A 57671-nucleotide genomic window follows, 5' to 3' on the forward strand; every position below is an offset into this window, starting at 1 on the left:
ATGACGGTAGAAAGTCGTCGCATCCATTGGAGTTAAATCAGGATGATGGGCTTTCATGTGCTCCAGATAAGTTTGATAGTCTGGAACCCCAACCATCAGTCGGAAGCTTTGCTGCAAACGCTGCCACAAGGTTGCAATGCGCGACCAATTCTTTGGAGAAAGTAATAGCTCTTTTTGCGAGAGCACTGTCATTTTGATGATTTTCGCAATAATGACAGTTCCATTTTTTGCAAATTTAAAATTCATCATTACTCTCCTCGTGGGGTGACCACTTTCGGATCAGCATATACAGCTGGTGCTTCATGCGCAGTTGGTGTCGGGCTTGCTAACGCACGGCGCACAATACCAATCGCAGCAATTACCATCACAATCGCAACGATCATGAAGAAACCACAAAGTGCAGCGTTGATTTGATTTGACATCACAATCGTCTGCATTTCTTCAAGTGTTTTTGCTGGTTTAAGAATTTCACCACGTGCAATCGCATCTGAAAATCTATTCGCTTGTGCTAAGAAACCAATCTTTGGATTTTCGTGGAAAATCTTTTGCCAGCCCGCAGTCATACAGGTAATGAACAAGAAAATTGTTGGGAAAATCGTTACCCATACATATTTTTCTTTTTTCATTTTAAACAGAATGACTGTACCCAAAATGAGTGCCATTGAAGCCAACATCTGGTTACCCACACCAAATAAAGGCCAGAGTGAATTGACACCACCTAACGGATCAATCACACCTTGATAGACGAAGAAGCCCCATCCACCTACCGCAACAGCAGTACCTAGCAAATTACCAAAGAATGAGCTTGAAGATTTAACCGCAGGAATAACAATACCCACAGTGTCTTGCACCATGAAACGACAAGCACGAGTACCCGCATCGACAGCAGTTAAAATGAATAATGCTTCGAATAAAATCGCAAAGTGGTACCAGAATGCCATCATTGAACGGCTATTAAAAATTTCAGAAATGATATGTGCCATACCAATCGCAAAGGTAGGCGCACCACCTGTACGTGAAAGAATCGAGCTTTCACCTACTTCTTGAGCCAACACGGTTAGCATTTCAGGCGTAACGACAAATCCTAAATTACGCACAGCTTCTGCCGCAGATTCTACAGTTGTACCGAGTACAGCAGCAGGCGCATTAATTGCAAAGTACACACCCGGGTCTAAGACAGTTGCACAGATCATCGCCATAATACCGACGAAAGATTCCATGAGCATGCCGCCATAACCAATCACACGAATGTCAGCTTCGTTATCAACAAGTTTTGGTGTCGTACCACTTGATACAAGCGCATGGAAACCAGAAATGGCACCACAGGCAATAGTAATAAATAGGAATGGAAATAAGCTACCAGAGAATACTGGACCAGTACCGTCAATAAAATGAGTCACTGCCGGCATTTTCAATTCAGGTAATGCAATCACAATACCAACGGCCAAGCCAAGAATGACACCAATTTTAAGGAATGTTGATAGATAATCACGTGGTGCTAACAATAACCAAACTGGTAAAACTGATGCGATAAATCCATAAATGATTAAGCACCATGTCAGCTGTGTTCCTGTTAAAGTGAAAAATTCACCCCAGTAAGGATCTGCTGCAACCTGTCCACCATAAACAATCGCAAACATCATTAAAACGAAACCGATAATAGAAACTTCGGCAATACGTCCCGGGCGAATAAAACGCATGTAAACGCCCATAAACAATGCAATTGGAATCGTCGCTGCAATACTGAAAACACCCCATGGACTATGGGCAAGTGCTTTCACCACAACTAATGCCAGTACAGCAAGGATAATAATCATTACCCCAAGCGCACCAAGCATGACCACAATACCGGCAAAAGAACCGAGTTCTTGTTTTGCCATTTCACCAAGTGAGCGACCGTCTCGACGTGTTGAAATAAATAAAACTAAAAAGTCTTGTCCCGCCCCCGCCAGAACCACACCGACCAATAACCAGATTGTTCCTGGTAAAAAGCCCATTTGTGCAGCCAAAATTGGTCCGACTAATGGCCCCGCTCCTGCAATTGCAGCAAAGTGGTGACCGAAAAGCACGTATTTATTGGTGGGAACATAATCCAGACCATCGGCCAAGCGATGTGCTGGGGTTAAACGTCTTGGGTTTAATTCAAATACTTTAGTTGCAATAAATAGACTATAAAATCGATATGCGATGCTATATACACATGCTGCAGCAAGTACAAGCCAAACCGCATTGACATGTTCACCACGACTGAGTGCCAGCATCCCAAAAGAAATTGCACCTATTATTGCCACTAGGCTCCAGACCAGCTTGGAGGGAAGCGTAGATTTCGCTTGCATTGTGTCCATTCTTAACCTCTCAATAAATAACTACAGCATTTTTATATTGTTATGTACTGTTTCTCTTAATCCCTGTGACTCTACTCCTCCTTTTTCTTTTTTCCTCTTATACTTTCGCATAAAAAAAGGGATGATTTACATCATCCCTTCGATAATAGTGTATTTTTTAACTATTATGCACGCTCTAAATAATCGCCAGTACGAGTATCTACACGAACGCTTTCTTCTTGCTGAACAAATAACGGAACACGAACAACCGCACCTGTTTCAAGCTTAGCTGGTTTACCGCCACCGCCAGATGTATCACCACGTACGCCCGGATCAGTTTCAACAATTTTCAATACAACGAAGTTCGGTGGGCTTACTGTTAAAGGTACGCCGTTGAACAACATAATTGTACATTTTTCATTTGAATCGTCTTTTAACCATTTAGCAGCATCGCCCATAGCAATTTTGTCTGCCGCGATTTGCTCAAAAGATACAGGATCCATGAAGTTCCACATTTCACCATCGTTGTATAGGTATTCCATTTCAACTTCAACGATGTCAGCTGCTTCTAAAGAGTCACCTGATTTGAAAGTTTTTTCTAATACTTTACCGGTTTTAAGGTTACGTAATTTTACACGGTTGAACGCTTGACCTTTACCTGGTTTTACATATTCGTTTTCCATGATTGAACATGGGTTACCATCAAGCATAACCTTAAGGCCTGCTTTGAAATCATTTGTAGAATAATAGGCCATGAAAGGCACACTCCAAACTTAACAAGTCAACTATGCGATATAATGCGTTGTTGCATTATCTTAATCGTGTCAAATGATAAACTATTTATACCAAGAGCAAAACTGGCAATCTCAACTGAGTGACCTTATTACTGATCCTTCGGAATTGCTAAGCCTACTCGAGTTATCCTCAGAACAGCTATTATCGGGTGCGATTCTGGCTTCTGAAAAGTTTAAATTGCGTGTTCCTCGTGCGTTCGTCGGAAAAATGAACGCTAAAAACCCGCTTGACCCGCTTTTGCTACAAGTATTACCCCATCACCTAGAACTCGAAGAACATCCTGAGTTTGTTACCGACCCATTAGGCGAAGAAGCAGCAAATCAATTACCGGGTGTATTACATAAATATAAATCGCGTTTTTTATTAACCTTGACAGGTGCTTGCGCCGTACATTGCCGTTACTGCTTCCGTCGTCATTTCCCCTATCAAGAAAATTTGCCAAAAAATGAAGATTGGCTAAATATTAAAAACTATATTGAAGCAAACCCGAACATTAACGAGATCATTTTAAGTGGTGGTGACCCGCTTACGCTTTCTAACCGTAAATTAGCACTTTGGTTAGAACGCCTATCATCTCTCAAACAAATCCAGATTCTGAGAATTCACTCACGGGTCCCAATTGTTATTCCTAACCGGATCGACGAACAGCTGATTTCTTTATTAAAAAACAGTAGGCTGCGTATAGTTCTGGTGGTACACTCAAACCATGCTTCTGAACTCGATGACTTTACTTGTTCAAAATTGTTGCAGTTATCCGACCATCACATTACTGTACTAAATCAGGCAGTATTGCTAAAAGGTGTCAATGACTCTGCACAGACGTTAATTGATTTAAGTTATCGTTTATTTGAAGCTCGCGTTATGCCTTATTACTTACATGTTTTAGATAAAGTAAAAGGTGCACAACATTTTGATTTAGAATCATCCAAGATAGATGATATCTATCGTGACGTGTTAGCGAACCTACCGGGGTATTTGGTTCCTAAACTCGTCAGGGAAATTGCGGGCGAAAAGAATAAAACACCGCTTTTTGGGGCTACAACTTTTTGAGTTATATAATAAGTGATGATGAATAATGCGCTGTCGGACATTTTTCACAATCAAACCGAACTCTCTCGTGAACGGTTAAGCTTTTGTGAAGCCAATATTAAAGATCTTAATGAATGGGTCACTACCCTTTCTATTATGCAACTCGGTGATACGTCAAAAGCATTATTCACAGCTATTTTAGAGCTCAATGAATTAAAATGTAGTGAAACCTTACGTTTCGACCTTATACAAACGCTTCATCCGACCATTAACAATGTACTCGCCAGCCTAGAGAAAAACTTCTTTAACCAAGGCGTGATTAGTACAGATCGTAATGAGCACATTATTGAATTAGCGATGTTGCTCCGCTGCTATTTCGCCAGTATTTATTTAAATATTGCGCAAAATAGTCATGAGCAACTCCAGCATCAAAAGTTTTCAATCTTTGCCTATAAGCAAAAAAAGAATCTGCAAACGGCGCGTACTTTATCGACTTTTCATGCCCTGCAACAATTAACCAATCTCCTCTATCAGCAGCATATGCTCTATAGTGAACCCCTTAAAGGGCAATGGTTAATTGCGCATCAACTCTATGAAACCGCGGTTCAACACAAATATCATCTCATCAATATCAATCATATTCAGGGAATACAACACCCTTTAGCGAATATTACACAAGCTTATGCTCAGTTGATTTTGCTGGATATTTTAAATACGAACCAGATTCGTCAGTCAGAAATTCAGGCATTATTTCAATGTAGTTTTGACTGGGCAAGAATGATTCATATTTTGCCAAAAGATACCGCTTTAACGAAATATGTGGTCGATCCAAATAAAGATCATCCACCTGTTTATAATACAAAGCGTAGCTCTAACTTTAACCCAAGCATCTTCATCGGTACGCAAGCTTTACTTGAGCATGTCACTGCAACCATGCATAAAAATGCTCAATATATTTCTAAGAATGAAAAGTTTTATTTAAGCCCAGCTTTAAAATTTCATGTTCAAACGATTTTAGGAACCACGGCTCAACGTCGTCATGAACGTTATGAGTACAATGCAGAGCTCCAAATTTGTTTTGGTTTAAGCACTGCCCATTTCTATCTATCAAAAGCAAAAAACTTTGAAGAAACGCTACAGCTTAACCATAACTATAACTTACAAAGCGAGTCTAAAATTTTATCCAACTTAGAGAAAAAAGAACAACAAACCAGCTCTTATCAACGCTTAAGTCGTGAAAGCAAAACCATTTATCAAACCACCGTTCTCGATATTAGTGTCAATGGATATCGTATTAAATGGTCTGGCGAAGCACCGAAAAACTTAAGAACTGGTGAATACATTTTAGTTAAAGAAACTTTGCATGGACAATGGCGTGGCGGTGTGATTCGCTGGATTAAACAATCGACAGAAAAATCCCTAGAGTTAGGTTTAGAGATTTTGTCGCAAGCCATGTTCCCTTGTTCAGTGCATATTCAAGCTGAGCGTCATACTCGCAATTATCATCCCGCACTACTACTACAAACACAAAATCTAGAAGAAATACAAAATACGCTTATTTTACCGGGCTCTCAAATTTTTAGAGAGCAACAAACAATTCATTTACGATTGGGGACAGAAGAAATCAAAGTGTATCTACTCAAAGCACAGCTCATTACGCAAAGTTTTATTCAATTTCATTTCGAGCTTTTGAATGAGCAGCAACAAGGTCTGCTTGATCAGTTCATGATGAAAAAGGGTAATAACTCTAGCACTCAAGATTTATGGGAAGCACTAAAGTGAGAAACTCTTTATTATCTAAAAAGTTAAAACGTACTGAAACACGTTTACTCATTATTGATGACAACCAGCTACGTTATAACCAGATTTTAAATTTATTATTGGGGAATGATTATCAAGTTCAGGCATTATTACTTGATGATTTAAAAAGTTTTGAAAAACAGTTAAATACGCCGTGGGATGCTATTATTTTTGGTCGTGCTTATGACCTAAAAATTGAACAAACTCTCTCCCTCATTCAAGCATCTGAGCAGCCAAATTTACCTGTTTTATTATTACAGCCCGACGATTATCAGCCTCAGCAATATCAGGCTTATATTCAAAAAGGTATCTATGATGTAGTTCCATTAGAACCATTAGATTATTTTTATATCACTCTTATTCGGACCTTGTCGTATAGCCACTTATTGCAGACTGAACAACGCCTAACAAATGAGCTAGAAACAATTCACTCCCATACACAAACATTGGTCAATAACAGCCATAAAGCTGTTGCCCTTTTTCAAGAAGGGATGCATGTTAAGGCAAACACAGAATACCTCAACCTTTTTGGGTTTAAGCAAGAAGACGAGATTATTGGCCTACCGATTTTAGATGTTTTACAACCTGATGATTTAAATTTTTTTAAACAAAGATTTAAGAAAATTTCATTAGGCCAATTTGATCAGGCCCGCTTTGAAATTCAGAGTCAACATGCAGCAATCGCAGGTAACAATGCTCTAAAACTAGAGTTTATTCCTAGTCAGGAAGAAGATGCTGTACAGCTAACCATTGACTATCAACTGGATTTAGCAACACCTGCAAATACACTTTTTTCAGAAAAGAATTATGGTGTGCAAGCACCTTGGCAACAAATTAATCGACAACTATCGACCTACCCTGATCAAGCCAACGCATTAATTTTATTTAAATTAAATCAGTGCCCAGAGCGAGTATTTCAACAAGATTGGCAAACTCCTGCACAATATTTCAATCAGCTGCACAGTTTCTTAAAAGAACACGCGCAAATGCCGATTTTTAATATTGAACTTGGCGCATATGTTGGCGTTTTACAAGCTGAAAACAGCACAGTCCTTAACTCCCAACTGACTAGTCTGCAAAGTTTGCAAAAAGAGCATTTATTAAAGATCAATGAGCTTAACTACTCGATCCAATTTAAGCTGAGCTATGCCCCAATTACTGAACCTTTAAATGAAGATAGCTTTTCAAGCTTACTTGCTCAAACAAGTCAGCAAGAGTTACCTAAGGCGCAGGCAGAAATTGAGTTGGTACCAACCATCGATATTATCGCTCCCGAACCTGTTAAATCTTCTATATCGCTTGATCTAAGCCTTGAGCAAGTCGATGCTCCTTTGCAATCTTCGTTATTGCAGCAATTAAAGCAGCAGTTAGCTCGAAGTGAAATTCATTTAAAATATCAGCAGATCTACGATAAACACGATCAAGAAACCCATAACTATGAGGTGACTAGCGGTTTTATCAGCGATGAACAATGGTATGACATAAATGACTTGGCTGAATTAAGAGAAGACAGTGAGCTTTCTATTCAATTAGATCGCTGGATTTTGGTTGAGGCATGTAAGCAACTACATAACTTTATTACTCAGTACCCTAAAGCCAAACTGATTATTAACCTGAATATTGATATCTTGCTCAAAGATAAATCCTTCCCCGAGCTAATTTCAAAACTACTCACCATTATTGGTAGTAAGCTTGAAAGCCCCCTAGTTTTACAATTTTCAGAACAAGCAATTCAGCCTCATCTTGCAATTGCCCAGCAACACATAGCTCGCCTGCGTCAACACGGCGCAGAAATTTCGATTCGGGATTTCAGCTCCTCTATGTATAGCGAATCAATATTGCAACAACTTGATGTTCAATATTTAAAACTACAGTCGAAGGAAACAGAGCTATTAAAATCAGATGATGGTCTAGCACGATTACAAGAAAAGGTTTTGAACTATTTGACCGTAAAACCTGTAGGAATTTTACTGAGTGATCTAGATGATATGAACCTATTTGCAAACGCTTGGAATGTGGAAACGCGTTTCTTGCAAGGGCGCTATTTCCAGAAAAAACTTGATCGATTAACAGACGTACAAGACCAATAATGGTCTTGTACTGAAAAACAAAAAACGGGCATAAAGCCCGTTTTTTGTTTCGTGTTGCAGTATTAACGCTTGATAGAGCGAGACATACCAGCAAAACGTTGTTTGAATTTGTCGATACGACCACCAGTGTCTACATTCTTTTGCTTACCAGTGTAGAATGGGTGGCAAGCTGAACATACGTCAAGGTAGATAGTTTCTTTACCTAAAGCAGAACGAGTTTCGATTACGTTACCGCAAGAACAAGTTGCAACTAATTTTTCATATTTTGGGTGAATATCGGCGCGCATCGTCGATTACTCCTAATTGGAAGAAAGGCTTAAGCTGTCATCGCAATTGATCACTCTCAACTAAGTTGAGGACAGGCTCAAAATGAGCAGATCAACACCACAACAGACCATTCTTTTGGCCCACCGAAACCTCTAGGGTTAGAGCTAAGCACAACAAGTGGGCAACATTATACGTCAAATAATTTTCTTTTGCGAATTAATCTTTCGATTTAGCCCAGTAATTTGCAATCACGCCACACACCATTAACTGTATTTGGTGAAAAATCATAATAGGTAACACGATCATGCCTAAAGGTTGGCCAATAAATAAGATTTGCGCCATCGGAACACCACTTGCCAAGGTCTTTTTGGAGCCACAAAAGAAAACTGTAATTTGATCTGCTCGGTTAAAACCTAAAGCACGCGGTAGGTAAAGTGCTAACAGCATAATGATCGTTAAAAGTACTGAACACGCAATTGTTAGAATGAGTAAAGTTTTCCAACTTACTTGATGCCAGAGCCCTGCCACTACTGCTCCACTAAATGCGCCATACACCACCATCAAAATCGAGCCTTGATCAAATGCTTTAACAATACTTGGAACTTTTGCCATATAAGGGAAAATATAAGGACGTAATAATTGACCTAAAATAAATGGCACTAACAGTAATAATGTAATTTGTATAATTGAAGTTGTCGGGTCAAATCCATGTTGGCTTTGGCCTAAAATAAAAAAGCTCACCAAGACTGGTGTAATAAACATACCAATCAAGTTTGAAAAAGATGCACTGCACCCCGCTCCCGCCACGTTCCCTTTTGCAACCGACGTAAATGCAATAGAGGATTGAACTGTAGAGGGTAAAAAGCACATAAATAAAAAACCCCAGTACAGCTGTTGACCTAACAGAGGTAATAAAATTGGCTTAGCCAACAGACCAATTACAGGGAAAATAAAGAAAGTAAATGCAAAGACAAGTAGATGCATTTTCCAATGCAAAATACCTTCAATTACAGCCTCACGTGATAGTTTCGCACCATGCAAAAAGAATAAGATTGCAATCGCGACTGTGGTCAGTGTATTGAAATATTGAGCTGCTTGACCACTGACTGGAAAAAATGTTGCTAGTAGTACCATTCCAACTAACAAAACTGTAAATCGATCAAGAGCCAATAACTTCAGCATAGCCATATCCTATGATTATTCTAGATAAATAAAAAACCCAGTTGATAAATTGACCATTTGGTCAAGCGTTCATCATACTGGGCTAAAAAAATAAAGCTAGGCTTTTAAGAACTAATTCTTAAAGCATCACAGTCAATTTTTAGTTATTTGTCGCATTAGCATCTTGTTGAATCAATTCGACTTTATAGCCGTCTGGATCTTCAACAAATGCGATAACAGTAACACCACCTTTCATTGGCCCCGCTTCACGCACAACTTTGCCACCACGTGCTTTAATTTCTTCACACGCTTTGTAGGCATCATCAACACCAATGGCAATGTGGCCATAGGCATTGCCTAAATCATAACTTGATGTATCCCAGTTATGAGTAAGCTCAAGCACGGTATTGGTTTCTTCATCACCATAGCCAACAAATGCTAGTGTAAAGCGTCCTTCTTCATAATCACGCTTACGAAGTAACTTCATCCCTAATACTTCGGTATAGAACTTTAAAGATTGTTCTAAATTGCCTACTCGCAACATTGTATGAAGCATTCGCATGTTTATTCACCTGCCTTTTCTGATTCATGTGTTTGATGATCTCTTAGCAATTTTCCAACCCAAACCACTAAGATCAAGATTGGAATACCAATAAGAGTTGTCATCAAAAAGAACTTTGGGTATCCAATATTACTGACTATGGTACCTGAATATCCACCCAAAAGTTTTGGAGTTAGTGTCATGAGTGAACTAAAGATTGCATATTGAACAGCTGTAAATGAAACACTCGTTAAACTTGAAAGGAATGCAATAAATGCTGCACCAGCCAAACCAGAAGCCAAGTTATCGACAATAATGGCAAAATAAAGCCATAAAGAACTATATGGTTTAATGACCTTACCGCTGACTTCAACTGATTGACCAGAAAGCGGATCAATATAAGCTACCGGTTCAATATTCACATCAAGTTCACTTGCCACTTTTTGATTTGAGCTAACAGCATATGGATGAGATGCAGAAAGTATTTTTTGTTCGCCATCCATTACAGCTACGTTAAGCTCTTTACTTGTCGATGCCACTAGTTTTTTTGCATCAATGGCTGTACTAAAAACACCTTTTTGATCAGTCATTTTTGCATCAAAATTTTGCCCATCAAGGCTAATAATAATTTTTTGGGTAGGAGTTAATGCTTGTCCAAAGTATTGCCCTCGAACCACAACACTTCCCTCACCATCTTTAAGTGAGACCTGATCATTGCCCATAACGGGTAAAATTTGTAGAGGCGATTTAGCTGACTCAGTTGTCAGTAATGGCTGAGTACGTGTAACAGGCGCTACATTATTTGAAGCATAAGCAGCTTTTACTTCAATTTGTTTTGTTCCACTAAAAGCAGAACTTGGTACTTCTAACTTCCATAACCCGACTTCATCTGGCTTGACTTGATAGCTATGTTCACCAACTTTTACGTCTACCATATCTAATGGCTGACCAGATTTTACTAGTCCAATAAAAATTAAATTGGTAGAGCTAGCCAAAACTGCACCGACAAACATCAGTTTCATAATGTTGATGCGCTGTGCTAAAAGACCACCTAAGAAACCGCCGACTAAACTAAATAGTACCCCATAGATTTTAACTGCTTCTGCAATTTGCTCTTTACTGAAGTTAAGATCTTGGTAGAACACATTAGAAATAACACCAGCAATAATGTCTGAAATACGGAAGAAACCAATAAGTAGCAACAACACTAATGCAAGTTTGACACCATAGCGTTTAAAGAAATCTAGAATTGGTGCAATCCATGTCTCTTTAGCCATTTGCTGGTTAACTACACCAATTTTAACGAGTAGATAACCTACAAAAATCGCAGCAGCAGTTGCAGTTAAAAATCTTAAAGCCTCTAAACCAAATAACGCAGCACTGTCTTTAATATTACCAGCTTGTGAAATGGCCTCGGTAACTTGCCCCGAATAAATATAAGTGACTACGAATGAAATAACGGCAATAAAAAATACGAGAACCAAACGGTAGTAATCACTACTCTTATAATTTTTATAAACTCGATTTACAACAGGCTCACGCACAAGTAGGGTCGTGACAATACCCACTAACATAACGCCTGCCATGGTTAAATAAGTCGTTTTCCAAGCTTCGTAAATGTAATTACCTTTAGCAGTTCCCAAGTGGGCAGCTAGAAATAATGCCCCCGCCCCAGCCACAATCATGCCAATTCGGTAACCCGCATTATAGGTAGAGGCCAATACCGTTTGCATTTCTGTTTCTGCTAATTCAATACGGTAAGCATCAATCACAATATCTTGGGTTGCTGCCGAGAAGCCAAGTAACACAGCACCTACCGCCATTTGAATAAGATAACTTTGCCCTAGAGCAGGATCAGAAAAAGCCATAATACAAATAGCAAGAACGATCAAACACTGTGCAATTAACAACCAAGCTCGTCTTCGGCCTAAGGTTTTAGTTAAGACAGGCACAGGTAACTCATCAATAAGAGGAGCCCAAACGAACTTAAAAGAGTAACCTAGGGCAGCCCAACTAAAAAAAGTGACTGCACTTTTATCAATGCCCGCCTCTCCAAGCCATAAAGAGAGACTAGAGAAAATTAATAAAATCGGAATTCCGGCAGAAAAACCTAGAAACAGCATAATTAATGCACGGCGATCTAAAAATGCTTTAAAAGCCGAGACCCAACCCGAAGCTTGTGTGGTCATTCGTTTTTTATTTTCCATAAATTATAAATGTGCCTATTCAAACCCTTCTTACAATTCCTTTCAAGATTCTTTATGCAATCAATTTTGTTTTGGCGATAAAAACGGCAAGTTTGCTTGATATTTTATGCTAAACCTGTATACCTTTAAGCTTCAACCTTCGTTTTCTTTTGCTGGATATCAACAGTGACACAAAAACTTGATCAAGTGACCATCTCAACTTTATCACTCGCTAAAACAAACACCACAAACGTCACAATAAATGCATTTCCTTCAGCTTTTGAGCAACCTGATATAAAAATGACTTTGGATAAAACAGCCTTAAAACCCGAACAACTAACACATATTCCAGATTTTGAAAAAATTCCAGCTTCTACAAAACGTATAAAACCGCTTAATAACTTTTTAGGGCAAGACCGTGCCAAAGCATCGGTAGAAGCAGGGATTTCTTTACCCTACTCTGGCTATAACATTTTTGCAGTAGGAACAGCAGGCTTGGGTAAACGCACCATGATTAAGCGTTTACTCCAACAACATGCGAAAACAATGCCTACTCCAGATGACTGGGTATATGTCTATAATTTTAAGCAGGCACGCCAACCACTTGCTCTACGCTTCCCCGCTGGACAAGGAACGAAGTTTCAACATGCCCTTCATCAAACTTGGCAAATTATTTTAAAACAGCTTGAACGCCGTTTTAGTGCCGAGACCTATCATAACCGTATTGAGCGTATCCGTGAGGAAACTGGAGATGAACAGCAACAAGCGCTCGTCGAGTTAACCAAAGAAGGTGAAGAGCTCGACTTAAAACTCATCTCCCGCAATGAAAAGCATGGCTTTGTACCTGTACAAGTAAAAGATGATCAGGTGCAAGAACTGACTCAAACAGAAATTGATGCTCTAAATACTAAGCAACGTGCTGAAATTGCAGCGAATGTTCGCTACATGGATAAAAAGCTCGAGCGTCTTGGTTTGCATTTAGGTGATTTAGAGGATGACGCACGTGACAAAGTCTCTGTGTTGAATCGAGACATCGCGACTCAAGTGGTTAAGCCACGCATGGATTTGATTTTAAATAAATATGGTCAAGTCAAAGGCCTTGAAGATTATTTAAAACAATATGCTCAAGATGTAATTGATAATGTTGAACTCATTTTAGAGCAAGAAGAAGATGACTTTGCTCCGGCAATGTTCAATCGTGTGCCTGCACGTTATCAGGCCAATGTAATTGTCTCAAACAAACCAAACAGTGGTGCACCGGTTATTTTTGAAGATTTCCCAACGCACTACAACTTGCTTGGTCATGTTGAACAACTTACTCACAACGGCACAATTACCACAGATTTCACGCTCATTCGTCCAGGTGCTCTACATCAAGCCAATGGTGGCTTTTTAATGCTTGAGGCCGAGCAATTACTCGAACAGCCTTATGCATGGCAAGGTTTAAAGCGTGCCTTGAAATCAGGTCAGCTCAAGCTTTCTTCTCTTGAACATATGCTGACGTTAACAGGCTCTATCTCGATTGAACCTGCTGCCATTCCACTTGATATTAAAGTGGTTCTTATGGCAGAACCTGAAATTTATTATGAAATTTTAGAAGTAGAACCAGAACTTGGTAGCGTATTTAAAATTCGTGCAGATTTTACCGATACTCTGCAGCGTAATGACGAAAATGAACAAGCCTACATGCAGCTAATTGCTGATTATGTACAAGCGGATAAATTACTTCCGTTTGACCGCAGTGCTTTAGCAGCTTTACTTACCGACTCAAGTCGTCAGGCAGAAGACCAAAGCTCACTGTCGTTACATGCTTCAACTTTAGGCGACCTCATTCGCGAAGCACATCATCATGCATTTAAAGCCAATGAAAAGCTTGTAACTGACCAGCACATTAACTTGGCACTACAACACAGACAGTATCGCTTAGGTTATTTAAGAGAGCTTTACTGGCAAGATCTGTCACGTGGAACTCAGTTAATCGAGACTTCCGGTCATCGTTTAGGTCAAATTAATGCCCTCTCTGTCATTCACTATGCAGATGTTGAGTTTGGTTTACCTTCACGTTTGACTGCATCAGTCTATCAAGGTGGCGGTGATATTCTTGATATTGAGCGTAGTGTAGAACTTGGCGGTTCACTACATGCCAAAGGCGTGTTACTCATGTCTAGCTTCTTAAAAGCTCACTTTGGTCGTGAACAGATTTTACATTTCTCTGCTGCGCTTGCATTTGAACAAAGTTATGGGCAAGTAGACGGCGACAGTGCAACAGTTGCCGAGCTTTCTGCATTAATTTCTGCAATTAGCCAAATACCAATTGATCAATCATGGGCAATTACGGGTTCTATGAACCAGTTAGGCCAAGTTCAACCAATTGGTGGTGTAAATGCAAAAATTGAAGGCTTCTATGATGCTTGTAAATTACAAGGTTTAACTGGCAAACAAGGCGTCATTATTCCTCGGCAAAACATGCAGCATTTGATGTTACGCCAAGATGTGATTGATGCGGTACAAAGTGGTCAATTCCATATCCATGCGATTGACACGATTGATCAGGCGCTTGAAATCCTAATGGCCCGCCCTGTCGGTACACTCGATAAAAAAGGTAAATACAGTAAACACTCTATTTATGCTGCTGTAATGGAGCAACTCGAATATTGGCAAGCCATTGAAGATGGCGCAGAAATTGAAGAGGAGCCAAAGAAGAAAAAGAAAAATAAGAAAAAAATTAAGAAGCATGAAGAACTTACTGCGGAAGATCTACCACAAGAAAGTGTAGAAGAAGTCGCAACCTTAAAACAGAAGTAATAAAAAAGGGCCTGTCAAATGCAGGCCCTTTTTACTTTTAGAGTGGCAAAATTAACGAACGATTTGGATCGCTCGTCCTCCTGCTAACTGACTAAAATATTGTTTAAGTGCTTCAACACAGCGCTGAATTTTCATTGGCTGTTGGTCATGCTTGGCAACTTCTGCATACAAAGTAAAAGTTGGTAATTTCCAATCTGGCATGAGTTCAATCAAAGAACCATTTTTTAACTCTTTTTGAGCATCTAAATATAGAATTCTTGCAATACCATGTCCTTGCTGACATAGCGCTTTTGCAATTTGTAAATTATTGCTCTGCAAACGGCTTTGCATTTCAATATTAAGTGTTTCACCTGTTTTTACATGTTGAAAATTGAAATGACGCGCGTCATTCATGACATTAATTGATAATAATTCATGATCTCTTAAATCATTAGGATGCACAATTGGACTAGATTGATTCAGATAACTTGGCGAAGCTACTAAAATCTGATCGACAAAAGCCATCGGAATGACAGAGCTACTTTCTTCTACTGGCGTAGAACTCATGCGCACTGCAATATCAATTCGCTCTTCAATTAAGTCGATATAACGATGCCCAACTTCAAAATGCACTGATAAACCGCGATGAGCTGACATCCAATGAGATAACGCAGGAATAATGTGCTGAACTGCTAAATCAGGAGTAGTTGCGATACGCAAATCCCCAATTAAGTCATCCCTCAACTCATTAATTCTGATTTTCCCCCTTTCAGCAGCGGCCAACATTTCTTGACAGCTTGAAAAAAAAGCCTGTCCGGCTTCTGTCAAACTAAGTTTACGAGTGGAGCGATGTAAGAGAATTACATCCATTTCATGCTCGAGGGAGCGAATCTGCTGGCTCACTGCACTTGTTGTAATTCCTAATTCACGTGCCGCACCACTGAATGAACTTTTTTCAACCACACAAGCAAAAACACCCATCGCACGAAGCTGATCTAACATAGGTTTCCTCAAATCTAATTCTAAATTTATAAAAAAATGCTTATTGTTGTAATGAAAGCAACCAATTATATTATACGAGGAAACCTAAGTTTTATGCATTAGCTATTTTGGTAAAAGATTTATAGGATTAATTGGTTTTCCATCCAAACGGATTTGGAACTCAAGCATGACCTGTGAAGCCCCAGTAGAGCCCATCTCGGCAATTTTTTGTCCAGCAGTTATATTGTCACCGCTTTTTACAAACATCTTGCTATTGTGGGCATAGGCACTGATATAGCCGTCAATATGCTTAATTAAAACCAGATTGCCGTATTCTTTTAAACCATCAGCTGCGTAGACAACTTGACCATCTGCTGCGGCATAAATAGGGTCACCCTGATTTCCACCATAACGGATTCCTTTGACATTATTTGCCAAATTAAACCCTTGAATCACTGGCCCATTATTCGGTTTTATCCAGCGTAAACTAGAATTTGGTGCAACCGAAGTCACTGTCGTATTCGTTGACGGCGCGGTCGTTGTAGGCTGAGTTACTGGTGTAACAGGTTGTGTGGTTGGTAGAGCAATGGTTTGACGTTTGATTTGCTCAGGTTGTGCCATGACTTGCGTAGATACTGTTCTTGGTGAAGAACCTTTCTTCAAACGCAAAGACTGATTAACATAAATACGATATGGCGGAGCAATATCATTCATTTCGGCAATACTGATATAGTCGAGGCCATAACGCATTGCGATACCACTTAAAGTATCACCTGAACGAACTGTGTAATAGTTAGGAGCCATTGCATAGCGAGAACTATTATTAATTTGTGGTTTAGAAGCACACCCTGCCATAGCAACGGTAAAACCTACAGCCACAGACAACAACATAATTTTCATTATTTTGTCTTTTTGGATATGCACTCTGCTTTGTTGCCCAATTAAATGCATTGATCTCCCTCACTAAATGCTACAAATCATTTCGGCTAAGAGTACCAAAAAAGTAAGAGGAAACACGTTCCTCTTTTTCTTTATTCACAAAGTTATAACATTCGAGGCAAATTATTGACTCAAACTGATCTGTAAATCTTCTAAAACAGCGTAATTTGTTGCATCCATTTGAATAGGGGTAACACTTACATAACCGTTTGCAACGGCAAAGAAATCAGATTGAATCTGGCTAGAAACACGTTGCGGATCTGTAACCGCCTCACCTGCTAGTCCAATCCAGTAAACTTGACGTCCGCGTGGATCGACATGACTGGTAATAGGCTTAGATTGAGCACGACGCCCTTGATACGTAATCTGAGCCCCTTTTAACTGCGGCACGTCAGGAATATTGATATTAAAGATATGTCGCGTAGGCAAAGCTGGTAATCCGCTTGCAATAAAATCATGTACCCATTTAGCAGCCTGAGCATAATCTTCTTTATTGTTATAAGCACGCACATCAGGACCCGCTAAAGACACAGCGATTGCAGGTTGTTTCATTAAACGACCTTCAAATGCGGCCCCTACCGTTCCCGAATATAAAACATCATCACCTAAGTTCGCGCCACTATTGATTCCGCTCACGACCAAGTCAAACTCAAAATCAAACAAACCATTCATGGATAAATAAACACAATCTGCTGGTGTACCATTCACTGCCCAGACATCTTCGGCAATTTGAATGGGACGTAATGGTCGATCCAATGTTAATGCACTTGAGAAACCACTTCTTTCACTTTCTGGTGCAACCACAACCACGCGTCCAAGTGGTCTTAATGCTTCAGCTAAAGCCTGTATACCTGGCGCAAAAACACCGTCATCATTCGCAATTAAAATATTCACTAAAATCTTTCTCTACAAATAAACCTAAAGGTTTTCACAATTGAATTATTTGTTGAATTATATATATTTATGCCTCCATAGCATTATAAAATTGTGAAAAAATGAAAACTTTCGCTCCTTTTTTTCAGGTATTGGGGATCAGTATCACATTGTGTACGCAAGCGGTTTTTGCAGATGAGGATATCTCAACACAAGAGGCTGATAGCTTAATTAAAGATGACATTGCCGCAACGCAAGTTTTGCAGGAAATCTGCCCAGCTTTTGTTGGAACAAATAAAAAACTTGAGTCAAACGCTCAAAAAATTATTGCGATGTATTTAAGTGGTTATTCAAATAAATCAATGACCTTAGCGACTCTACAAAACGATGCTGAATTTAAAACTTTATTAAATGAAGCACGTCTTGCGGCAAAACAAATGGACCATCACGAGCAACATGAGCTCTGTGAAGAGATCGTTAATTATAAAGAATAGATCTTACTCTTTTTTGATCTAGAGACTTATTCATTTTGGGTTTTCTGTTTGCCATTAAGCAGAAAACCAACATAACAATACATTTTTTCCATTTTTTTAAATTCTAAATTGGTTAAGCTAACGGCATATTTAGAAATTTTATTTTGGGTTATCGATGTTTATGAAGAAAAGCTTAGTTCAATCGCTCTCTTTGGTTTTACTTATGAGCATGGCAACAGCTGGTTTTGCTGCTGATAAGAAGAAAACAACTGAAAAGAAAACCGAAAATGAAAATGTTGTTGAAGTCACTCCACAACAAGGCACAACTCCTGAAGAATTAGCTGCAATTCAAGTGCTTTCTGAAATTTGTCCAAGTTTGATTGGTAAAAAAGACGCTGATTTTGCTCAAGGCTATGAACGTTTAGTTAAAGACTACCTACCAAATGAAACTGATGCTGTTTCTGCATTAGAAAAACGTAGTAAAGACAAAGCTTTCAAGAAATACTTAAAAGAAGCACGTAGCGATGCGAAAGCTGCTGGTGATGAACAAAACACATTAGTTTGCCAAGACGTGAAAGCATATCAATCGCAAAACTAAATTAGTAAAAAACTCTTGAGTTACAATACTGTTTGAAAAAGCCGACTTCTCCCGTAGAAGTCGGCTTTGCTTTATCCTAAAATGCTAGGCTCTTCTGCTTCATACAAGATATTGGAATTACCTAGAATGACTCGAAAAAGCGCTATTGCTGCACTACTCCTCTTACCAAGTTTTTCTTATGCAGCAACTGTCTTATCAGCTCCGCCAGAATTAAATAATAAGTCTTATGTATTAATGGATTATGAGACAGGCCAAATTCTCGCTTCTAAAAATGAAAACGAAAAGCTTGCACCTGCGTCTATGACAAAAATGATGACCAGTTACATCATTGAACAAAAATTATTAAAAGGTGAACTGACTGAAAATGAGCAGGTTCGTATGAACGAGTCTGCATGGTGTAAAGGAAGTAGCTCTGAATCATGTATGTATGTTCCTTTAAACGGTACAGCGACAGTTCTAGAAATGCTCCGCGGTATTATTATCCAGTCAGGTAATGATGCATCAAAAGCAATGGCTGAACATATTGCAGGAAATGAAGGCACGTTTGCTCATATGATGAATCAGGAAGCAAAACGTATCGGCATGGTGAATACCCAGTTTATTAACTCGACTGGTATGCCAGCTGAAGGTCACTATTCAACTGCAAAAGATATGGCTGTGTTAGCACAACATATTATTAAAGACAGCTCAAAATACTACCCAATTTACTCTGAAAAAGAATTTACTTTTAATGGTATTAAACAAGGTAACCGTAATGCCTTGCTTTACACTGACCCAAGTGTAGATGGTTTAAAAACAGGTCATACAGATGAAGCGGGCTACTGCTTAACTACTTCAAGTAAACGCGGTCCAATGCGTTTAATTTCAGTGATTTTTGGTACTCCAAGCATGTCTGAACGTGCAGACCAAACGCGTACGTTACTGGCATGGGGCTTTGCAAACTTTGAAACTGCAAATGTTCAACCAGCAAATCAGGTTCTTGCAAAAGCAAAAGTTTGGTTTGGTAAAGAAGATGAAGTTCAAGTTGGTTTAGCTGAAAACTTTAGTGTGACTATGCCTAAAGGTAAAGCTGATGGCATTAAAACTCAGTTAGTGGTTCAACCTAACTTAAATGCACCACTTCAAAAAGGTCAAGTTGTGGGTAAACTTGTTGCTAGCCTAGATGGCAAAGTAATTGCTGAAAAACCGTTAGTTGCATTAAAGCCAGTTGAAGAAGCAAGTTTCTTTGCTCGTTTAATCGACCATATCAAACAATTCTTCAGCAACTTATTCTAATTTTTGAATAGTTGAATTAAGCACTCATGCTATTTAGCCTGAGTGCTTTTTTATTTTATAATTCGACTAAATTTTATTTTGATACTTCTTATGGCAAAGAACATTCGTCCTTATCTTGAACACCACCCTCAAGTAGATAAAACATGTTATATCGATGAAATGGCTGTTGTGGTTGGTGACGTTAGCTTAGCTGAAAATGTTTCTGTCTGGCCTTTTGCAGTCATCCGTGGTGACGTAAATAGTATTCAAATTGGCAAAAACAGTAACGTACAAGACCATTGTATGTTGCATGTAAGCCATAAAAATGATGCAAAACCGAATGGCTCACCTCTGATTATCGGTGAAGATGTAACGGTTGGACACCATGTGACTTTGCATGGCTGTACCATTGGCAACCGTGTTTTAGTAGGAATCAACACCGTTATTCTAGATGACGTAATTATTGAAGATGATGTGATGATTGGTGCAGGAAGTTTAGTTCCACCTCGCAAAGTCTTAAAAAGCGGTTATCTCTATGTGGGAAGCCCTGTACAACAAGTGCGCCCACTGACTGAAAAAGAACTGGCGTTTCTCCCTTATTCAGCAAGACATTATGTAAAAGTGCAAAATAATCATAAAGCTGCACAAGCAGATAAAGATTAATTATCCATCTTGTTTATGAGTATTAAAAATTCTGATTTTTAAACGATATGGTTTTTGCCGTATTGCTCATATCGTTTAGCAGATCACCGTAGCCAAAAACCCCTAAATTTCGTATTATACGTCTTTTAAATCATGGTGCTTTTTTATGGCCGCATGGACTCCTCATGTCACTGTTGCTACAGTCGTAGAAAAAGACGGACGCTATCTATTTGTTGAAGAGCATAGCGAAGGTTTTGTACACACAGTATTTAACCAACCTGCTGGTCATGTGGAATGTGGTGAGTCATTAACAGAAGCTGCCATTCGAGAAACACTTGAAGAAACAGGCCATCATGTTGAAATTGATGCCTTGCTTGGTATTTATACTTATACCCCGCCAATGTTTCCCGATCGCACTTATTACCGTTTCTGTTTTCTAGCGCATGTAACTCAGGTTGAAAGTGATCCTCAACTTGACACAGATATTGTGGCTGCTGTGTGGATGACACCCGATGAACTTAAAGAATCTGCCCGTGCTCGCAGTCCTCTTGTGCTAAAAGCAGTTGAAGATGCTATGAAAGGCCACCATTATCCTTTATCGCTTATTTATGAGCACCCCTTCTCTCCCTCATTAACTTCTCATTTGGATGCCTAGTCCTATGCAACAACGTGTCATCGTCGGTATGTCTGGTGGTGTAGACTCTTCTGTTTCTGCAGCACTTTTACTTCAACAGGGTTATCAAGTTGAAGGTCTTTTCATGAAGAACTGGGAGGAAGACGACGGCACGGAATACTGTACGGCAATGGAAGACTTAGCTGATGCCCAAGCAGTAGCTGATAAAATCGGTATTAAGTTGCATACAGCAAACTTTGCGATGGAATATTGGGATCGAGTGTTTGAACTTTTCCTAGCTGAATATGCTGCTGGTCGTACGCCAAATCCAGATATTTTATGTAATAAAGAAATTAAATTCCGCGCATTTTTAGATCATGCCATGACTTTAGGTGCAGACTTTATTGCGACTGGCCATTATGCACGCCGTGGTGAAACTGCATATAACTCTAAAGGCGAAGCATACGCACCATTATTACGTGGTGTAGATAACAATAAAGACCAAACCTATTTCTTGCATGCCGTTCATGGTAGAGAAATTAATAAAACCTTATTCCCAGTAGGTGAAATCGAAAAACCTGAAGTTCGCAGAATTGCTGAAGAACTTGATCTTGCTACAGCCAAGAAAAAGGACTCAACAGGAATCTGTTTTATTGGGGAACGTCGTTTTAATGACTTCCTTAAACAATATTTACCCGCTCAGCCTGGGAAAATTGTACTTGATACAGGTAAAGAAGTTGGTGAACATCACGGTCTGATGTACTATACGCTCGGTCAACGTGGCGGAATTGGTCTAGGTGGTTTGAAAGGTGCAGCAGAAGGTGCATGGTTCGTACTACATAAAGATCTGGCCAATAATCGCCTCGTTGTTGGTCAGGGACATGAACACCCACTCATGCAAAGTACTCAACTGTGGAGTGAGTCAATTGACTGGGTAGCTGGTGAACAGAATATTCCAGTTGAAGGATTACGCTGTACAGCTAAAACGCGTTATCGCCAACCTGATCAGGCATGTACAATTTTTATTGATGAAAACACTGAACAGGGTGTTCGCGTTGAGTTCGATGAACCTCAGCGTGCTGTTACACCGGGTCAAAGCGTTGTATTTTATTCAGATGAAGTTTGCTTAGGCGGGGGTGTCATTCACCATACAAATGCCCCTACACCAAATTTTATTTAAGGGAATGAATGGCATGGTGGAGTTACCATTTCAACAATCACAAGCCTTGAATGTTCGCCAAAACCGTGCCCTTGCCTTGGCTGGGGTATTTCAGGCCACTCAGCTCACCCATATGACAGCCATGACGGGTCAGCAAAGTATTGGTGAAAGTGGTAACTTCTATTTTGAACTATTAATCAAAGCAAGTTTAAATATTCGCCCTACAGCCAACAATGGTGTTCAAACCTTAGATTTTTTTAATCAATTAGCAGATATCTCTTTAGGGCTTAAAACACTCGAAAATTGTATTACTCAACCTTTTTCAAACATGCCTAAGTCTCGCCTTCCCAAAATGGGCACGGCCAAATTGCCAATGTCCTACGCGATGTCGCTCTTACAGCTAGAAAAAAAGGTTTATAGCAATCCTGAATATGTCGCAATCATTGAAAAAGCTCAGCAGAAAATTTTAAAACAGCTGTCTTTTTTTGATAATAACTACTTACACCCGAGCATTTTAGCTAATTTGGCGCAAACTTATGTTGATACGGCTGGCCAGATTAATCCACGCATTTTAGTTCGTGGTAATGCAGAAGCATTTAAAGATACCAACCATACTAACCGCATCCGTGCTTGTCTGTTTACTGGCTTGCAAATGGCCCCTTTATGGCGACAACTCGGCGGGAGTTCATGGGACATGATTTTTAGCAAACGTAAATTGCTACAGGATATTCAAGCACTTGCTCGTTTACAGTACCAAGTCGTTTAAGACTATGAACGAGATTTTTTTTAGTTTTATGTTTATTCCAACATTAAGGAATCGTTATGAACGCTTTAACCGCACTATCACCATTAGATGGACGTTATGCCAGCAAATGTGATGCGCTACGCCCTTTTCTTTCTGAGTTTGGTTTAATCCATGCTCGTGTCACTGTAGAAGTGCGTTGGTTACAAGCACTTTCTAACCGTCCGGAAATTGTTGAAGTTGCACCTTTTTCAAACGAAACAAATGCAGCTTTAGATGCAATTGTTAGCAACTTCTCTGAAGAAGATGCAAATCGTATTAAAGAAATTGAACGTACGACTAACCATGACGTTAAAGCAGTTGAGTATTTCTTAAAAGAGAAAATTGCCGGTATCGCTGAATTACAAAATGCGGGTGAATTCATTCACTTTGCATGTACTTCTGAAGACATCAACAACTTGTCTCACGCGCTTATGCTTAAAAATGGTCGTGAAGTTTTAGTATCAAGCATGAAGCAAATCCTTAATGCGATCTCTGCTTTGGCAACGACTCACGCTGAACAACCAATGTTGTCTCGTACACACGGTCAAACTGCTAGCCCAACAACTTTGGGTAAAGAAATGGCGAACGTGGCATACCGTTTAGCTCGTCAAATCAAACAATTTGAAAACGTTGAGTTACTTGGCAAAATCAATGGTGCTGTAGGTAACTACAATGCTCACCTTTCTGCTTATCCAGATGTTGATTGGGCTGCTCACGCACAAGCTTTTGTTGAATCTTTAGGTTTAACATTCAACCCTTATACAACTCAAATCGAACCACATGACTACATGGCAGAGTTGTTTGATGCGTTACGTCGTTTCAATACGATTTTAATCGACTTTAACCGCGACGTATGGGGTTACATCTCTTTAGGTTATTTCAAACAAAAATTGAAAGAAGGCGAAGTTGGTTCATCAACAATGCCACACAAAGTTAACCCAATTGACTTTGAAAACTCTGAAGGTAACTTAGGTATTGCAAATGCAGTATTGGCTCACTTAGGTGAAAAATTACCAATTTCTCGCTGGCAGCGTGACTTAACTGACTCAACTGTATTACGTAATATGGGTGTTGGTTTTGCACAAAGTTTAATTGCTTTCGATGCGTGCTTAAAAGGTGTTGGTAAACTTGAGTTAAATGCAAACCGTTTAAATGAAGATTTAGACCAAGCTCAAGAAGTTTTAGCTGAACCAATTCAAACTGTAATGCGTCGCTACAACATTGAAAAACCATACGAAAAATTAAAAGCATTAACTCGTGGTCAAGCAATGACGCGTGACATGATGGTTAATTTCGTAAATGGTGATGAGCTTTCTCAAGTACCAAGCGAAGAACGTGCGCGCTTAGCTGAACTTACGCCTGCAACTTACACAGGTAATGCAGCTGAACAAGCGAAACAAATTAACGATCTAATTAGCAAAATTTAATTAAAAAGTTTACAAAAAGCGGAGCTTAGGCTTCGCTTTTTTATTACACTCATATAAATCACAATAAAGACTTCATAAAATGATCGAAAAACAATTCAAACTTAAACACTATATTGCTCTTGGCTTGCTTTTGATTGCGATTGTTATTTCAGCTATTCAGCCTCTTGAATTTGAAGCCTATTTACTTCACCAAGCGGGCACTGTGTTTATGTTGATTTTGCTCTTTGTTATTTTTAAGAAGATTGGACTCGATTTTTTAAGTTTTACTTTCTATCTGCTGTTTTTGCTCATCCATATTGTTGGTGCACATTACCTGTATTCATACGTTCCATACAATGATTGGATACAACAAGCATTCAATTTTAACTTAGATCAATATATGGGTTGGTCCCGTAATATGTATGATCGTTTGGTTCATCTTGCCTATGGTATTTTTCTTTACCCTCTTACTTATCGCGTGTTTCAAGTATGGTTACCATCCGTAAAGCCATTCAGTCTTTTTTTGCTAGTGGTTCAATTTGTAATGGCATCAAGTGTTTTATATGAACTTATTGAATGGGCAATTGCTATTGGATTATCTCCCGAAGAAGCCGAAAATTATAATGGGCAACAAGGCGATATGTGGGATGCCCATAAAGATATGCTGTTAGCGACCATTGGTGCAATTTTCTATGGACTTCTTGCACTGATGCTTCCCTCCAAAACAAATAACTCATAAATAAAAAAGCGCTCAATGAGCGCTTTTTTTAAGATCACTTTAGACAACAGGATAGGTTTGTTCTAAAAAACTTTGTAAAACCGAAGAAGTCGTATCAGGTAAAACATGCTCAAGATTGGGAGTTATATTACTAGCGTTCGTAGCTATATCACTCTGATCATTTACCTGAGTAGGCTTTAATGCCGCTGAAGATAAAAGAGTTTCAATTGGGTCTGGTTCACTAGACGTAGAGCTTTTTAACAAATCATCTATTGGCACAGATTTCTGCTGCTGGCTATCCGTTTCATTTGTTGTGCTTTGTACTAACTTTAATGTATTTAACCCAACACTATCAGCAACAGATACACTTTCTGTATGAGCAGTATCAACAGCTACCTCACTTAAACTGGTAGTCTTTGGAGCGACCACATAAAACGTAAATGGCGAACTCACTTCGCCTGTAAGGCCTGCAGCATCTTTTTGCATTAGGGTAATCGTATGTTTACCAAGAGATAATTCTTTATCCAGTGTAAATGACCAAGTCGTACTCTTACCTAAATCACCTATTTCAATCATTGAAATTGCTACGCCATTATCGTAAATAGTCAAACTTGCATGTGATTCAACTTTAACCGTAAATTTGGGGGTTGTATCATCTGTTTCAGAATTAGGGAGAATTTGTTTTAAAGTAGTCCCATTATCATTTTCTAATTTATTAAAAACTGGTCTATCAGGAGGTGTTGTATCTTTGGTACCTGTTACCTCAAATGCTATAGAGCTATTACCTGTGCCATCTATTGCAATAACATTCGCAGTCTTATTATCAGTTAAAGCAGGAGAAATCGTAATTGTAAATTTTCCATTTGCATCTGCCGTTCCAGTACCAATGACCTTATCTTCTGAGTTTTTGATTTCTATTTTTGCATTAGCTTCAGCTGTACCAGTTACTGTTGTGCCATCAGCATTAATTTGAGCTGTAGGTTTATCCGGTGCAATAGTGTCATAGCCAGCTTTAATTTCTAAAGGTTTAGAGGTATTACCTGCTGCATCTTCAACAATGATTGTCGCCTTTTGTGAATCTTTTAATGCCGGAGAAAGCGTAATTTGGAATTCACCTTGAGCATTTGCGGTACTGATTCCGATTACTTTACCATCAGTATCTTTGACATAAACCTTTGTATTAGCTTCTGCCGTTCCTTCAATTACTGTTCCTTCTTTATTTACTTCCAGTAAAGGAACTTTTGGAGGGATCGTATCTTTGCCAGCAAAAATGAGCGTTGCTTCAGATTCATTTCCAGCTTCATCTATAACAACTACTTTACCACCCGCTTCACTCGTCAAAGGTGGAATAAATTTATAAGAAAACTTCCCTTCTTTACTTGCAGTTACAGTATCTATCAATTTGTCATTAGCATCATAGATTTTGACAGTAGCTCTAGATTCAGTCTTACCATCCAAGATGGAACCATCTTCACTTAACTGGGCTTCTGGTGCATCGGGAGCAATTGTGTCTTTACTGCCAGTCAAAACACCTGGTTTAGAAATATTACCAGCAGCATCCTCAGCCACAACTTTTAGTTTATTTCCATTTGCTAAAGGCGTATCAAGTTTAATAGTAAAATTTCCGCTTGCATCTGCAACACCCGTTGCGACCGTATTATCAGCAGCATCTTTAATATAAATTTTTGCATTCGCTTCGGATTTTCCTGTTACAGTAACAGTATCATCACCCACAGTAGCAGTCGGAGCAGCAGGAGCTACGTTATCTATAGGTGAGTCATCTTTGTCATCGTTATCAAAAACCCAAAGATATAAACCTTCAGCAGCTAAAACCGCTAAACCTGCTTTTAGCACGTTACCCATCGAAAAAGTTGGGGAATCATCAACCGCCATTGTTGAGGCTGGTTGGCTCGTGCTGGTATAGGCTAAATCTGTGACATGGTTTAAACCTGTATAGTCGATCACCTTACCCTGGGCGTCAAATTGTGCTTCAACAAATTTTCCATGTTCAGTCGGAAGAACAAGTGAATGTTCTGTTGTATTCGTTGCTTCATTAAAGAAATTTTCTAAAACAATAGTCTCTCCATTTTTTAAATGGACGACTAGATTTCCACCTTGTTTTTCCACCGATGCTATATCTTTTTGACTTACGCCAATTTGAATAATAGAAGGTTTACTTAACACGACCTTATTGAGCTGACCATCTTGCAGAACGTCCAAACCCTCTTTGGATGCTACAATTATTCTTGTCATTATTTCCTGTCCTAAATTTCAGTTATATTTTTAAATGTCTAACTTTTTAAATATTTCATTTAAAAGCTATTTTATTGCTGTTTAAAATATCAAAACCATGTGTTTATCACAATTCAAAAATTATATTTATCAACATTTATTTTTTACTTTCCATTAAAAATCTAAACCTATTTAATAAGACAAATTTGAATATTAACTTTATAAAAAAACCAGCATTTAAGCTGGTCTTTTTATAACATTTGAATTATATAAACTTATAGTTTTGGATCACGTACCTGTACAAGCGTCGTGTTCGCTTTTGCAAGGCTTTCCATGACTTTGCCGATTACAGTAGGAATCAAACTATCGGCCATTTGCGCTGCTTGTAAACCCAGCTTTTCACCTAAAGTCGCTTTCTTACGTGTATTAATGACATACACATCATGTTGTGGCAATAAAGCTAATAAATACTCATCAGATGTTTGTAATTTATCAACAAGGTTCAGATCTAGCGCATCTTCACCATACCAATGTTCACCTGTCGCCACCTTATCAACATTAAGCTGTGGGCGATATTTTTCTACAAAGTGCTTAAATAACACATGAGTTTGTTGCAACTCTTCTTCGAACTTCGCTTTACCTTCAGGCGTATTTTCACCAAACATGGTGACTGTACGCTTATACTGCCCTGCTGTGTAAAGCTCAAAATCCACATTGTGTTCTTTTAAAAGACGATTAAAGTTTGGAACTTGAGCAACCACGCCAATTGAACCCACAATAGCAAACGGCGCTGCAATAATTTCATTTGCAATACATGCCATCATATAGCCACCACTTGCAGCGACTTTATCCACACAAATCGTTAAATGAAAACCTGCATCGCGTAAACGCACCAACTGAGCTGCTGCTAGACCATAACCATGGACCATACCACCTGGGCTTTCCAGACGAACTACAATACGATCACGTCCTGCTTTAGCAGTTGCTAAAATCAGGGTAATTTCTTCACGCAAGTTTTCAACTGCCGAAGCTTGAATATCACCTTTGAAATCTAAAACAAAAATCTTCTGATTATTTTTACGGCGAATTTTAGCTTCTTTAGCAAGTTGTTGAGCTAGTTGTAAAAGTTCTAAACGGCTTGCCGTAGTTTGCGCAATTTTTTTTCTCTGTTCATTGACACGTGCATTTAAATGGCTGACACGTATTTCCGCAGGGAGTTTAGGCAAATGGAATAACATAAAATTCTAAGCTCATAAGTTTATCTTTATAGCCTTAAGATGTGGTCCTTTTGATTAAAATTCAATAGCGATTTTGCAAAATAGAGTCATTTTCATTTATAAAATAAAAAAAAGAGCACGTGGCTCTTTTTCTTTTATTGTTTACTAATCAACCGAAGCGACCAGTAATATACGCTTCCGTTAACTGATGGTCAGGTTGAGTAAAGACTTTTTCAGTTGAGTTGACTTCAATTAAATCACCTAAATGGAAATAAGCAGTACGATCAGAAACACGTGCCGCTTGTTGCATTGAGTGAGTCACAATCACAATTGTGTATTGATTCGACAATTCAGAAATAAGTTCTTCTACTTTTGCTGTTGCAATTGGATCGAGTGCAGAACACGGCTCATCCATTAAAATCACTTCAGGACTAACAGCAATGGTACGTGCAATACATAAACGTTGTTGCTGACCACCTGATAAACCTGTACCTGGCTGGTTCAAACGGTCTTTAACCTCATCCCACAAACCAGCTTTACGTAAGCTATTTTCAACAATTTCTTCAAGGTCATATTTATCACGCGCTAAACCGTGAAGTTTAGGCCCATAAGCCACGTTGTCAAAAATAGATTTAGGGAATGGGTTTGGCTTTTGGAACACCATACCAACCTGAGCACGCAATAATACAACGTCTAGATTTGGGTCATAAATATTGTGGTTATCGAGGGTAATTTTACCTGTTACGCGGCAACCATCAATCGTATCATTCATACGGTTTAACGTACGAAGAAACGTTGATTTACCACAACCTGAAGGACCAATAAATGCGATCACTTCATTTTGGTAAATATCTAGGTCAATACCTTTGATAGCTTCAAAATCACCATAGTAAACATGGGCATCTTGTGCACTAATTTTGATTTCGTTTGAGTTCTGCTTTTTTGAAGTATGTGGTTCAAAATGCGAAACATACGAAGTGCCATGATTCAGCGATTTATCTGTAAATTGAGATTGTTCAGTATTCACTAACTTATCCTTTTCTAAGGAATTCGTAATATCAATAGTATTCATGATTTATCCTCTATTACCAACGCACTTCGAACTTTTTACGTAACCAAATTGCAAGACTGTTTAAACCAATCATTAATGCAAGTAGTACGATAATCGCAGCAGCAGTACGGCCTTCGAAGAAGTTACGCAACTCATTACCCTGCCATAAATAAACCTGTACAGGTAAAGCAGTTGCTTGATCAAATGGAGTTGCTGGAATACTTGCAACGAATGCACTCATTCCAATTAAAAGTAAAGGTGCGGTTTCACCAAGCGCATGTGCAACACCAATAATTGCACCTGTCATAATGCCTGGTAATGCCAACGGTAAAACGTGATGGAAAATCGTTTGGAACTTAGAAGCCCCCAAACCAAGTGCCGCTTGTCGAATAGAAGGTGGCACTGCTTTTAATGAAGCACGCGTGGTAATAATCACTGTTGGCAGTGTCATTAAGCTTAAAACCAAACCACCCACCAACGGAGCTGATAAAGGCAAATGCATCCAGCCAATGAAAATCGCAGCACCAAGTAGACCAAATACAATTGAAGGAACAGCAGCAAGGTTATTGATGTTAACTTCAATAATATCCGTAAGAACATTTTTTGGAGCAAACTCTTCGAGATAAATTGCGCTGGCAACACCGATTGGAATCGCAATGATGATCACGATGAGCATCATGAATAATGAACCCATGAATGCACCTGCAAGACCACTAATTGCTGGTGAACTACGTGAGTCAGGGTTCTTAAATAAGTTCAAGTTAAAAGTACTTTCAAGAACGCCTTTTGCTTTTAAGTCATCGGCAAGCTTACGCACTTCTGGATCGAGTTGTTGCTGATCATCTGGTAATGAACGATCAATATTACCTTTTAACCAAACATCGACGTTCGCATCACCTAAGAAGGTAATATTTTCTTTTTTACCAATGAGTGATGGATCTGCAAAAACCATATCGCGTAGGCGATAAGCTTCCGAGCTTGCATATAAGCTGCTTAGGTAGTCACGTTGTGATGCAAGTGCAGGATCTTTAGCAATCATTCCATTTACAATGATGCCATCCCAATCGACCATACCCATTTTAGTTTGCCAATCAACATAACGTTCTTGGTAATGTGCAGGTGTTTCACCTTGAGTACGTACGGGTACTGGGCCTGCATCAATCACTTTAGGGTCAAAGTAAATTGGAACACTCATACTGGTTTGCCAAAAAGCAGGTAAACCTTTTGCCAAGATACTACCGAACAAGAGAGCAACGAATGCAAGACCAATAATGACTGCCGAGAAACCCGCAAAACGGAAAGCTTTTTCTTTGCGATGGCGTTTAGCCAAAGATTTTTCAATAACCTGTTTACGTCGTTCACGTGTTTCGGCAGCAGTTTTCGGATCAAATACGTTCTGATCCATAGGAGACGATGTATTTGATGTACTCATTCGTATTGCTCACGGTATTTACGCACAATGTACAGTGCTACAATATTTAATCCCAAGGTAATAACAAATAGTGTTAAACCTAGCGCGAATGCAACCAATGCTTGTGGACTTGAGAAGTCTGTATCTCCAGTCAACTGTTTTACAATAGTTACTGTCACTGTCGAAACAGCTTCAAATGGATTTGCGTGTAAAAGTGGACTATTCCCTGCTGCTAAAACCACAATCATAGTTTCCCCAACAGCGCGAGAGACTGCCAATAGGAAAGCACCTGTAATACCAGGTAAAGCTGCCGGTAATACAACTTGACGGATTGTTTCAGACTTAGTCGCACCAAGTCCTAAAGAACCGTCACGTAGTGCACGCGGGACTTGAGTAATAATGTCATCTGACAAAGATGAAACAAACGGGATAATCATAATTCCCATTACAAAACCAGCAGTTAAAGCACTCGTCGCATTGATCTCTAAACCAACATATGCACCCGCTGCTTTAAAGAATGGTCCAATAATCATCATGGCAAATACACCATAAACAATTGTTGGAATACCAGCTAAGACTTCAATTGTTGGTTTTGCCCATGAGCGGAACCATGGTGAAGCATATTCAGCTAAATAAATTGCGATCATTAATCCAACTGGTACAGCAACGAGTAGAGCGATACCACTGACCATGAGCGTACCCCATAGCAATGGTAATAAACCATAACTGCCTTCAGCATTACCAGAAGTACTAAAGCCCGGATTCCATTCTGTACCAAAGAAAAAGTCCATTGGACTGACAAAACGGAAGAAGTGCATTGCTTCGCCAAACATCGACATTACGATACCGATGGTTGTCAAAATCGCAACACCAGAACATAAAATCAAACCAACATTAATGGCACGTTCAACTTGGTTACGAGCACGATATTGTTGGCTGATTTTTTTCTTTGCCCAAACCAACCCCAATAAAGCAGCACAAATTACAACAGCAAATTTGGCAAAAGAGCCAATGGTTTGAAATTTTGCAAACTGTTGAGCAGCAGCTAATTCGTAGGCTGCCGGTTTATCGCTCACCCCAAAACCTGAAGCAATTGATTGAACACGATCAACCAATACACTTCTACCCGCTTCATCAAGAGAAGCACTTACAGACGCCGGAATATTATTAAAAATAATATGATTTAAAATACTTGGTTCAACCAAGTTCCAAATGATCAAAATTAAAAAAGCAGGGATACCGCACCAAAGACCAACCAGTGCGCCATAATAACCAGGACGAGAATGTAACGTCGCCGAGTTGCTTCCCTTACCTGCTATGTTACGGCTCTTTCTCAGCCCAAGTTGATATGCAATTGCCACAAGGGCTAACAACACACCGATAAGTAGCAGATTCATGTATTCTCCACTGTTTTCTCAATTGTCATAATTTGGGAAAAACGTGTTAGACAAAAAGGCTGATGATCGCTTGAGATCACCAGCCCCTATTCAAACCAACTTATTTAACAGTTTTACCTGCTTTAAAGTCAGCTAAAACTTTAGCGCGTTCTGCATCAGACATCGCGATTAAACCATCACGCTCAGCTTTAGAACCTTTACCAGTCGCTTTTTTGCTTAGGAAGTATTCTACGTATTGTGGTAAACCTTTAACTGATTTTAAGTGCTCGCCTTTTACATAGAAGTATAGTGGACGAGATACAGGGTATGTTCCATTCAATACTGTCTTCTCAGATGGAACAACGTTGTTTACTGTTGCTACACGTAACTTGTCACGGTTCATGTCATAGAAACTTAAACCAAACACGCCTACAGCACTTGGAGAAGTTTTTAAGCGCGCTAATGTTTCTGTATAGTCGCCAGCGATTTCAATTACACGGCCATCTTTACGGAAAGTAGAACATGCTTTCTTCTGAGCATCTTTATCTAAGCTCTTGAAGTATTCATATGCTTCACAACCAGCTTCAACCATTTTCTCTTGGAAAACTTCACGAGTACCGTGGTTAGATGCAGGGATTACAAGCGTAATCGGTTCATTTGGAAGTGTTTTATCAATTTGATTCCAGTTTGTATATGGGTTTGGAACCAATTTACCTTTTGAAGGCAACTGTGCAGCTAAAGCAGCAAACACATGGTAAGGTTTTAATTTATAAGCTGCTTTGTGTGAGTTAGACGCGAATACAATACCGTCATAACCAATTTTGATTTCTTGAATTTGTTTTACACCAGCTTTGTTACAAGCTTCGATTTCAGTGCTTTTAATTTTACGAGAAGCGTTAGCAACGTCGATCGTGTTATCGCCAACACCTTGACAGAATTGTTTCAAACCAGCAGAAGAACCGCCAGAACCAACTACAGGAGTTTTAAATTGAGGGAAAGTATTACCAAACTCTTCAGCTACAACGCTGGCAAATGGTAATACAGTTGAAGAACCAGCAATTTGAATCGTATCACGAGCTGCATTTGCAGTCGTTGTTACAGCTGCCCCAGTTACTGCTAACGCAATTGCGATTTGACGTGGATTTAAGCGCATTCTGTTCTCTCTCATTAATGCAATAGGTTGTACGTCACTTTTTGTTGAGTGCTTGTACGCTCTTCGATAGCTGCATTGTGAATAGAAAATATGACAATTAAGTTACAGTATGATGACGCTTTAATGATTTCGATATTGTTAACTGTCACATTAATATTTTTTATGTACTATCAATTAGTTATTTTAAATATAGAGATTATTTTATCCTCTCTATCAATCTATATTATGACATTATCTAAAAATATTAAATTTTTATTTTTTATAAAATATAAAAACAAAAGGTATTATAAATATATTAAAAAACGGTAATTTAGTGATTTATTAATTTTATTATTTAAATATTTTCTGTCATTAAAATTATTATTAAAAATTTCTAGAAAAAAACAATTTCTTTGTAACATGAAAATAATATGACAAGAGATAAAGGGTTACCAACCTTAAGGCTGATAACCGCAATATCATTGTCAATTTAGACGATCAATTCGATTGTACTTCTGGCAGAACAACCATTTTTTTACGATATTTTAAGAAGTACATCACAGCTAAAACAGCAAGCCAGATTGGTCCTAAAATAACTGCCAATCTCATATCTGGAGTCATCGCCATAATAATAAGAATAAAGCATACAAAGCTAATGGTTAAATAATTACTCCAAGGACTCATAATGCTTTGGAACTTAGTTTGGCGACGTTGCAATTTCATTGCTTTGGTAAATTTCAAATGTGTGACTGAAATCATAAGCCAGTTAATAACAAGTGCAGCTACAACCAACATCATAAAGAGCTGAAATGCTTGGCCAGGAATCAGATAATTCACGACCACACATATTGCTGTGATAGATGCAGAAACAACTGCTGCTGGAACTGGAATACCGCGACTGTTTACTTTTTTCAAAATTGCAGGAGCATTACCCTGCTCTGCCAAACCATGCAACATACGACTATTACAATAGATACAGCTGTTATAAACTGAAATAGCAGCAATCAAGACCACAAAGTTCAGAACGTTCGCAACACCGTTACTATTGAGTGACTGGAAAATCATAACAAATGGACTGCCGCCTTCTGCCACCATGTTCCATGGATAAAGACATAAAAGAATACCGATTGCACCGATATAAAAAATTAAAATACGGTACACAATCTGATTTACTGCTTTAGGAATAGTCGTTTCAGGTTTCTTCGTTTCAGCTGCAGCAATACCAATTAATTCCAAGCCGCCAAATGCAAACATAATGACAGCTAAAGCCATGACAAAACCGTGAATCCCGTGCGGGAAGAAACCACCGTGTTGCCATAAATTTGCAACACCCGCTTGCGGACCTGCTGAGCCTGAAAGTAAAAGATAAGCACCGAAACCAATCATGCTTAAAATGGCAACAATTTTAATGCAGGAAAATAAGAACTCGGATTCCCCAAAAAAGCGGACATTTACCAAGTTAATGCCGTTAATTAAAATAAAGAAAAATAAAGCAGTCAGCCATGTCGGAATTTCAGGCCACCAAAACTGTATAAATGTCCCAATCGCACTCAATTCAGCCATACTGACGAGTACATATAATCCCCAATAGTTCCAGCCAGACATAAAACCCGCCATTTTGCCCCAGTATTTGTTCGCAAAATAACTAAAAGAACCACTGACCGGCTCTTCAACAACCATTTCACCTAAATGGCGCATAATTAAAAAGGCAATAATTCCTGCAATTGCATATCCTAATAAAATTGAAGGACCAGCCAATTTAATTGTTTGTGAAAGACCTAAGAATAATCCTGTACCAATCGCCCCTCCGAGTGCGATGAGTTGAATATGCCGATTGGATAAGCCTTGTTTTAACTCGTGCTTATTGTTTGCATCCATAACATTATCTCCAATGTTGGTGTCACTTCCTGTACACCTTTATTCAGCACCACATCCGAAGATCAGGAACCGATCTTCGGATGTGAGTTTGCTGTAATGTGAGTCCATTTAATTTTTGAGAAGACTTGTCCTATCTTCTATTTAAAAAGAGATTGCATCCTTACATTTAATCGGTTGGGAACGCTCCTTTAAAATTTCGTAACCGCGATCACCGTAGTCAAAACGAGCAATCACAGAAGCAAATTTTTTCAAACTTACCGGCGCATCCATTGCTGGTAGTTTTAATTCAATGAAAGTTAACTGATCATTTTGCTGAACGTTGTCTAAAACACTCTTAAGCTGTCCAGCGGTTTCAACAACATAAGTTGTATGGCCTTTTTTACCGTTAAATACCGCAGGAATTTCAGTGTATTTCCAGTTTTGCACGTCGTTATAGGCCGCGTTTTCACCCATAATTAAGCGCTCAATGGTATAGCCGCCATTGTTCAGCAAGAAAATAATTGGTTTTAAACCATGACGGATAATTGTAGAAAGCTCTTGTACCGTAAGCTGGAAAGAACCATCGCCAATAAATAAAATTTGACGGCGTTCAGGAGCTGCCAGCAAGCTACCAAGTAAAGCTGGCAAGGTATAACCAATAGAGCCCCAAAGCGGCTGAGCAATATATTTAGCTGTAGCAGGAAGTTTGATACCTGACAAAGCAGAGTTTGATGTTCCTACCTCACCAATAATCACATCATCTTCTTTTAAGAACCCTGAAATGTAGTTCCAAAGCACATCTTGGCTAAGCTTTTGTTGAGCTGGAGCTTCAATTACTTTCTGAGGTTGTTTTTCAAGAAGAGGTGTTGTTGATTTACGTGGCGCAACTTTTTTATTTAGCTCGACAAGCAATTGTCCAATTTCAATACCTGGAAAATCCTGACCAAAAATATTTAAGCCATAAGATTTAATTTCGATGTAGTTTTTGGTCTCAATTTGATGAGTAAATACAGCTGAGCCTACATCGGTAAAGCGTGCACCAACACCAATTAAACAGTCGGATTGTTCAATGATATTTTTCACATGAGGCTGGCTTGCCCCACCCACATAAGTTCCAATGTAACGAGGTGAGCCTTCATCCATAATATTTTTTGCAGTATTCATGCCTGCAAATGGAATTGAGCATTTTTGAGACAAATCATTTAAAAGTGAAGTTACACCAAAAACTGAAGCTTCATTATCAATAAGAAGTGCAGGACTTTGAGCATTCTCAATAATGTCACAGAGTTTGCTTACCACACTCTGCAATAATTCAGGTTCAACAGCTGGGTAGCTTAAGTCAAGCGGGCGCTCAGATACTTCAATTTTAACGTGAGTAATATCGCCTGGTAGTTGAATGTGTACAGGACGGCGTTCAAGGAAACACTGGCGTAATACACGGTCAATTTCAAAAGCTGCATTTGCTGGAGTTAAACGTGTTTGGGCAACTGTGAACTCTTTCATACAGTTCATAATATTGTCGTAGTTACCATCGACAAGCGTGTGGTGTATTAGTGTGCCCTTTTGAACCGCATGTAAAGGCGGAATACCTGAGATATGAATAAGAGGTACATTTTCTGCATAGGCACCTGCAATACCATTAATCGCACTTAAGTCACCTACACCATAAGTGGTTGCCAAGGCAGAAAAACCGTTAATTCGTGCATAACCGTCTGCTGCATAGGCAGCATTTAATTCATTACAATTTCCAATAAATTCGAGTTGTGGGTCTGCTTCAACTTGTTCTAGATATGAGAGGTTAAAATCACCAGGTACTCCAAAAAGATGTTGGATACCCATTTGTTTTAAACGAAGATTTAAAAATTCACCGATTTCTATGAACATTGCTCTATATCCTTTGAGACCAATTTTTATTCCATAGAAAAATAATATTTCATCTATCTTTTAGATTTCGTGCATAATGAAAACGCATTTTAATAAAAATACATGATTTGTGTATCATAAAAGGATTTTATGCAATGGATAAGTTCGACTGGCAAATCATTCAGGCACTACAAAAGAATGGACGGCTCACTAATCAGGAAATAGGAGATTTAATCGGTTTATCTGCTTCGCAATGTTCAAGAAGAAGGCAGCTACTTGAGCAAAAAGGTATTATTCTAGGCTACACGGCACGCATCCAGCAGCAGGCGCTAGGACTCGAAGTTACAGCGATGATACATATTAATCTAAGAACACACGAGGCAAAATCACAACAAGCTTTTCAAGAACTCATCGAAGCTGAAGACAACATTCAGGATGCATTTTCAATTAGTGGCGATGCGGATTTTATTTTAAAAGTCGTTGCTGAAAATTTAGAACAGCTTTCTCAATTTGTGACTGAAAGATTGCTTTCTTATAATTTTATTGGGCATATAAAGTCTTACATCGTTCTTAAAAAAATTAAAGAACAGAATCATTTTTTAATCAAATCTAAAAGCATGAGCTATCATCACTCCCAATAAACAGCTCAGCTTTTCACACATAAAAGTGAAAATAAAAAGGCGGATACTAGATCCGCCTTAAAATTAATATTTAGACTTTACTAATATGAACTGTTTGCCCGATCGTATTTTCAAGTAAACCTTCTAAACCAAACTCAGCACCTAAACCAGACATTTTCCAGCCACCAAAAGGTGCATGAGGCAGAACCTCAGCATGGGTATTAATCCAAACAGTTCCGCATTGAAGCTGACTAGCGTAAGTCTGAGCGGCTTTAATATCAGAAGACCAAATTGAGCCACCTAAACCAAACTCACTATCATTGGCACGAGCAATTGCATCGTTGATATTGGTATATTTTAAAACAGGTAACACAGGGCCAAACTGTTCTTCTTGCACCACGCGGCAAGAATCAGAAATTTCAGTCAAAATAGTTGGTGCAATAAAGTAGCCTTGCTCTGGTAGCTGTTGTTGTCCAGAAAGTGCTTTTGCACCTTGTGCAATCGCTTCAGCAATAAGAGCTTTCACTTTGTTATATTGCATTTGGTTTTGTACTGGACCAAATGTTGTAGAAGACGTCATTCCGTCACCCACAACTTGAGCGTTGGCAATATCAGCTAACTTTTGAGATAAAGCTTCATATTGGCTTTCATGCACATATAGACGCTTTAAGGCTGCACATGTTTGACCAGCGTTTAAGAACGCCATATTAAAAATCTTGGCTGCAATTTCATCGATATTTGCATCAGGCAATACAATACCAGCATCATTACCACCAAGTTCTAAAGTTAAGTGTTTTAGCTGCTGAGCTGCCCCAGCCATAATGTGCTGACCAGTTCGAGTTGAACCCGTAAACACGACTTTTTGCACATCTGGATGAGAAGATAATACTTCACCAATCTCACCAGCACCAACCACAATTGAAATAACACCAGCAGGAACTTCTTGCTGAATGATTTCACACAAACGCAAAGTCGATAGTGGCGTGTATTCAGAAGGTTTACTAATGACCACGTTACCCGCACGCAATGCAGGCATGATGTGCCAAACCGCAATCATCAGTGGCCAGTTCCATGGCGTAATTGAAGCCACTACACCTAATGGTTGGCGATGACGTTCAATACGCTTGGTTTCACTGTCTTCAATTACTTCTATAGGTAAATCCATAGCAGCCGCATAACGCGTCCAGCCAATTGCACCCTGCACTTCCATTTGTGCAAGTGCGAGTGGCTTACCTTGTTCAAGCACAACCAACTCTGCAAGCATTTCAGCATGCTTTTCAATACCGTCAGCAATTTTATTTAAAATTGATTTACGTTCATCGTGCGAGACTTGTTGCCAAGCTTTAGATACCTGTTTAGCTGCACTCACTGCTTGATTTACCTGTGCAACCGATGCTTTTGCACAACGTGCAGCAGTTAAGCCAGTAGCAGGGTTAAGAATTTCTAGCTCGCCTTGCTCACCTGAACAAAGTTGACCGCCAATAATGAGTTTAAATTCATTGAGCATATTCGCTTGTTGCATTTCTTCTTCCTTGTCTTAATTGTAATTACAGCCACTTACTTTTTTCAGTTAAAGCGGGATTATTTAAAGTAAGTACGATATTGATATATCAATGTGACCAAAAATATTGGGGACATATCAATACAATAAGAAATTTGCTCCCCATAAATCATGCATAATTATTTTTGTTTTTTGAAAATATGCATGATTTGTGCATGTATTCTTTTCTTCATACACAATCCAAATAAAAACAATCTGCCATAAAAAAGCCCGGTAATAAACCGAGCTTTTTTTGTTATCAACTCAATTAGTCAATTGGTGGTACATAGTTACCAGAAGCAATTGCATCTTTAATGCGGTCAGCTTCAGCCAATACTTGACCTAAAAGGTTTTTAACGTTTTCGAATGTCACAACAGGGCTTAATGTTGTCATTTTCAATGACTGTACATTACCAACTTTTGTTACACCGATATTTGCCTCACCACGTGCAAACAATTCGTCTGCTACGTTTTGGTTCAAGCTATCGATAAACTCAACTGGGTAGCCTTGTGGCACAACGCGGAACAATACCGAAGCAAACTGTGGTTCAACTAAAAGTTCTAAACCATCAGTTGCCTTGATGTAATCTGCAACTTCACGAGTAAGTTTTACACCATGGTCAATCATTGAACCATAAAGGTCTTCACCTAGTGATTCAATTGTCATCCACAATTTCAATGCATCAAAACGACGAGTCGTTTGTAATGATTTAGACACAAGGTTTGGTACACCGTGCTCTTCGTCATAAGCAGAGTTCAAGTATTCAGCTTCGTAGTGCATGAAACGATAGTTCGCTTCATCTTTTAACAAGAACGCGCCACAGCTAATGCTTTGGAAATAATGCTTATGGAAGTCGAGAGTAATTGAGTCAGACAACTCAATACCATCAAGCATTGCACGATAGTCATTTGACAGAATTAATGCACCGCCCCATGCCGCATCGATATGCATCCATGAACCATATTTATTGGTAATTTCACGGATTTTCTTCAATGGGTCAATTGCACCGGCATCAGTCGTACCTGCTGTCGCAACGACACAAGCAACAACTTTACCTTCAGACTGAAGATGCGCCATCGTTTTTTCGAGAGCATCTACATCCATTTGTGCATTTTCATTCACAGGAACAGTCACAACTGACTGGAAGCCCATGCCCATCATTGCCATGTTCTTTTGCACAGAGAAATGTGCATTTTCAGAACAAATGACTTTGACGTTTTTCATTGCATCGGCAGGAATACCATCACGCTGTACAGACCATGGGTTACCATTTTCGTCTTTCCAGTTTTTCGAGATGCACCAGTCACGAGCAAGTAACACACCCATCAAGTTAGATTGAGTACCGCCAGAAGTGAAAACACCTGCCTGACCAGAACCATAGCCTACTTTTTGACGCAACCAATCAATGAGCTGAACTTCCATTAATGAACCCGCCGGGCTTTGATCCCATGAGTCCATAGACTGGTTAGTTGCATTGATTAACACTTCCGCGATCTGGCTCATCACCATGGTTGGGCAGTGTAAATGTGCTAATGAATGTGGATGATGTACTTTCAAGCTTTTATTCAAGAAAAGCTCAATCATACGTTGAAGAGATTCTTGTACACCCATACCTTCTTTTGAAGGTTGGAAAGAAATTGCTGAACGCAATTCTTTAATGCTACCACCAGTGTACATCTTTTCATTTTGCAACCATGCTGAAACGGCTTTTACCGCTTCGCCCATTGCTGACTCATAGTCAGCAATGGATTGTGCATCATTGCAGAGTAACGCTTTACGATGTTCTGCAAAATCCACCATACTTATGCGCCTCGTACTGCAACCAATGCTTCTGCAATTGCTTTCTTAAAGCGAGCAACTACTTCAACACACTCGTCTTGAGTGATGATAAGCGGGCAAAGTAAACGAATTACCGTACCGTTACGACCACCTTTTTCAAGCAATAATTTATTGTTGAAACAAGCAGTTTGAATTGCAGCAGCTAATTGTGAGTCAGCAGGATGCGAACCAATACGATCAGCTGGTTTACGCTCGTCAACGATCTCAACACCGATCATTAAACCGCGACCACGTACGTTACCGATACATGGGAATTCTTGAGCTAATTTTTTAAATTCAGCTTGTAAGAAGTCACCACGCTCTTGCGCATTTTGAGCAAGATTTTGTTCGCTAATCGTTTTTAATACGACAAGACCAGTACCCATAGCAAGTTGGTTACCACGGAAAGTACCCGTGTGACCAGCAGGTTGCCAAGCATCAAATTTACGTTTAATACCTAATACTGCAAGTGGTAAACCACCACCTACTGCTTTAGACATTACAACAACATCAGGTTCAATACCTGCATGTTCAAATGCAAACATTTTGCCTGAACGTGCAAAGCCAGCTTGAACTTCGTCTAAAATTAAAACGATGTTGTGCTTTTCAGTCACTTCACGGATTTTTTGCAACCATTTTACTGGAGCTGTAACTACGCCGCCTTCACCTTGAATCGCTTCAAGAATAACAGCAGCCGGTTTTGTTACACCGCTTTCTACATCTTCAATAAAGTTTTCAAAGTAGTAAGTTAAAGCGTCAACACCAGCTTCCCCACCTAAACCAAGTGGGCAGCGGTATTCATGCGGATATGGCATGAATTGTACGCCTGGCATTAAACCGTTAACTGCATTTTTTGCACTTAAGTTACCAGTCATAGCAAGTGCACCATGGGTCATACCATGATAACCGCCAGAGAAACTGATCACTGAACTACGGCCAGTGTAAGTCTTAGCAAGTTTAATTGCTGCTTCAGTTGCGTCTGCACCAGCAGGACCACAGAACTGCAAGCAATATTCTTCTTTACCACCAGGTAAATATGCTAACAATGCTTCAGTGAATGCATCTTTTAAAGGTGTGGTTAAGTCTAAAGTATGCAATGGCAAACCACTTGCCAATGTATCTTGAATACTTTGAATCACCGCAGGATGATTATGACCTAAAGCCAATGTACCTGCCCCAGCTAAACAATCAAGGTACTGTGTACCTTCAACATCAGTAACCCAGCATCCTTGTGCTTTCGCTATCGCTAACGGTAATTTACGTGGATAGCTACGAACATTTGATTCCATTTGACTTTGGCGAGTCAAATAATATTCGTTAGTAGCATTAGTGGCAGGGTTAACGGAAGTAACGCTCATATCGGATTACCATCTCTGATAGGGGGAGAAAGAAATAAGTCTGGTGACGATTGGTCCTTTGACTCGGTGCTTTATAGAACTAGCAAAGACACTTATTTTATATCTTGTAACTAGGAGCGCGATGATACCTAATTTTACAAGAAAAAAAACGTCTTTTATGTACTTTACTCATCTAATCTTATTGAAAAAATGTATCATCCCAATAGTTATGATGAATTATCATCATACTATGTGACAACCTAAAGAAAATATTCTTTTTTTATATTACTTTGATTTTTTAGTTTACATTGAAATATTTTATTTTTAAGTTACTATTTTTTAAAGATTTTACATTAGCCATCATTTAAAAAAACTGATCTCAATATTACAAATACGCCACAAAATCTGCAAAAGTTATGCATAAGTTATGTTTAACATTTCTTAATGAAAAAAATTAAATTTATATTAATTTTTAAAGGAAAAATTTATGCGTACTTTAGCCGTATCAACCCTTCTTTTAGGTTCCCTCCTTAGCCCTTTAGTTTTTGCTCAGGATGATAATGCTTTGAACTACAATATTGTAAATGTACAAGCCGAAGCTTCTCGCCAAGTTTCTAATGATGAAATGCATGCGACTTTATATATTGAAAAAAGTAACAAACAACCAGCTGAACTTTCAAATCAAATTAATCAATTAATGAATCAAGCGCTTAGCGTTTCTCGTAAATATCCTCAAGTAAAAGTGGAAACTGGTGCTCAAAGCACTTACCCAATTTACGATAACGATAGCAATAAGTTAAAAGAATGGCGTGGCCGTGCTGAAATCCGTCTTGAAAGTAAAGACTTTAAAGCTGCTAGCCAGTTAGTAAACGAATTACAGCAAAACTTCCAAACTCAATCAATTAACTTTACGGTTTCTGATGAACAACGTAAAAAAGTTGAAAATGAGTTGATGGTTGAAGCCTCTAAAAACTTCCAACAACGTGCTCAAATGTTGACCCAAGCTTGGAATAAAAACCAATATACTTTAGTCACTCTAAACCTGAACACAAATAACTATTTCCCACAACCTGTAATGCGTACCAGTATGGCTAAGTTTGCCGTTGCCGAAGCTGCACCAGCTCAAGACATGGCAGCTGGTGAGTCTAAAATTACTGTAAATGCAAACGGTTCAATTCAGTTTAAATAATTTGTTTCTCTAAAAAAAGCCCTGAACTCATCAGGGCTTTTTTTTGACTTATTTTTTAAAAGGTAAAGCATATTTAAAGATACGGCCTACCACCTGTCCAAACTGTTTAGCCAGACTTGCGTTGTTATAATTTAGGCCATATTTTTTACATACAGCTTCCACTTTTGGAGCCATTTGGCGATAACGGCGCGCTGGGATATCAGGGAATAAATGGTGCTCAATCTGATGGCTCAAATGTCCGCTTAAAATATGTAATGCTTCTGAACCTTTCAAATTAGAAGAACCACGAATCTGGCGCATATACCAGTGACCACGGCTTTCTTCTTGTAAAACAGACTTTGGAAATACTTCTGCATCTTTTGTGAAGTGACCACAGAAAATAATCGTAAACGTCCAGATATTACGAAGACCATTTGCAACCAAATTACCAGTGAATACAGGTAAAGCTGCTGGACCTGCAATTAAAGGGAAGAAAACATAGTCTTTAAAAAGTTGTTTTCCAATCTTTTTATTAACAGGTTTTAACTCTTCCAAGAATTTTGCCATGCTCTTACGTTTATAAAGGACACGTCCAATTTCAAGATTCTGAATAGCTACGCCCCATTGGAACAATAAACAGAATGGGATGCTATAAACAGGTTGAAGTAAGAAACCCGGCTTCCAGCGTTGCTCTGGGAATAAACGAAGTAAACCGTAACCGATGTCATCATCAATACCTTTAATGTTGGTATAGGTGTGATGTTTATAGTTATGAGTTTGGCGCCAGTTATCAGAAGTACCGACAGTATCCCACTCGTAAGTTTGACCATTAAATTTAGGATCGTTCATCCAGTCATATTGACCGTGCATCACGTTATGACCGAGTTCCATGTTTTCCATAATTTTAGAGAAGCCTAATAGGCCTGTTCCTAAAATCCACGCTGGTGGGAACCAGCCTGCAAACAAACATGCACGACCTAAAAAGCTACTATAACGAATCGCAGCATAAACACGGCGGATATATTTAGCATCTTTCTCACCCAAATCATCCAATACCTCTTGCTTGATCTGATCGAGCTCTTTTGCAAATGCATCAAGTTCTGCTGGAGTCAAATCTCGATTTTTAGGATTTTTAAAATATTCGACTTTCACTGGCATATTCATAAGAGTTCTCTCTTAAAGATCAATAACTAGATCGGATTTTGCTGAGTTCACACAAATTTTGAGTAATTGGCTTGGTTCAGTGTTTTCACTACCGTTAAGTAAATTACGTGTTGAACCTTGTGATTTATTACAAACACATTTATTACAAATTCCCATACGGCAACCATGAGTTGGTTTAAGACCTTCATGTTCAAGGCTAACCAGAATTGACTGGCCTTTAGGAATTGCAATTACCTTATTAGACTGGGTTAATGTGACATTCACATAACCAATATCATCAGCAGAGCTTTCATTTGTTAAGCTAAATGCTTCTGTTAAAACGGCTGGAGCTTTTTCAAAAAGTTGCTCAACAGTCGCCACAAAACCAGAAGGTCCACACGCATAAATTGTGCTGTTTTCTACATCATCAACTAAAGCTAAATGCTCTGCATTTAAACGTTCATCATTTGGGGTTTCTTTTGTATAGAAAACCTGATAATTAAAGTTCGGATATTGCTGCGCAACTTTTTCAAAGTATTCAACAAAAGCTGCATCTGAACGTTGTTTCACCCAATATAAAAGTTGCACCTGAACTTTATCTAACTGCTGGCTTTGTTTAATCGCAGTAATCAAGCTCAACATTGGGGTAATACCACTACCCGCAGCCAACATAATTAAATTCGGTGTTTTGATGTTTTGTTGCATGTCACCATAAGGTTGACCAAGCTCAAAAACATCACCGATTTTGCTTTCAGAAATAAACCAGTTACTCACGATACCATCAGCAACTTTTTTAACTGTTAAACGTAAGTGCTGAGCATCAATTTGCGTCAAACTATAAGTACGTTCATAGCGACGACCAGCAATTTCTACAATCACAGGATGATGCTGGCCTGCAACGCCCATTTTTACTAAGCGGTTGCATTTTAGCGTCAGGCTCACCATGTCATGAGCGACAAATTCTTTTTTTACAATTTGAACAAGTCCGTGCTTTACAGACCATAAAGGATTAACTTTTTGTAGCCAGAAATTAGCCATTTCTTTATCAAAGATGGCTTGTGTCAATGAATTGAATAGAGAATTTCTCTTTTCGATTGCTTGCATAATTGAAGGCTCTGTCGCTCTTTTTTAATTATTATACACATGTATATATATTTGTATATACACCCGTACTTTTAATTACAATTTCACAAGTTCAGCTTCTAAGGCTATAATCCTGAGAGTTTACAAATATATTGAACAGCATGACCCAATCTTCACTTTCTCAGAACCTGAATGACACACCTCAACAACAAGATGTCATTGAAATTAAAACAGCTACGCGTTCTGTTGGAAGAAAAGCGACAATTACTAAAGAAGAACTTTTTCAGGCCGCTTTAAACCTTATTGGTCCGCAAAAAAGTATTGCTTCATTGAGTTTACGTGAAGTAGCTCGAGAAGCAGGAATTGCCCCAAATAGTTTCTATCGACATTTTAAAGATATCGATGAATTAGCAATTTCTCTAATTGACCGCGCAGGTATCGTTTTACGTAAAATCATTCGTCAGGCTCGCCTACGTGCTTCTTTACAAGAAAGTATTATTCGTAGTTCTGTCGATATTTTCCTTCAACAACTCGATGCCGATGAAGGTAATTTAAGTTTATTACTACGTGAAAGTTTTACAGGTTCTGCTTCTTATAAGGCTGCCGTAGACCGCCAGCTCAACTTTTTTCAGCAAGAGCTACAAGAAGATTTAATTCGTCTTGAACGCTTAAATAACAATCACCTGTATCACCCAGACCTTGTTGCAAAAGCTATTACTCAACTTGTGTTTCACATGGGTGCCAAAGTGATTGATTTACCGATCAATCAACGTGCAGAAGTTGCTGAACAAACCATGATTATGATTCGGATGATTTTAGAAGGCGCACGTCATCTAGATGAAGCAAAAATTCGCTAAAATGATCTAATGAATGGCTTGTTGATGAACAGGCCATTTTTACATCTAACTCCTCTATTTTCCAATAAAAATATAATTCACTGATTGAAGCGAATAGCTTGCCAGAGTATAAATAATCATTCCGTTTGCTCTTTCTCCTATATTCCCAACGATCTCAGGGATCCACATGCAAAATTTGAATAATCGTCAAAGTCTGATTGCAAGCTACATTCTAATGGGCATCTTTTTGCTTTCGGTTATCCCATTACATCTATTAGCAAGTTTTTTTGCAGGCTTTCTCATTTATGAAATTATTATTAGTTTAAGTTCGGTTGTAGAACGTTATATTGATGGCCAAAGAGCCCGTATTTTTATTAGTATTTTACTCAGTATCGTCACCATCTCACTTATTGGTTTTTTCATTACCAGTCTGATTAGTTTCGTTGTATACGATCTAAAAGGTGTCGGATTACATAGTATTAATAGCAAGGTTGATCAAACCTTACTTCATTTACAAGCAGAGATCACAAAGTATCTTCCAGGTTATATTCCTGATAGCGTGACAGATCTAAAAGACGAAATCTTTGCATTTATGAAAGATAACGTCACCACACTAAAAAACACCAGTTCCGATATTTTGCATAACTTCGTGACTATGGTCATGGGATTAATTATTGGTATTTTGGTGGCAATACATGGTTTTCATCGCCGTACGCCTCAGCCTGTTTTTAAGTCACTGCTTATCCAGCGTATTCAAAAATTATCAATTTCATTTAAAAATGTTGTTTTTGCCCAAATAAAAATTTCAGCGATTAACACCCTGCTCTTTATTTTATTCGCCTTTATTTTGTTGCCGCTTTGGGGAGTTCACCTTCCTTTTGCCAAAACTTTAACTATTTTGACCTTTATGTTTGGTCTCATTCCAATTTTAGGGAATCTGCTTTCAAACACCTTAACGTTTATTGCAGCTCTTACAATTTCCCTAGGACTAGCAGGAGCAGCATTACTTTATCTCGTTTTGGTTCATAAGCTTGAATATTTTATTAATGCTAAAATTATTGGGCATAAAATCAATGCAAATGCATGGGAGATTTTATTAGCAATGCTAGTATTTGAGTCAATTTTTGGCTTAGGCGGTTTAATCGCAGCTCCAATTTTTTATGCTTATTTAAAGCTAGAATTAAAAGACGCTGGTCTCATCTAACTCAAAATCGATGTATAAAAAAAGCGCCCTCTCGGCGCTTTTTCATTTTGAGTGAGTTACGGCTTAACCACAACTAACACTTGAATTGCTTCTGGTGTAACAGTTAAACCATCAAGTAAGCTCAAGCCTTCTTTTTGCAGTTTCTGTAAACGCTCAATTTCGTCTTGACGAATACTTGGGTTGAACTGTTTTAGATAAGTTAAACGGTCAATTTCATATTGCCATTTATTGCCATAATGTTCTTTTGCTTGTTGCTGAAGCTGCGGTAAATCAACTTTCGCAATTTCTAACGCTTGTTTATAGCGCTGCTCAATGATATCACGACGAGCTTTAACTACTTGACGGCAGCTATTGCCATCTAAATGGTGCAAATAAGGTTTTAAAATTGTTGGATCAATCTTTTCAGATAAATCCTGACCATTTTCACTTAACAATACACGGATAAGCTGCTTCGGTAAGCTTGATGGCAAGTTCAAAGATTTTGGTGCAACAACATCTACTTTAAACCAGACTTCAATTAATACCGAACCCTGCTTTAAAGCATTAGATTTGAGTACAGCAACATTGGTACTACCAAATGATTGCGTACGGATCATTTCCATAACACTTTCAATGAATGGATGCTCTAAAGTTAAATATTGAGCATCTTCACGAAGCTGAGCTTGATCGCGATAGAAAGTTGCTGTCATACCTTCTTCGTCTAATGCCAAACCTTGCACTTGCATTTGGTCGGTCGGCTTAATAATCACCGTACCATTACTTTGTTCATCAAAGTCGATATTGGTTGATGACATGAAACGCTTCACAAACATTGGCAGCGTTGTATTGTCGTCATAGTCTTCAAGAGCTTGAACAATTTCTTGTGCCACAATAGGACGACATGAATTATATTCAAGTAAACGATCTCGGCCAGCTTGAAGTTCAGCTTCTAAGGCTTGACGTTGAACATTCACCTCTTCAAGCAAATCTTCAAATGTTTGACCTTGGTCTGCAAGTAAACAATCTTTTAATTCAACAATAAAATTCTCTTGCAGCGTTTGCGCTGTCGGAGAAATATTGCTGAAAATATTAAGTGCTTCGTTATACCAACGGAACATACGCTCTTGAGCTGTTCCCACAAGATATGGCACATGAATTTGGATACGGTTTTCTTGACCAATACGGTCTAGACGTCCAATACGTTGCTCTAAAACATCTGGGTTAGCTGGTAGATCAAATAAAATTAGATCACTGGCGAATTGGAAATTACGGCCTTCCGAACCAATTTCCGAACACAATAGAATCTGAGCGCCATAGCTTTCTTCAGCGAAATAAGCAGCCGCTTGGTCACGTTCAAGTAAGCTCATGCCCTCATGGAACATTGCGGTACGAATACCTGCATGCAAACGCAACACATTTTCTAAAGATTCAACTACTGGTCCGCTACGCGCAATTAAAAGCACTTTTTTATGCTTAAGATCTTTGCGTAGAATTTCCATTAACCATGGCACACGCGCATCATTTTGCATCCATGAACCATCAATTTGTGCTTCTTCAGGCCACATCTGCTCACGCAGTTTGCCATCTTTTGACCAATCTTCTGGTGCTGGTAATGGTGCTGGCTGACAATCACGACCTGGGAACCCCTGAATGGCTTCACGTGTATTACGGAATAAAATACGTCCAGTACCGTGACGGTCTAATAATTCGTGAATTGCTCTAAAGCGTTGGTCAGGCTGGTCTTCAATGCTGTGACCTAACAAACCTTCTAAAGCAGATAAATGCTCTGGGGTTAAAGCTTGATCCGACATGAGCACTTCAGCAATTTTTGCAGTCTGCTGATATTGAGTCTCTTCATCTAAGAAGCGCTCTAAACTACTAAAACGCTGTGGATCAAGTAAACGTAATCGAGCGAAATGACTTTCTACACCTAATTGTTCAGGTGTTGCAGTGAGTAATAGTACACCTGCTGTATTTTCAGCGAGCTCTTCAATTAAATCGTAGCGATCATTACCGCCTTCTTCTTCGCTCCACATCAAATGATGTGCTTCATCGACGACGAGCAAATCAAAACCAGCTTCTATGGCTTGTTCACGCAAATCATCATGGTCAACCATTAAGTCAACACTGGCAATAATGCATTGCTCAGTCAAGAACGGGTTAAGCTCTGGATCATGTTCTTTAATAGATGCGGTACGCGTTAAATCAAACAGAGAGAATTGCAAGTTAAAACGGCGACGCATTTCAATCATCCACTGATACTGAAGAGAATCAGGGACTAAAATCAGAATACGTTCTGAACGACCAGTTTTAAGCTGTTGGTGGATAATTAAACCAGCTTCAATTGTTTTACCTAAACCAACTTCATCGGCAAGTAAAACACGAGGTGCAAAACGTTTACCAACTTCATGTGCGATATAAAGCTGATGAGGGATCAGGCCAACACGTGCACCGACCATTCCACGTAGAGGGCTGGTTTGCATTTGTGCTTGCATGAGCATCGCTTCAATACGCAGGTCATACCATTCTTTATAGTCAACTTGACTTGCAAGCAAACGATCTAAAGGTTTAGATAATTGAATTTGCGCACCAATACGTGTTTCATTGAGTGCTTTACGCTCTTGCTCGCCATTTTCTAAAGTACGAACAACGTTGTAACGCAAAACGCCATGACGATCTTCAACAGACTCAACGATCCACTTCTGGCCTTCTTGATCTTGAACTTCATCATTCGTATTGAAGATGATACGAGATAGTGGAGCATTATTACGTGCATATACACGTGTCTCATCACTTTTGGGGAATAAAATGCTGACAGATCTTTCATCTACATCAATAAGAACACCTAAACCGAGCTCAGTTTCTGTGTCTGATAGCCAACGTTGACCAATAGCATACTGCTGCAATTTTTCCACCTTTCTCTCAAGTTCGCACTACATATTGTACGATGCAAATTAGCTTATTTTTGCATCTTTTTATGTAGTCTTTAAAGCAAAATTTTGAAGCAAAAACCAATTAAATTGCTTTGCTACAAAAAATCACGCATTAAAATTTTTACATTAAAACGGTACAGGACAGTCAAAAGTTAATGTTTCTGCTGTGACAGGATGATTAAAACTTAACTGTTTGGCATGCAAACATAAACGCGGAACAAGTTGCTGCTCCGCTGTTGCATACAGCGTGTCACCTACAATTGGATGCCCAAGATATTGCATGTGTACACGGAGTTGATGAGATCGGCCCGTAATTGGTGTTAATTTCACACGAGTTACAGGCTGTCCCTGAATCTGAAAATGTTCTATGGCCTGCCAATGTGTTAAAGCAGGCTTGTTGTGAGAAGCATCGACAATATGTAAAGGTGGTCGACTTGGGTCATAGATGACAGGAATATCTACAGTCCCCTCACCCTCTAAATGACCTGCGACAAGCGCTTCATATATTTTTGAAGTCTGACGATCTTGAAATTGACGTGCAATCGCACTTTGACCACGCTTCGATAAACCAAATACTAAAATACCTGAAGTATCTCGGTCTAGACGATGAATGAGCAAAGTTTTAGGTTCAATCGCAACCAACCTTGTCAAAACGCTATCATGTAAATCACCCTTACCAGGAACACTCAAGATGTCCGAAGGTTTATGAATCACCATAAAATCATCATCACGATAGATCAGATGTTCACTTAGAAAATCACTCAAAGTTGTATTCCCAAGGTAAGATGAAAAACAAGCGGGCAATAATAAAAAGCTTACGTCCGAATTACAATGCCGTTCGGGTAAATTAACAGCAGAATTTGCAAATATTATGGATCACTTGAGGTCTATAGTCAGTCAAGGCTTCAATAACTGCATAATATGTTGCAATGTCGGTGCTTGCATTATCTCTTCAGCACTTAAGCTCGCACCATTTGCACGCCATAGATCGACCAGATAATTAACAGCAGACTGATCTAGTCCGTAGTTTCTTAAATCAATTTCAGGATGGATCTCCATAGGATGTCGCCCCACCTGTTCAGCAATTGCCAATAAGATTCCTTTATCTGACAAGATATAAGAGGACGGCGTACTTAAAGACCATAACCGCATTAAGCTCTGCGTATTTAAATGTTTTATATGGTCAAAACTGATCTTTTCAACCCATTGGATATGCTGCTCTAGATTAGCCGCCAAGATCGCATCATTTACAACACTGACCTGATCTGTAATCGATAAAACAAGCTGCATGACTTGTTTAAACAAAGGCGATAAATCACCAGCCATCATGACTTGGGCTTTAGTATTTGATGACAAACGCTGACCAAGCTCCAACATGGTTTGTTGAAGTTGAGATGTCTCAATAAAAATAATTGGAATTTCGAGTGATTGAGCGCGCTTAATCAACAATTCCAAATGATTCGCCAATGGTTGCTCAGACCAATCTGGTCGTAGTTTAAGCTCATTGAGCCCAACCATGAGCAAAATACTTTGCGCTGACTCAATTGACCAATTTGAAGTACTTGCAGCTAATTGGATTTTTCGAGGTAAGGGATAAAACATTGTTCTCTACAAATATAAAAATAGCTCAAATTAAAAAGCCCGTTTAACACGGGCTTTTTTGCTTACTTCATTTCAGCGAATGTTTCTTTTGCAGCCTGAATCGTAAATTCAATATCTTCATCAGAATGTGCAGATGAAATAAAGCCTGCTTCAAATGCTGAAGGTGCCAAGTTTACCCCACGCTTTAACATGCCATGGAAGAACTTTTTGAAAGCTTCAATATCACATGCCAACATTGAGTCAAAGCTTGTAATGTCTTCTTGGTCAGTAAAGTAAAGACCGAACATTGCGCCAGCTTGCTGAGTCTTAAATGGAATACCCGCTTCATCAGCTGCAGCTTGTAAGCCTGCAAGTAACTTTTCAAGTTGAGCAGATAATTTGCTGTAAAAGTCAGGTTGGCGTAAATGTTTAAACATCTCAATACCAGCACGCATAGCAAGTGGGTTACCAGATAATGTACCTGCTTGGTATACACCACCCAAAGGTGCGATACATTCCATGATTTCACGCTTACCACCAAATGCACCAACAGGCAGACCTGCACCGATAATTTTACCTAAAGTCGTTAAATCAGGTTTAACGTTATAAACCGATTGCGCACCGCCTAAAGCAACACGGAAGCCTGTCATCACTTCATCAATAATGAATACAGATTTATATTCATCACAAATATCACGAATGGCTTGTAAGAAACCGTCAATTGGTTTCACCATATTCATGTTGCCCGCGACTGGTTCAATAATAACACCCGCAATTTCATGGCCGAACTTAGCAAAACATTCTTTTAATGCTGCAATATCGTTGTAAGGTAGTGTTAAAGTGTGTTTAGCAAAATCAACAGGAACACCTTTCGAAGTCGGTTCACCCTCACCTAAAGTAAGTAAGCCCGAACCTGCTTTTACTAAAAGTGAGTCTGAGTGGCCGTGGTAACAACCTTCAAACTTCACGATTTTGTCACGGCCAGTATAACCACGCGCTAAACGAATAGCGGTCATGGTCGCTTCTGTACCCGAGTTAGTCATACGCACCAATTCAATGGATGGCATGATTTCACAGATAATATCTGCCAGTGTTGTTTCGTGTACGGTTGGTGCACCAAAACTTAAGCCATCTTCTGCTGCTGTTTGTACAGCCTTAATAATCTCTGGATGAGCATGACCTAAAATCATTGGTCCCCAAGAACCAACATAGTCAACATAACGCTTACCATCCACATCCCATAAATAAGCACCTTTTGCTTTCTCGATGAAAACCGGTGTTCCTCCAACGCCATTAAAGGCACGTACCGGAGAGTTCACACCACCTGGAATGTGTTTGCTGGCTTGTTTAAATAACTGTTCTTGCTTTGGAGATAAACTCATGGAAATGCTCGTCTTAAATATCTAAAAAATAATTTTGAAAGCTTAAGAAAATAATTGTGCCCACTCCTGTACACGGGCAGGAATTTCAGCAGTTGATCGGCCTAATATATCACTAATGACTGCACAGAGGTCAGCCCCAGCCTCAATCACAGGTTTTGAGTTTTCAACAGTTAAACCACCAATCGCACAAATTGGTAAATCATATTGGGCTGCTGCTTGCTTAATCACTTCGATCCCCACATTACCTGCTTCAGGTTTTGTAGAGGTCGCATAGACTGCACCAAATGCAATATAAGTCGCGCCATCTGCAATTGCTTTTTGCGCAAGTTCTAATGAGTTCAGGCAAGTACGACCAATAATGACGCCTTCTGGTAATTGCGATTTTGCATCGGTAATTTCACCGTCATTTTGACCTAAATGCACACCTAAACCAAACTGAGCGGCAAGTTTTAAGTCATCATTAATGACAAAAGGAACCTGATATTTTTCACACAATAATTTGATTTGTTCGACTTCTGCGGGTTGGTCTGATTTGTCTATTTTCTTACGGCGGTACTGTAAAATTGCGACCTGACGAGTTGCGAGTGCGGCATCTAGTTTTTCTAATAATAGTTGGATTGGGTCATCGTTGGTAATGAGGTATAAACCGCGCATACTCTACTCTCGCTTTAAAAAACTTCGCTAGTATAACGGATTTATAGATCATCATAAGTACCGATTGATATAGGCTTAACAGTACCAATCGGTATATTAAGAATAGATATAAAAATTAGCTTGGAATTTTATCAAACTTACGGTCAACCAAACTCAAACGGCCACGTGCAACATCAGACAACATTCGCCAATCAGAAATAAAGCTATAGAAAGGCTGTTTAAAACTGGCAGGCTTATTTTTTTCAAACACAAAATGTCCAACCCAAGCATTTGCGTAACCCGCTACCAAACCATAGAGCACATATTTGGCCTGTTTCTTACGAATTGCTTTTGAAAAAAAGTATAGACCAATGCTACTGCCCACCACATGCAAACGTCTGCTCATGATGTTACGGTGTTCAGTTAAATAAAAACGATAAAATTCCTGATAGTTTTTAATCGGCAATTCAAACTCTGGCTGAGCTTCATGGCTAAAGTTTATTGGTGCATTCACGATCATCTTCCTGATTTTTATTTGATCAAAACGTCACCTGATTGTACACCTAAATAAAAGTGTAGCGTCATATGTTTGATTGTAACTTTCTCTATCAAAACCATTATTTTTAGAGCTAAGCTATTATACTTATTCAAGATAGTCTAAATACCTGATTCAGGGAGATATATTATGGTCGAAGTCGAACTAAAGTTTCAGTTACCTGAATCGAAGAAAAAAACTGTCCAGCAATACTTAAAAAAACACAAAGCAAAGAACATCCACTTACAGGCAAAGTATTACGACACTCCTGATCGATTATTAGCAAAAAACGGTATGGCCTTACGTTTACGTAAAGAAGATGATCAATGGGTACAAACATTTAAAGCCGCAGGTCAAAGCCATCTCCACCGTGTTGAAGAAGAAATTCATTTAGGTGTATGTGACCAAGAACCTGACTTAAACCTTGAGTTATATAAAGACAATAAAGCCGTCACAGATTTGATTACTCAAGCTTTAGGCTCTGAAGTCGAAAAGCTAAGCTTACAGTTTGAGACTGATGTACAGCGCACCTATCATGTGTTTGAAGCAGATAATACAGCGATTGAAGTTTGCTTAGATGATGGTGTCGTGAAAACAGCGGATGCACAAAGTGTAATTTGCGAAGTCGAATTTGAACTCAAGCAGGGCGCAGTAAAAACGCTTATTCAATTTGCTCAGCAATGGATTAATCGTTACTCACTTTGGCTTGATGTAAGAAGTAAAGCCGAACGTGGCAATTTATTAGCATTAGGACAAGCCGCCTCACCTGCTGTTCATGCTAAAACTCTGACATTAAATAAAGATATTACTGCTGAACAGGCTCTAAAAAAGGTTGTCGAAAACTGTTTAGGGCAATTCTTACCAAATATGGCTGTCATTGCCGATGGAGTTGCCGAAGCTGAGCATATCCATCAGGCACGTGTAAGCTTACGTCGTTTACGTAGTGCCCTTAAGCATTTTGCAGGTTGGTCAGGCGAGCTAAATCGTGTTTGGGAAGAACAAATTGCTGAACTTTTCCGTAAACTTGGAGACACTCGTGATGAAGATGCGATTCGGACTGAAGTCTTACCTATTATTCAACAACACGGTTCACCTGAACTTTTACTACCAGTTTCAGCCCAGCCCTCAAAAGAACTCACAACAATCTTTACCTCTGCAGACACGATTAAGCTATTACTCAATTTATTAGCATTTGCTTATTCAGAAGAAGATTCAGAGAGTAAAACTGGTGCGTTAAAAAAACATATTAAAAAGAGTTTAGATAAGCTACATCATAAAGTGATCAGCAATGCTGAACATTTCTCTGAACTTGAAGTTGCTGAACAGCACAAAATACGAAAGCAAGCTAAGCAGTTACGTTATTGTGTTGAGTTTATTTCGAGTCTTTATTCAAACAAAAAAGTACAGCAATATTTAAAACAGCTACAACCTGTACAAAACACATTAGGTCACTATAACGACTTATTTATTGCGGAAGGTATTTTCAATAAAGCTGTCGAAAATGACTCATCTTTCTGGTTTGCTCTAGGCTGGGTAAAAGCCAAACAGCCTCACCTACAAAAGCGCTCAGCAAAAGCTTTACAGACTTTTAGTCAGGCTGAAACTTTTTGGTAATTTATATGAAGTCGCTGTAAACGTGCAGCGACTTTTTATCGGTATTTACCAAATACTTTCCATACGCCGTTATCTGCTAAGGGATCACTATAGCTATCGCTGCGTTGCTTTCTTGGCTTATCACGAGCATCTACCAATTTAAAATGCGGTTCAACCCCTAGCACAATCCCATTGGTGTAAAACCGTGAACGTGTATATTCGCTTTGTCCATGCTGGAATACATAGGTTCTTAAATCGATGAATTCACGGTGAGCAACCAGAGCCGCGGTATCATCACTTTGCAACCATTCTTGCATCGTAAATATCTGGTCTGTTTCAAACTGCCCGCATTTTTCAATAAGACTCGCAACACCGCGGAAAGTTTTAGATTCTTTTGCACGTGTTTTATTAATCCGAATTCGGTCTACATGAAAAAAGAATAGCGGTAAATTTAAATGACTTGGTAAATGAATGGCATCTGGTAATTCATCTTCCATAAATGGCTGAAAAAGCTCTTGTGCCCTTTCAATTAGCCCCTGCCATTGTTGGTAATAATTTTCGACTTCTTCTTGCAAGCCATAATAAATCGGCAGCCCTTCAACATGTTCTAAATATTGAGGTGGGAAAACATGCTGGCGTAATAAAGCAATATCTGTTTTTAAACTTTGAATCGCAATTGCATCTTGCATATTAGTCTCTCCTACTAATACTTAGGCTATTTACAGACTA

At 38.9% G+C, this 57671-nt stretch carries 48 protein-coding genes (1 of these 48 only partly in view); 18 read left to right on the forward strand and 30 right to left on the reverse strand.

What is annotated here, in order from left to right:
* The 3 genes from J663_RS03260 to efp all read right to left on the reverse strand — a co-directional run.
* Window positions 1-249: the 5' portion of a YbdD/YjiX family protein gene (locus tag J663_RS03260; protein WP_000980869.1), read on the reverse strand. 57 nt of this gene lie to the left of the window's left edge; the window shows 249 of its 306 coding nt (coding positions 1-249); it begins with the start codon at window positions 247-249; its stop codon lies beyond the left edge, outside the window.
* Window positions 249-2345: a carbon starvation CstA family protein gene (locus J663_RS03265; RefSeq protein ID WP_033847758.1), complete on the reverse strand. Its 2097-nt coding sequence runs from the start codon at window positions 2343-2345 to the stop codon at window positions 249-251. The genes J663_RS03260 and J663_RS03265 overlap by 1 nt, the downstream gene beginning before the upstream one ends.
* A gap of 164 nt (window positions 2346-2509) precedes the next feature.
* Window positions 2510-3079 carry an elongation factor P gene (efp, locus tag J663_RS03270; RefSeq protein ID WP_002118666.1) on the reverse strand — a complete coding sequence of 190 codons (570 nt, stop codon included), beginning with the start codon at window positions 3077-3079 and terminating at the stop codon, window positions 2510-2512.
* 73 nt (window positions 3080-3152) lie between these two features.
* On the opposite strand from efp, the gene epmB reads away from it, so the two are divergent.
* Genes epmB through J663_RS03285 form a run of 3 tightly spaced genes read left to right on the forward strand, consistent with a single transcriptional unit; the run spans window position 3153 to window position 8038 of the window.
* Window positions 3153-4169, forward strand: coding sequence for an EF-P beta-lysylation protein EpmB (gene epmB, locus J663_RS03275; protein ID WP_005067999.1), 1017 nt, complete (start codon window positions 3153-3155; stop codon window positions 4167-4169).
* 15 nt (window positions 4170-4184) lie between these two features.
* Window positions 4185-5930: a hypothetical protein gene (locus J663_RS03280; protein WP_033847762.1), complete on the forward strand. Its 1746-nt coding sequence runs from the start codon at window positions 4185-4187 to the stop codon at window positions 5928-5930.
* Window positions 5927-8038 carry an EAL domain-containing protein gene (locus tag J663_RS03285; RefSeq protein ID WP_081404615.1) on the forward strand — a complete coding sequence of 704 codons (2112 nt, stop codon included), beginning with the start codon at window positions 5927-5929 and terminating at the stop codon, window positions 8036-8038. The genes J663_RS03280 and J663_RS03285 overlap by 4 nt, the downstream gene beginning before the upstream one ends.
* Before the next feature lie 62 nt (window positions 8039-8100).
* Here J663_RS03285 and rpmE read toward each other — a convergent pair whose 3' ends face one another.
* From rpmE to J663_RS03305, 4 genes are all read right to left on the reverse strand, one after another.
* Entirely contained in the window at window positions 8101-8325 is a 225-nt protein-coding gene (gene rpmE / locus J663_RS03290) for a 50S ribosomal protein L31 (RefSeq protein WP_001200845.1), read from the reverse strand.
* Between the two features lie 196 nt (window positions 8326-8521).
* Window positions 8522-9493: a bile acid:sodium symporter family protein gene (locus J663_RS03295; protein ID WP_081404572.1), complete on the reverse strand. Its 972-nt coding sequence runs from the start codon at window positions 9491-9493 to the stop codon at window positions 8522-8524.
* Between the two features lie 133 nt (window positions 9494-9626).
* Window positions 9627-10028: a lactoylglutathione lyase gene (gene gloA, locus J663_RS03300; protein ID WP_005067992.1), complete on the reverse strand. Its 402-nt coding sequence runs from the start codon at window positions 10026-10028 to the stop codon at window positions 9627-9629.
* 2 nt (window positions 10029-10030) lie between these two features.
* Window positions 10031-12214 (reverse strand): AmpG family muropeptide MFS transporter, encoded by a 2184-nt coding sequence (locus tag J663_RS03305; RefSeq protein WP_081404573.1) that lies wholly within the window; start codon window positions 12212-12214, stop codon window positions 10031-10033.
* A 165-nt stretch (window positions 12215-12379) separates the two neighbouring features.
* Between J663_RS03305 and J663_RS03310 the strand changes: the two genes are divergently transcribed.
* Window positions 12380-14998 carry a Lon protease family protein gene (locus J663_RS03310; protein ID WP_033847768.1) on the forward strand — a complete coding sequence of 873 codons (2619 nt, stop codon included), beginning with the start codon at window positions 12380-12382 and terminating at the stop codon, window positions 14996-14998.
* Window positions 14999-15049: 51 nt separating this feature from the next.
* Here J663_RS03310 and J663_RS03315 read toward each other — a convergent pair whose 3' ends face one another.
* The 3 genes from J663_RS03315 to surE form a co-directional block, all read right to left on the reverse strand.
* Window positions 15050-15979: a LysR family transcriptional regulator gene (locus J663_RS03315; protein ID WP_033847769.1), complete on the reverse strand. Its 930-nt coding sequence runs from the start codon at window positions 15977-15979 to the stop codon at window positions 15050-15052.
* Between the two features lie 102 nt (window positions 15980-16081).
* A complete protein-coding gene (locus J663_RS03320; protein WP_033847771.1) occupies window positions 16082-16909 on the reverse strand; it encodes a peptidoglycan DD-metalloendopeptidase family protein in 828 nt (275 codons plus the stop codon).
* A 111-nt stretch (window positions 16910-17020) separates the two neighbouring features.
* On the reverse strand, window positions 17021-17791 hold the full coding sequence (gene surE / locus J663_RS03325) for a 5'/3'-nucleotidase SurE (protein ID WP_033847773.1): 771 nt from the start codon (window positions 17789-17791) through the stop codon (window positions 17021-17023).
* 101 nt (window positions 17792-17892) lie between these two features.
* Between surE and J663_RS03330 the strand changes: the two genes are divergently transcribed.
* The 9 genes from J663_RS03330 to J663_RS03370 all read left to right on the forward strand — a co-directional run bounded on the left by J663_RS03330 (window position 17893) and on the right by J663_RS03370 (window position 25438).
* Window positions 17893-18264 (forward strand): MCR_0457 family protein, encoded by a 372-nt coding sequence (locus J663_RS03330; RefSeq protein ID WP_005073292.1) that lies wholly within the window; start codon window positions 17893-17895, stop codon window positions 18262-18264.
* A 154-nt stretch (window positions 18265-18418) separates the two neighbouring features.
* Entirely contained in the window at window positions 18419-18841 is a 423-nt protein-coding gene (locus J663_RS03335) for an MCR_0457 family protein (protein WP_002118406.1), read from the forward strand.
* A 126-nt stretch (window positions 18842-18967) separates the two neighbouring features.
* Window positions 18968-20116, forward strand: a complete 1149-nt coding sequence (dacC, locus tag J663_RS03340) for a D-alanyl-D-alanine carboxypeptidase PBP5/6 (RefSeq protein ID WP_016140365.1) — start codon at window positions 18968-18970, stop codon at window positions 20114-20116.
* Window positions 20117-20206: 90 nt separating this feature from the next.
* Entirely contained in the window at window positions 20207-20758 is a 552-nt protein-coding gene (locus tag J663_RS03345; protein ID WP_033847776.1) for a gamma carbonic anhydrase family protein, read from the forward strand.
* 145 nt (window positions 20759-20903) lie between these two features.
* Window positions 20904-21392, forward strand: coding sequence for an NUDIX hydrolase (locus J663_RS03350; RefSeq protein ID WP_032007356.1), 489 nt, complete (start codon window positions 20904-20906; stop codon window positions 21390-21392).
* A gap of 4 nt (window positions 21393-21396) precedes the next feature.
* On the forward strand, window positions 21397-22530 hold the full coding sequence (mnmA, locus tag J663_RS03355; RefSeq protein WP_033847778.1) for a tRNA 2-thiouridine(34) synthase MnmA: 1134 nt from the start codon (window positions 21397-21399) through the stop codon (window positions 22528-22530).
* A gap of 13 nt (window positions 22531-22543) precedes the next feature.
* Window positions 22544-23275 carry a high frequency lysogenization protein HflD gene (gene hflD, locus J663_RS03360; protein WP_033847781.1) on the forward strand — a complete coding sequence of 244 codons (732 nt, stop codon included), beginning with the start codon at window positions 22544-22546 and terminating at the stop codon, window positions 23273-23275.
* Window positions 23276-23331: 56 nt separating this feature from the next.
* Complete coding sequence (purB, locus tag J663_RS03365; RefSeq protein ID WP_002118712.1) at window positions 23332-24720, forward strand: adenylosuccinate lyase; 1389 nt, start codon at window positions 23332-23334, stop codon at window positions 24718-24720.
* Between the two features lie 79 nt (window positions 24721-24799).
* Window positions 24800-25438, forward strand: coding sequence for a DUF2238 domain-containing protein (locus J663_RS03370; protein ID WP_032035861.1), 639 nt, complete (start codon window positions 24800-24802; stop codon window positions 25436-25438).
* 39 nt (window positions 25439-25477) lie between these two features.
* Here the strand turns inward: J663_RS03370 and blp2 are convergent, their stop codons facing one another.
* The 8 genes from blp2 to J663_RS03410 form a co-directional block, all read right to left on the reverse strand.
* On the reverse strand, window positions 25478-27670 hold the full coding sequence (gene blp2 / locus J663_RS03375) for an Ig-like repeat protein Blp2 (RefSeq protein WP_033847783.1): 2193 nt from the start codon (window positions 27668-27670) through the stop codon (window positions 25478-25480).
* A 254-nt stretch (window positions 27671-27924) separates the two neighbouring features.
* Window positions 27925-28887, reverse strand: a complete 963-nt coding sequence (sohB, locus tag J663_RS03380; protein WP_005067965.1) for a protease SohB — start codon at window positions 28885-28887, stop codon at window positions 27925-27927.
* Window positions 28888-29035: 148 nt separating this feature from the next.
* The gene (pstB, locus tag J663_RS03385; RefSeq protein ID WP_005067963.1) at window positions 29036-29938 is read right to left on the reverse strand and encodes a phosphate ABC transporter ATP-binding protein PstB; all 903 of its coding nucleotides are present in this window, start codon (window positions 29936-29938) and stop codon (window positions 29036-29038) included.
* Between the two features lie 13 nt (window positions 29939-29951).
* Complete coding sequence (gene pstA, locus J663_RS03390) at window positions 29952-31349, reverse strand: phosphate ABC transporter permease PstA (RefSeq protein ID WP_033847784.1); 1398 nt, start codon at window positions 31347-31349, stop codon at window positions 29952-29954.
* The gene (gene pstC, locus J663_RS03395) at window positions 31346-32725 is read right to left on the reverse strand and encodes a phosphate ABC transporter permease subunit PstC (protein WP_002119004.1); all 1380 of its coding nucleotides are present in this window, start codon (window positions 32723-32725) and stop codon (window positions 31346-31348) included. The genes pstA and pstC overlap by 4 nt, the downstream gene beginning before the upstream one ends.
* A 100-nt stretch (window positions 32726-32825) precedes the next feature.
* Window positions 32826-33857 carry a substrate-binding domain-containing protein gene (locus J663_RS03400; RefSeq protein WP_032037731.1) on the reverse strand — a complete coding sequence of 344 codons (1032 nt, stop codon included), beginning with the start codon at window positions 33855-33857 and terminating at the stop codon, window positions 32826-32828.
* A 477-nt stretch (window positions 33858-34334) separates the two neighbouring features.
* The gene (locus J663_RS03405) at window positions 34335-35714 is read right to left on the reverse strand and encodes an amino acid permease (protein WP_032006975.1); all 1380 of its coding nucleotides are present in this window, start codon (window positions 35712-35714) and stop codon (window positions 34335-34337) included.
* Window positions 35715-35855: 141 nt separating this feature from the next.
* Window positions 35856-37577, reverse strand: a complete 1722-nt coding sequence (locus J663_RS03410; protein WP_033847790.1) for an alpha-keto acid decarboxylase family protein — start codon at window positions 37575-37577, stop codon at window positions 35856-35858.
* 134 nt (window positions 37578-37711) lie between these two features.
* Between J663_RS03410 and J663_RS03415 the strand changes: the two genes are divergently transcribed.
* A complete protein-coding gene (locus tag J663_RS03415) occupies window positions 37712-38197 on the forward strand; it encodes an Lrp/AsnC family transcriptional regulator (RefSeq protein ID WP_033847793.1) in 486 nt (161 codons plus the stop codon).
* A gap of 70 nt (window positions 38198-38267) precedes the next feature.
* Here J663_RS03415 and J663_RS03420 read toward each other — a convergent pair whose 3' ends face one another.
* From J663_RS03420 to J663_RS03430, 3 genes are all read right to left on the reverse strand, one after another.
* Window positions 38268-39698, reverse strand: coding sequence for an aldehyde dehydrogenase family protein (locus J663_RS03420; protein WP_033847795.1), 1431 nt, complete (start codon window positions 39696-39698; stop codon window positions 38268-38270).
* Between the two features lie 286 nt (window positions 39699-39984).
* Entirely contained in the window at window positions 39985-41517 is a 1533-nt protein-coding gene (locus tag J663_RS03425; protein WP_002118849.1) for a pyridoxal phosphate-dependent decarboxylase family protein, read from the reverse strand.
* A 2-nt stretch (window positions 41518-41519) separates the two neighbouring features.
* Entirely contained in the window at window positions 41520-42893 is a 1374-nt protein-coding gene (locus J663_RS03430) for a diaminobutyrate--2-oxoglutarate transaminase (RefSeq protein ID WP_002118718.1), read from the reverse strand.
* Between the two features lie 466 nt (window positions 42894-43359).
* Here J663_RS03430 and J663_RS03435 point away from each other — a divergent pair, with 466 nt between their 5' ends.
* Window positions 43360-44061, forward strand: coding sequence for an SIMPL domain-containing protein (locus tag J663_RS03435; protein ID WP_033847796.1), 702 nt, complete (start codon window positions 43360-43362; stop codon window positions 44059-44061).
* A 48-nt stretch (window positions 44062-44109) separates the two neighbouring features.
* Here the strand turns inward: J663_RS03435 and J663_RS03440 are convergent, their stop codons facing one another.
* Both J663_RS03440 and J663_RS03445 read right to left on the reverse strand, forming a co-directional pair.
* A complete protein-coding gene (locus J663_RS03440) occupies window positions 44110-45204 on the reverse strand; it encodes a fatty acid desaturase family protein (protein ID WP_002118415.1) in 1095 nt (364 codons plus the stop codon).
* A 12-nt stretch (window positions 45205-45216) separates the two neighbouring features.
* A complete protein-coding gene (locus J663_RS03445) occupies window positions 45217-46287 on the reverse strand; it encodes a ferredoxin reductase (RefSeq protein WP_033847798.1) in 1071 nt (356 codons plus the stop codon).
* A gap of 140 nt (window positions 46288-46427) precedes the next feature.
* Here J663_RS03445 and fabR point away from each other — a divergent pair, with 140 nt between their 5' ends.
* A complete protein-coding gene (gene fabR, locus J663_RS03450; RefSeq protein WP_002118668.1) occupies window positions 46428-47123 on the forward strand; it encodes an HTH-type transcriptional repressor FabR in 696 nt (231 codons plus the stop codon).
* 166 nt (window positions 47124-47289) lie between these two features.
* Window positions 47290-48306, forward strand: a complete 1017-nt coding sequence (locus J663_RS03455) for an AI-2E family transporter (protein ID WP_005067939.1) — start codon at window positions 47290-47292, stop codon at window positions 48304-48306.
* Between the two features lie 56 nt (window positions 48307-48362).
* Here J663_RS03455 and rapA read toward each other — a convergent pair whose 3' ends face one another.
* The 6 genes from rapA to J663_RS03485 form a co-directional block, all read right to left on the reverse strand.
* The gene (rapA, locus tag J663_RS03460; protein ID WP_033847801.1) at window positions 48363-51200 is read right to left on the reverse strand and encodes an RNA polymerase-associated protein RapA; all 2838 of its coding nucleotides are present in this window, start codon (window positions 51198-51200) and stop codon (window positions 48363-48365) included.
* A 144-nt stretch (window positions 51201-51344) separates the two neighbouring features.
* Window positions 51345-51983 carry an RluA family pseudouridine synthase gene (locus J663_RS03465; protein ID WP_016146070.1) on the reverse strand — a complete coding sequence of 213 codons (639 nt, stop codon included), beginning with the start codon at window positions 51981-51983 and terminating at the stop codon, window positions 51345-51347.
* A gap of 132 nt (window positions 51984-52115) precedes the next feature.
* Complete coding sequence (locus J663_RS03470) at window positions 52116-52820, reverse strand: isochorismatase (protein WP_005067935.1); 705 nt, start codon at window positions 52818-52820, stop codon at window positions 52116-52118.
* 62 nt (window positions 52821-52882) lie between these two features.
* Complete coding sequence (gene hemL, locus J663_RS03475) at window positions 52883-54181, reverse strand: glutamate-1-semialdehyde 2,1-aminomutase (RefSeq protein ID WP_016146072.1); 1299 nt, start codon at window positions 54179-54181, stop codon at window positions 52883-52885.
* Window positions 54182-54223: 42 nt separating this feature from the next.
* Window positions 54224-54835: a thiamine phosphate synthase gene (thiE, locus tag J663_RS03480; protein WP_033847807.1), complete on the reverse strand. Its 612-nt coding sequence runs from the start codon at window positions 54833-54835 to the stop codon at window positions 54224-54226.
* A gap of 115 nt (window positions 54836-54950) precedes the next feature.
* Window positions 54951-55334, reverse strand: coding sequence for a DUF962 domain-containing protein (locus tag J663_RS03485; RefSeq protein ID WP_081404574.1), 384 nt, complete (start codon window positions 55332-55334; stop codon window positions 54951-54953).
* Between the two features lie 165 nt (window positions 55335-55499).
* Here J663_RS03485 and J663_RS19740 point away from each other — a divergent pair, with 165 nt between their 5' ends.
* Window positions 55500-56963 (forward strand): CYTH and CHAD domain-containing protein, encoded by a 1464-nt coding sequence (locus J663_RS19740; protein WP_033847809.1) that lies wholly within the window; start codon window positions 55500-55502, stop codon window positions 56961-56963.
* A gap of 35 nt (window positions 56964-56998) precedes the next feature.
* Here J663_RS19740 and J663_RS03495 read toward each other — a convergent pair whose 3' ends face one another.
* Entirely contained in the window at window positions 56999-57631 is a 633-nt protein-coding gene (locus tag J663_RS03495) for a hypothetical protein (RefSeq protein ID WP_017387283.1), read from the reverse strand.
* Between the last annotated feature and the right edge of the window lie 40 nt (window positions 57632-57671).

The sequence above is a fragment of the Acinetobacter sp. 826659 genome (genome assembly GCF_000588515.1).
Lineage (GTDB): Bacteria > Pseudomonadota > Gammaproteobacteria > Pseudomonadales > Moraxellaceae > Acinetobacter > Acinetobacter pittii.

Coding starts and splice junctions, on each gene's coding strand:
- J663_RS03335 (WP_002118406.1), top strand. CDS start 18,419: ATGTTTATGAAGAAAAGCTTAGTTCAATCGCTCTCTTTGGTTTTACTT.
- J663_RS03435 (WP_033847796.1), top strand. CDS start 43,360: ATGCGTACTTTAGCCGTATCAACCCTTCTTTTAGGTTCCCTCCTTAGC.
- purB (WP_002118712.1), top strand. CDS start 23,332: ATGAACGCTTTAACCGCACTATCACCATTAGATGGACGTTATGCCAGC.
- mnmA (WP_033847778.1), top strand. CDS start 21,397: ATGCAACAACGTGTCATCGTCGGTATGTCTGGTGGTGTAGACTCTTCT.
- J663_RS03280 (WP_033847762.1), top strand. CDS start 4,185: ATGATGAATAATGCGCTGTCGGACATTTTTCACAATCAAACCGAACTC.
- J663_RS03495 (WP_017387283.1), bottom strand. CDS start 57,631: ATGCAAGATGCAATTGCGATTCAAAGTTTAAAAACAGATATTGCTTTA.
- J663_RS03415 (WP_033847793.1), top strand. CDS start 37,712: ATGGATAAGTTCGACTGGCAAATCATTCAGGCACTACAAAAGAATGGA.
- sohB (WP_005067965.1), bottom strand. CDS start 28,887: ATGTTATTCCATTTGCCTAAACTCCCTGCGGAAATACGTGTCAGCCAT.
- J663_RS19740 (WP_033847809.1), top strand. CDS start 55,500: ATGGTCGAAGTCGAACTAAAGTTTCAGTTACCTGAATCGAAGAAAAAA.
- J663_RS03440 (WP_002118415.1), bottom strand. CDS start 45,204: ATGAATATGCCAGTGAAAGTCGAATATTTTAAAAATCCTAAAAATCGA.
- J663_RS03330 (WP_005073292.1), top strand. CDS start 17,893: ATGAAAACTTTCGCTCCTTTTTTTCAGGTATTGGGGATCAGTATCACA.
- J663_RS03405 (WP_032006975.1), bottom strand. CDS start 35,714: ATGGATGCAAACAATAAGCACGAGTTAAAACAAGGCTTATCCAATCGG.
- J663_RS03305 (WP_081404573.1), bottom strand. CDS start 12,214: ATGGAAAATAAAAAACGAATGACCACACAAGCTTCGGGTTGGGTCTCG.
- thiE (WP_033847807.1), bottom strand. CDS start 54,835: ATGCGCGGTTTATACCTCATTACCAACGATGACCCAATCCAACTATTA.
- hemL (WP_016146072.1), bottom strand. CDS start 54,181: ATGAGTTTATCTCCAAAGCAAGAACAGTTATTTAAACAAGCCAGCAAA.
- J663_RS03425 (WP_002118849.1), bottom strand. CDS start 41,517: ATGGTGGATTTTGCAGAACATCGTAAAGCGTTACTCTGCAATGATGCA.
- pstC (WP_002119004.1), bottom strand. CDS start 32,725: ATGAATCTGCTACTTATCGGTGTGTTGTTAGCCCTTGTGGCAATTGCA.
- J663_RS03420 (WP_033847795.1), bottom strand. CDS start 39,698: ATGCAACAAGCGAATATGCTCAATGAATTTAAACTCATTATTGGCGGT.
- J663_RS03345 (WP_033847776.1), top strand. CDS start 20,207: ATGGCAAAGAACATTCGTCCTTATCTTGAACACCACCCTCAAGTAGAT.
- J663_RS03455 (WP_005067939.1), top strand. CDS start 47,290: ATGCAAAATTTGAATAATCGTCAAAGTCTGATTGCAAGCTACATTCTA.
- gloA (WP_005067992.1), bottom strand. CDS start 10,028: ATGCGAATGCTTCATACAATGTTGCGAGTAGGCAATTTAGAACAATCT.
- fabR (WP_002118668.1), top strand. CDS start 46,428: ATGACCCAATCTTCACTTTCTCAGAACCTGAATGACACACCTCAACAA.
- J663_RS03265 (WP_033847758.1), bottom strand. CDS start 2,345: ATGGACACAATGCAAGCGAAATCTACGCTTCCCTCCAAGCTGGTCTGG.
- epmB (WP_005067999.1), top strand. CDS start 3,153: ATGATAAACTATTTATACCAAGAGCAAAACTGGCAATCTCAACTGAGT.
- J663_RS03410 (WP_033847790.1), bottom strand. CDS start 37,577: ATGTTCATAGAAATCGGTGAATTTTTAAATCTTCGTTTAAAACAAATG.
- rpmE (WP_001200845.1), bottom strand. CDS start 8,325: ATGCGCGCCGATATTCACCCAAAATATGAAAAATTAGTTGCAACTTGT.
- pstA (WP_033847784.1), bottom strand. CDS start 31,349: ATGAGTACATCAAATACATCGTCTCCTATGGATCAGAACGTATTTGAT.
- J663_RS03350 (WP_032007356.1), top strand. CDS start 20,904: ATGGCCGCATGGACTCCTCATGTCACTGTTGCTACAGTCGTAGAAAAA.
- J663_RS03430 (WP_002118718.1), bottom strand. CDS start 42,893: ATGAGCGTTACTTCCGTTAACCCTGCCACTAATGCTACTAACGAATAT.
- blp2 (WP_033847783.1), bottom strand. CDS start 27,670: ATGACAAGAATAATTGTAGCATCCAAAGAGGGTTTGGACGTTCTGCAA.
- hflD (WP_033847781.1), top strand. CDS start 22,544: ATGGTGGAGTTACCATTTCAACAATCACAAGCCTTGAATGTTCGCCAA.
- J663_RS03295 (WP_081404572.1), bottom strand. CDS start 9,493: ATGGCTATGCTGAAGTTATTGGCTCTTGATCGATTTACAGTTTTGTTA.
- J663_RS03320 (WP_033847771.1), bottom strand. CDS start 16,909: ATGCATTTAATTGGGCAACAAAGCAGAGTGCATATCCAAAAAGACAAA.
- J663_RS03445 (WP_033847798.1), bottom strand. CDS start 46,287: ATGCAAGCAATCGAAAAGAGAAATTCTCTATTCAATTCATTGACACAA.
- J663_RS03400 (WP_032037731.1), bottom strand. CDS start 33,857: ATGCGCTTAAATCCACGTCAAATCGCAATTGCGTTAGCAGTAACTGGG.
- J663_RS03315 (WP_033847769.1), bottom strand. CDS start 15,979: ATGTTAGATCAGCTTCGTGCGATGGGTGTTTTTGCTTGTGTGGTTGAA.
- pstB (WP_005067963.1), bottom strand. CDS start 29,938: ATGAATACTATTGATATTACGAATTCCTTAGAAAAGGATAAGTTAGTG.
- J663_RS03370 (WP_032035861.1), top strand. CDS start 24,800: ATGATCGAAAAACAATTCAAACTTAAACACTATATTGCTCTTGGCTTG.
- J663_RS03485 (WP_081404574.1), bottom strand. CDS start 55,334: ATGATCGTGAATGCACCAATAAACTTTAGCCATGAAGCTCAGCCAGAG.
- efp (WP_002118666.1), bottom strand. CDS start 3,079: ATGGCCTATTATTCTACAAATGATTTCAAAGCAGGCCTTAAGGTTATG.
- J663_RS03470 (WP_005067935.1), bottom strand. CDS start 52,820: ATGTTTTATCCCTTACCTCGAAAAATCCAATTAGCTGCAAGTACTTCA.
- dacC (WP_016140365.1), top strand. CDS start 18,968: ATGACTCGAAAAAGCGCTATTGCTGCACTACTCCTCTTACCAAGTTTT.